This window comes from Variovorax sp. Root411, from assembly GCF_001425205.1.
Classification (GTDB): Bacteria; Pseudomonadota; Gammaproteobacteria; order Burkholderiales; family Burkholderiaceae_C; genus Variovorax.
Window position 1 is genome coordinate 155,372 of sequence record NZ_LMDW01000018.1, and the last position, 57,671, is coordinate 213,042.

The window sequence follows — 57,671 nt, forward strand, 5'->3', positions numbered from 1 at the left end:
CACGCCCAAAGGGGTGGAGAACATCAGGAAGGCGATCATCGAGACCGCACCTCACATGGAGGTCAGCGCGGTGCGCTCCAGTGCGACCGATCAGGACACGGCGGCCGAATATGAAATCGAGACGTTGACCAACGGCGAGGTGCCGGAAGATACCCCTTGGCCTGGCGGTTCATACATCTTCCCAAAGGGCGAGGATGGGGGGGCCTTGTCCTATATCAAGTTCAACGTCCCAATGGACTCGGTCACGGACGAAGAGGGTGTGTTGCAGTACGAGGACTTCCTGCGCTTCGTATGCCGCAACCTACCGGTGCGTGGCGGCTACGGTGGCCTCTCGCCCGTTCTTCCATACAGCTTCCATCGCTTCATGCCGCAAGAATACGCGCTGGCGGAACGCTTCAGCGGACTGGAGATCGACAGCTATGCCTTCTCGCAAGGGTTGCAATACGTCACTCGTTCCTATGAGGGCGAGTCTTTTCAAAAGCTTCGCGCCCACTATGGCTATCTCAAGCCTAGCGCCAAAATAGAGAGCTACGGCTTTATCAAGAGCGTCAACTGGTACACCCTGCTTGGCGACGTGTTCGTTGATCGCCTGGGTGGCGAAGCAGCGGTGCGATCAGCGCTGAATCGCGAGGACATCGGTATCGAGCGCATCGGCCAGTGTGTGTTGATCCGGGCTGGCCAGTTTCCGCGCCTGGGCGCGCCGGAAGAGGGCCTGCCTGAGCCCTATGTGTTCGTCAATGACGTGCTGCGCGTGCTGCGCAATCCGATGCCCGATTCGCTGCACACCTACATGCCCGACATTCCGCATGCAGACAAGAAGGCGACTCGTCACTGGCAAGCGCGCTTCGATTTGCCGGGTGCGCCACCGATCCCATCCCCGCCAGAGGTGGTGCCGCAGTCAAGCTCAAACGGCTGGTGGTTCACCCTGGCACTGTCCAACAGCCTGCGCCACTTCAAGACTGGCGAAATCATGCCGGTGATCAAGGGCAGTACCTTTGGTGGCACCTATTGGCAACGTATGAGCGACAAAGAGGCCGCCAAGCGATGAGTCCGCGACAACCTGTCCGTCATCGAAAAATTGACCTAGGTCAAGAAACGCGAAAATGGCGTTTGCCCTCGTCTAGGGTAAACCCTAAAATTCAGGGTAATCCCTTCAGTCTTTCAGTTTCAATCCTTTGGAGCCCTCAATGAGCCACACCACCCTGAATTCCAGCGCCCTGCGCGCTCCCGCTTCCTCGTCCACCGCCAACGATGCGCTGCGCGACCTGATCGCCGCAATGCCCATCGTGATCTTCTACAAGGCCGCACGCGCCGCGCTGCAGCAGCGTTCGACGGCTGTGCGCCGTTGAGCTTTCACACCGAAGCGATCCTCCCCGAAGAGCGCGCGCGAGTTACTCGCCGCGCTCTTTGTCTTTGGGGCTCTCGAACGGAACGATCTGCGCGATCAGCGACGGTCCGTCGCTCAGCAGGAAGTCCTTGAAGGCTTGCGCCACCGGCGGCAGGCGCTTGCTGCGACGGTGCACCACGTACCAGTTGAGCATCAGCGGAAAGCCCTCGACGTCGAGCACGCAGAGGCTGCCGGCTCGCATCTCCTGGCTCACCGTGTGGGCCGACACGAAGCTAACGCCCATGCCCGCGATCACGGCCTGCTTGATGGTCTCGGTGCTGCGGATCTCCATGGCGATGTTGATGCCGCTGAGGTCGCCGCCGAAGCCGTCTTCCATCGAATGCCAGGTGTCCGATGCTTTCTCGCGCACCACGAAGGGCTCGCGCATCAGGCGCTGCAGCGGAATCCTCTTCGCGCCCACCAGCGGATGGCCCGGCGCCGCGACGATCACATAGGGGTGCGGAGCGAACGGCTGGTTGACGGTGTCGAGATCGGTCGGCGGGCGCACCATGATCGCGAGGTCGGTGAGGTTCTCGGCGATGTGGGTCAAAAGCTCCGCACGGTTGTGCACCGTGAAGTTCAGCGTCACGCCCTGGTGGCGGCTCGCGAACTCGACCAGCAGGCGCGGAAAGAAGTAGTCGCCGGCGCTGATCACGCCCACGTTGAGCTTGCCGCCCGAGACGCCCTTGAACTGCATCATCGCGTTCTCGGCCGCCTCGAACTGCTGGATGATCGCGCGGCTGATCTGCAGCAGCTCGGTGCCCGCAGGCGTCAGGTAGATCTTCTTGCCGAACTGCTCGAAGAGCGCATTGCCCGCATGTTCCTCGAGCTTGCGCACCTGCGTGGAGACGGCGGGCTGCGTGAGGTGGAGCTCCTCGGCCGCGCGCGAAAAACTCAGCAGCCGCGCCACGGCTTCGAAGACCTTCAACTGGCGCAGGGTCGCGTGCTTCATCGGGAGAGAACGGTGGCTCAGCCGGGTATTCGCGCGACGTGCAGCAGGTTCGTCGTGCCCGATTGACCGAAGGGCAGGCCCGCCACCACCACCACGTCGTCGCCCGCCTTCGCAAAACCTTCGGCACGCGCCGTGCGACAGGCACACTCGATCATTTCGGCCACGTAATGCACGTCGTCGACGAGCACCGCATGCACGCCCCAGACCATCGCCATGCGGCGTGCCGCGGCAACGTCGGGCGTGAGGCTCAGGATGGGCACGGCCGGGCGCTCGCGCGCAGCGCGCAGGCTGGTGAAGCCCGAGGAGGTGTACGTCACGGTGGCGGCCGGCGCGAGCAGCGCGGCCACCTGGCGCAGCGAGGCGCAGACCGCATCGGCCGTGGTCGACAGCGCCGCATCGTGCGTGGCGTCGATGCCCGCACGGTACGAGGGATCGGCTTCGACGCGCGCGATGATGCGGTCCATCATCGCGACCGCTTCGAGCGGATACCTGCCCGAGGCCGATTCGGCCGAGAGCATCACCGCATCGACGCCGTCGTAGATGGCGGTCGCAACATCGGACACCTCGGCGCGCGTGGGCACCGGCGATGCGATCATCGATTCGAGCATCTGCGTCGCCACCACCACCGGCTTGCCGCCCTTGCGGCAGGCGCGCACGATCAATCGCTGCAGCTCCGGCACCTGCTCGGGCGGCAGCTCCACGCCGAGATCGCCGCGCGCCACCATCAGGCCGTCGCACAACGCGACGATGGCGTCCAGATGCTCGATGGCCGCGGGCTTCTCGAGCTTGGCCATGATCCAGGCGCGCGTGCCGATGATGGCGCGCGCCTCCTCGATATCCTCGGGCCGCTGCACGAACGAGAGCGCGACCCAGTCGACGCCCATCGACAGGCCGAAGTCGAGGTCGTCGCGGTCCTTCGGCGTCAGCGGCGAGATCGGCAGCAGCACGCTGGGCACGTTGACGCCCTTGCGGTCCGAGATCGGCCCGCCGACCAGCACCGTGGTCTCGGCGAAGTCGGCGCCATGGTTGTCCACGCGCAGCCGCAGCTTGCCGTCGTCGAGCAGCAGCTCGGTGCCGTCCTGCAGCGCGGCGAAGATTTCCGGATGCGGCAGCGGCGCGCGGCGTGCGCTGCCGCTGGCCTTGCTGTCCATGTCGAGCCGGAAGCGCGCGCCCGCATCGAGCTGCGCGCGGCCGCCTTCGAAAGTGCCCAGCCGCAGCTTCGGCCCCTGCAGGTCCAGCAGGATGCCGATGGGCCGGCCGAATTCCTTTTCGAGGCGGCGGATGGTCTCCAGCCGCCGCGCATGGTCGTGCTGCGTGCCGTGGCTGAAGTTGAGCCGGAACACGTCCACGCCGCGCTCGAACAGCGCGCGGATGGCCGGCTCGTCGGTGGTGGCCGGGCCGAGCGTGGCGACGATCTTGGCGCTGCGTGTGCGTCTCATGGCGTCATGCCATTTCGTGGAGCTTGACGCGGCCGCGCTGGTCTTCCATCGTGCGCGCGAGCAGCTTGACCAGGCTGTAGACCGTGTCGATGTGCGGCGTCGATGTCTCGGTGAGCCGCGCCAGCTCGACCACCGCGCCCACCAATGCATCGATCTCGGGTGCACGCCCTGCTTCGACGTCCTGCAGCATCGAGGTCTTGTGCTTGCCGACTTTTTCGGCGCCCGCGATGCGCTTCTCCAGCGTCACGCGGAACTCGATGCCGAGCTTGTGCGCGACGGCCTGCGCCTCGCGCATCATCGCGGCGGCGAGATCGCGCGAGGGCGGGTACTGGCAGATGTCGACCAGCGTCGAGTGCGAGAGGCTGCTGATCGGGTTGAAGGTCAGGTTGCCCCAGAGCTTGAGCCAGATCTCGGCGCGGATGTTGTCGAGCACGGGCGCCTTGAAGCCGGCGCCGGTGAAGCAGGCCGCAACGCGATTCACGCGCTCGCTGGCCGAGCCGTCGAGCTCGCCGACCGGGAAGCGGTCGCCTTCGATGTGCTTCACCACGCCGGGCGCGATCAGCTCCGAGGCCGGGTAGACCACGCAGCCGATCACGCGCTCTGCAGGGATCTTCGCGGCCACGAGCCCCGAGGGATCGACGCTGCGCACCGGCGTGCCTGCCAGCACACCGCCATGTTGGTGGAAGTACCAGTACGGAATGCCGTTCTGCATCGTCACGACCACCGTGTCTGGCCCGAACAGCTTGGGCACGTCGTTCGCCACCGCCTCGACCTGGTGGGCCTTCATGGCGAGCACGACGATGTCCTGCGGACCCGCCTCGTCGTAGCGGTCGGTGGCCTTGACGTTGCGCGCCACCTGTTCCTCGCCTTCGGCCGAGACCAGCTTGATGCCGTTCCTGCCGATGGCTTCGAGGTTGGCGCCGCGCACGATGAACGTGACGTCCTCGCCGGCCAGCGCGAGCCTCGCGCCGACCAGTCCGCCGATGGCGCCCGCGCCGATGATTGCAATCTTCATGTCGATCCCCAAGAGTTGAATTTCTTGCGCGGCCGCTTCGGCATGCGCGTTGTCAGCCGAAGCGGTTGCCGAGTTTTCCGATGCCGCCGATCTCGATCTCGACGAGGCTGCCGGGCTTCATGGAGCCGACGCCGACCGAGGTGCCGCAGAGGATCACGTCGCCGCGGTGCAGCGTCATGTCCTGCGAGATCAGGCTGACCAGTTGCTGCACCGAGAAGCGCATGTCGCTGATCGGATAGTTCTGCCGCACCTCGCCGTTGAGCAGCGTGGTCACGGTGAGTGTTGCGGCGTCGAGGCCGGTGGCCACGACCGGGCCCATCGGGCAGAAGGTGTCGAAGCCCTTGGCGCGCACCCACTGCGCGAACGAGGCGTCGCGGTTCAGGATGTCGGCCACGGTCACGTCGTTGGCGCAGGTGTAGCCGAACACGTGGTCGAGCGCATCGGCTTCGGAGACGGCGGTGGCGGTCTTGCCGATCACGATGCCGAGTTCGCCCTCGAACACCACCTTGCCGTCGCACAGCGGCTTGCGGATCGGCGCGCCGGGCGCGAGGTAGGAGTTGGGTGTCTTCAGCAGATACAGCGGCTCCGCCGGCACCGGCAGGCCCAGCTTGGCGCCGAGCGCATGGAAGTTGTTCCACAGCGCGATCACCTTGGTCGGCTCGGTGGGCGTGAGCAGTTGCAGCCCGGCCAGCGCGAACACGCGGCCCGTGGGCTCGGAGCTGCCGAACATGTCGCCCTGGCGCTCGTGCACCGCATCGCCTTCGAGCGTGCCGAAGCCGATGCCGCCGGCGTGTTCGAAGCGGACCCATTTCTTCTGTTCTTGCTGCATGTTGTTATGTGCTTTCTGGATGGATGAGGATTCGGGCCGGCCGTCAGTCAATCAATCAATCAATCAGTCGAACGGCAGGTAGTCGGGAATCACGAGCGAGGCCAGCAGCTTCCCCATCTCCGCCGGATTGCGCGTGACGTGGATGCCGCATTCCTTCATGACCGCGAGCTTTTCCTGCGCGGTGCCGCGGCCGCCGGAAACGATGGCGCCCGCATGGCCCATGCGCTTGCCGGGCGGCGCACTGGCGCCAGCGATGAAGCCGACGACGGGCTTGCGCATGTGGTCGCGGATCCAGTACGCGCATTGCTCTTCGGCATCGCCGCCGATCTCGCCGACCATGATCACGGCGTCGGTGCGCGGGTCGTCGTTGAACATCCGCAGCACGTCGATGTGCCGCAGCCCGCCGACCGGATCGCCGCCGATGCCGACCACGGTCGACTGCCCGATGCCGAAGCTCGCGAGTTGGCTCGCGGCCTCGTAGGTGAGCGTGCCCGATCGCGAGACCACGCCGATGCGCCCGCGCTGGTGGATGTGGCCGGGCATGATGCCGATCTTGATTTCGCCTGGCGTGATGAGGCCGGGGCAGTTGGGGCCGAGCAGCAGCGTCTTGCGGCCCTGCATGCGGTGGCGTGTGCGGATCATGTCGCGCATCGGAATGCCTTCGGTGATGCAGATGACGAGGTCGAGCTCGGCATCTACGGCTTCGTCGATGGCCGCGGCGGCGAAAGGTGGTGGCACGTAGATCACGGATACGGTGGCGCCGGTGCGGGCCTTGGCCTCTTTCACGGTGCCGAAGATGGGAATTCCGGCCAGCGACTCGCCTGCCTTCAGCGGGTTCACGCCTGCGACGAAGCAGTGCCGGCCGTTGCCGTATTCGAGGCACTGGGCGGTGTGGAAGCTGCCGGTCTTGCCTGTGATGCCCTGCGTGATGACGCGGGTGTGCTTGTTGATCAGGATGGACATGTCATTTGCTCCATGCCTGTGTTCTTGTTTCGGGGTGCGTGCGCAGGGCGTCGGGTAACTCCCTCCGCGAATGTCCCCCGCTTCGCTCCTCCTTTATTTCGCTGCGTGAGTCACCCGACGCCCTGCGCACGAGGGACTGCTCTGATCGATCACGTCGATGGTGGGCTTCTTTTCGCGAAATAAAGGAGAAGGCCGCAGGCCGGGGGACATTCGAGAAAAGAAGCACGCCGTCGGCGGGATCGCGCCCTGAAGAACAACGCACACCGCATCGAACCGAAGAACGGGGTTTCATTGCTAGCGCTCCCAGTTCCGAGCCGCCCCGATGGCCCGCTGCGCCGCCTCGGCCATGTCGTCGGTGTTGATGATCGACAGGCCCGATTGCGCGAGGATGGTCCGGCCCAGGTCCTCGTTGGTGCCCTTCATGCGCACGATCAGCGGCACGGTGAGCCCGGTTTCGCGCGCCGCGGCGACCACGCCGTGTGCAATGACGTCGCACTTCATGATGCCGCCGAAGATGTTGACGAGCACGGCCTTGAGCTTCGGGTTGCGCAGCATCAGCTTGAAGGCTTCGGTCACCTTCTCGGCCGTCGCGCCGCCGCCGACGTCGAGGAAGTTGGCGGGCGAACCGCCGTAGAGCTTGATCGCGTCCATCGTCGCCATCGCAAGGCCGGCGCCGTTGACGAGGCAGCCGATGTCGCCGTCGAGCGCGATGTACGAGAGGTCGAACTTCGAGGCTTCGACCTCCACCGGGTCTTCCTCGTCGAGGTCGCGCATCGCGGCGATCCTGGGCTGGCGGAACAGGGCGTTGGCGTCGAAGTCGAACTTCGCGTCGAGCGCGATCACGCGGCCGTCGCGGGTCAGCACCAGCGGATTGATCTCGGCCTTCGACGCGTCGCTCGCATCGAAGGCCTGGTAGAGGTTCTGCATGAACACGCGCGCCTGCACCACCGAACGCTCGTCGATGCCGATGCGGCGCGCGATGCCGTCGGCCTCGGCGATGCGCAGCCCGGCGTCGGGGTCGATGGGGAGCTTGTGGATCTTCCCGGGCGTGCGCGCCGCCACTTCCTCGATGTCAATGCCGCCTTCGCTCGAAGCCATCAGCACCACGCGCTGCGAATTGCGGTCGACCACGAAGCCGAGATACAGCTCCTTGTCGATCTCCACGCTCTCCTCGACCAGCAACTGCTTCACCACGCGGCCTTCGGGGCCGGTCTGGTGGGTCTTCAGCGTCATGCCGAGCATCTGGTCCGCGTGCCGCCGCACTTCGGCGACGGACCATGCGGGCTTCACGCCGCCGCCCTTGCCCCGGCCGCCCGCATGGATCTGCGCCTTGACCACCCAGGCCCGGCCACCGAGCCGGGTGGCGGCGTCCGCCGCCTCGTCGGGCGAGCGGCAGACGAATCCACGGGGCGTTGCCACGCCGTATTGGCGCAGGACGTCTTTACCCTGGTATTCGTGGATGTTCATGGCCGGGATCGACTGCTGGATTGAATTTATTTATTTCAGGCGCCGAGCTCGACGCCGTGGCTTTCAGCCCAATTGAAATAGCTCGAGGAGGCCATTTCCCGTTTCCTGTGGATTTCCTTCTTCTGCTCGATGACCACCGCCAGGAATTCGGCGTCGTACGCCCTCAGGAGGTGCGGCTGATGGGTCTTCAGGTAATGGCCGATGCGCTCGTTGGCGTCCTGGCCCAGACCCATCAGTCGGTCGTAGGTTTCGCCGTCCCAGTGCCAGCGCAGGCCCAATTCGAAAAATGCTGCGTTATAGGCGTTGCGCTCGATTTCATCGCGCCAGAATTGAATGGGTGAATGGTTTTCCATGACCTTCTCCTTGAATTGATGCCGGGCTCGGCGGATTCAAATGTAGGGCCGGAGATGAATAAATAAAAATTAAACTAATTTATAGAAATCATTCATCAGGAGTTATGAATAAGAGGCCCGAAATTCACGCGCCCAAGGGCTTTCCGCGCCACCCGCAGGCAGCGCTTTCACAACTCAGGATGGCGGGCCTGCGCCGCGCCTCAGATCACGCGTTCGGCCCGCAGGGTCGCCAGGTCGTCCGCGCCGTAGCCGAGCTGCCGCAGCACTTCCTCGGTGTGTTCTCCGAGCAGCGGCGAGCGCGTCACCACCGTCGGGCTGTCGGACATCTTGATGGGGTTGCCCACCGTCAGGTACTTGCCGCGCACCGGGTGGTCGACCTCGACGATGGTGCCGGTCTTGCGCAGCGACTCGTCCTCTGCGATCTCCTTCATCGAGAGGATCGGCCCGCAGGGAATGTCGTACTCGTTGAGGATCTCCATGGCCTCGAACTTGTCCTTGGTCATGGTCCACTTTTCGATGCGCGCGAAGATCGGCTTCAGGTGCAGCAGGCGCGCGGCCGGCGTGGCATAGGCCTCGTCGTCGATCCAGCCTTCTTCGCCGATCACCTTGCACACGGCAGGCCACACCGCCGCCTGCGTGATGAAGTAGATGTAGGCGTTGGGGTCGGTCTCCCAGCCCTTGCACTTGAGGATCGAGCCCGGCTGGCCGCCGCCCGAGGCATTGCCCGCGCGCGGCACGGCGTCGCCGAACTTGCCGTCGGGGTACTGCGGGTATTCGTGCATGGTGCCGGTGCGCTCCAGCCGCTGCTGGTCGCGCATCTTCACGCGGCAGAGGTTGAGCACGGCGTCCTGCATCGGCGCGAGCACCTGCTGGCCGCGCCCGGAAGAGTTGCGCTGGAACAGCGCGGCAAGAATGCCGAGCGCCAGGTGCAGGCCGGTGCCGCTGTCGCCGATCTGCGCGCCGGTCACCAGTGGCGGGCCGTCCTCGAAGCCGGTGGTCGAGGCCGCGCCGCCGGCGCACTGGGCCACGTTTTCATAGACCTTGCAGTGCTCGTATTTGCCGGGCCCGAAGCCCTTGACCGAAGCGACGATCATGCGCGGGTTGATCTTCTGGATGTGGGCCCAGGTGATGCCCATGCGGTCGAGCGCGCCGGGCGCGAAGTTCTCGACCAGCACGTCGCAAGTCTTGATCAGGCTGTCGAGAACCTCCTTGCCCTTGGGGTTCTTGGTGTCCAACGTGATCGAGCGCTTGTTGTGGTTCAGCATCGTGAAGTACAAGCTGTCCGCGCCGGGAATGTCGCGCAGCTGGCCGCGCGTGGCGTCGCCTTCGCCTGCACGCTCGACCTTGATCACGTCGGCGCCGAACCACGCCAGCAGCTGGGTGCAGGTGGGGCCCGACTGCACGTGGGTGAAGTCGAGGATCCGAACGCCTTCGAGTGCCTTGCTCATTGACTGTCTCCTTCTTTGACCATCGCGGCTTCGACTTCTACCAGACGGGCGCGCAACTTGCGCTCCTCGGCAAAGCGGATGGATTCATCCCGCACGATGGCGACGATGCCCGTGACCTCGCGATCGGCGGAGAACAGCATCGACACCGTGAAGGCGATCGACAGCGTGTGCCCGTCCTTGTGCAGCGCCGGCACGCGCAGCAGGTCGGCGCCGTACTTGGTGATGCCGGTGTCCATCGTCTTGTGATAGCCGTCCCAGTGCCGCTGGCGTTGGCGCTGGGGAATGATCAGGTCGAGCGACTGGCCGAGCGCCTCGGCCTCGGTGAAACCGAAGATGCGTTCGGCGGCGCGGTTCCACAAAGTGATCGCGCCCACCGCATCGCACACCATGATGGCATCGCCGGCGCCTTCGACGAGCTGCTTGAAATCAATGTTCGCTTGCATGTTTACTCCGGCGCTTCATTTCGATCCAGACCTTTGCGCTAGTGAGCCAACTAGACGGCTTTTGATTCTTTCAGGTTGTCGATCTGCTGCCTGGTGTAGCCCAGTTCCTCCAGCACCTGCTCGGTGTGCTCGCCCAGCAAGGGAGAGGCGGTGACTTCGGGCTTGAGGTCCGAGAACTTGATCGGGCTGCCGATGGTCCAGTAGCTGCCGCGCTCCTTGTGCGCAACCTCGACGATCGATCCGCTCTTGCGCAGCGACTCGTCGTGCAGCAGTTCCTTCATCGACAGCACCGGGGCGCAAGGAATGTCGTGCTTGCGGAAGATGTCCACTGCCTCGAACTTGGTCTTGTCCTTGATGAAGTCCTCGATGGTGGCGAAGATCTGGTCGATGTGCGGCTGGCGCGCCTTGGGCGTCATGTAGTCGGGGTCGGTCTTCCATTCGGGCTTGCCCAGCGCCTCGCAGATCGGCTCCCAGGCGTGGCCCTGCACCGTGAAGTAGATGTAGGCGTTGGGGTCGGTCTGCCAGCCCTTGCACTTCAGGATCCAGCCGGGCTGGCCACCACCGCCGGCATTGCCGCCGCGAGGCACCACCTTGTCGGCGAAGGCTTCCATCTCGTGCGGGTACTGCGGGTATTCCTCGAGGTAGCCCACGCTGTCCAGGCGCTGCTGGTCGCGCATCTTCACGCGGCACAGGTTGAGCACGGCATCCTGCATCGAGCAGGCCACCTTCTGGCCCTTGCCGGTCTGCTGGCGGCCGATGATGGCGGTCAGGATGCCGATGGCCAGGTGCATGCCGGTGTTGGAGTCGCCCAGTGCGGCCGCCGAAATCGTGGGGGCGGAGTTTTCGCCTTTCCACCAGCCGGTGGTGGAGGCGGAGCCGCCGGCGCACTGCGCCACGTTCTCGTACACCTTCAGGTCCTCGTAGTGGTGGCCTTCGCTGAAGCCCTTGACCGACGCGACGATCATCTTGGGATTCAGCTCCTGGAGGCGTTCCCAGGTGAAGCCCATGCGGTCCAGCGCGCCGGGGCCGAAGTTTTCCACCAGCACGTCGGATTCGCGGATCAGCTTTTCCAGCACGATCTTGCCCTCGGGCTTCTTCGTGTCCAGCGTGATCGAGCGCTTGTTGCTGTTGAGCATGGTGAAGTACAGGGCGTCGACGTTCGGGATGTCGCGCAACTGGCTGCGGGTGACGTCGCCGGCACCCGGGCGCTCGACCTTGATCACGTCGGCACCGAACCAGGCCAGCATCTGCGTGCAGGCGGGACCGGCTTGCACGTGCGTGAAGTCGATGATCTTGATGCCGTTGAGGGGCTTGATGCTGCTCATTTGGGGTATCTCCTTGGATGGAATTGAGTTACTTCTTCTTCGCCGTGCTGGGGTTCAGGCTCGTGATGCGCCCGCTTTCCGTGCCCGCGGTTTCGTCGATGACGGCGTTGATCAGGGTCGGGCGGCCCGAGGCGACGGCCTCGGCCAAGGCCTTCTGCAACTCGTCGGCGGTGGTGGCATGCACGCCGACGCCGCCGAAGGCTTCCATCAGCTTGTCGTAGCGCGCGTTCTTCACGAACACGGTGGGCGCCACGTCGGCGGTGCCGCTGGGGTTCACGTCGGTGCCGCGGTAGACGCCGTTGTTGTTGAAGACCACGACGCACACCGGCAGGTTGTAGCGGCAGATGGTTTCCACCTCCATGCCGCTGAAGCCGAAGGCGCTGTCGCCCTCGATGGCGATCACCGGCTTGCCCGTGACCACGGCCGCGGCCACGGAGAAGCCCATGCCGATGCCCATGATTCCCCAGGTGCCAACGTCGAGGCGCTTGCGCGGCTCGTACATGTCGACGATGCTGCGCGCGAAGTCCAGCGTGTTGGCGCCTTCGTTGACGACGATGGCATCCGGCCGCGCCTTCACCTGGTCGCGGATCACGCTGAGCGCGCTCTGGAAGTTCATCGGCGAGGGCCGGGCAGCCAGCGTGACGGCCATCTTCGAGAGGTTCTTGTCCTTGCGCTCGGCGATGGCGCCGGTCCACTCGGCCGGGGGCTTGGCCCACTTGGCATCGATGCCGGCCAGCAGCGCGGCCACGCAGGAGCCGATGTCGCCGATCACCGGCGCCTCGATGGCCACGTTGCTGTCGATCTCGGTCGGCGCGATGTCGATCTGGATGAACTTCTTGGCGCCCTTGTCCTGCGCCCAGGTCTTGCCCTTGCCGTGCGAGAGCAGCCAGTTGAGGCGCGCGCCGACCAGCAGCACGACGTCGGCCTCTTGCAGCACATAGGAACGCGCGGCCGCTGCCGATTGCACATGGGTGTCGGGCAGCAGGCCCTTGGCCATCGACATCGGCAGGTAGGGAATACCCGTCTTCTCGACCAGCGCGCGGATGTCGGCATCGGCCTGCGCGTAGGCAGCGCCCTTGCCGAGCAGGATCAACGGCCGCTTGGCGCCCTTGAGCAGGTCGAGCGCGCGCTTCACGGCGTCGGGCGCGGGGATCTGGCGCGGTGCGGGGTCGATCACCTTGATGAGCGACTTCTTGCCGGCTGCGGCGTCCATGGTCTGCGCGAACAGCTTGGCCGGCAGGTCGAGGTACACGCCGCCCGGGCGGCCGGACAGCGCCGAGCGGATGGCGCGCGCAATGCCCACGCCGATATCTTCAGCGTGCAGCACGCGGAAGGCCGCCTTGCACAGCGGCTTGGCGATGGCGAGCTGGTCCATTTCCTCGTAGTCGCCCTGCTGCAGGTCGACGATCTCGCGCTCGCTGGAGCCGCTGATGAGGATCATCGGGAAGCAGTTGGTGGTGGCGTTGGCCAGCGCGGTCAGGCCGTTGAGGAAGCCGGGAGCCGACACCGTAAGGCAGATGCCGGGCTTCTGCGTGAGGAAGCCGGCGGCGGCAGCGGCGTTGCCGGCATGCTGCTCGTGGCGGAACGAGATGACGCGCAGGCCTTCGGCCTGGGCCATGCGCGTGAGGTCGGTGATCGGGATGCCGGGCAGGCCGAAGATGGTGTCGATGTCGTTGAGCTTGAGCGCATCGATGACCAGGTGGAAGCCGTCGATGGTCTCGGCCGCCGGCGCGTTGTCTTCCGCCGTGCCGCCCTTGAGGGCGCGGACTACAGTGGGCTTGAGGGCATCGTCCAGCGTGGTGGCTGCCTCTTTCTCTGTTCTGACTGAAGACATGTCTCTCCTTCTGCATGGTGAATGGCCAAGGCCCGAGCCGCGACTATGATTCGGGCCCAAGCTTTCGGCCGTTGACCTCGGTCAACTTTCCCGAAAACGGCGCCGCCCCCGATGAACGGCGACGGCAGCGAAATCGAGCAAGACGGTGACCATGACGTTGTTGGAAAACCATCCGGAGAAGAACATCATTCGTGCCCAGCTCCGGCAGAACATCCTGCTCAAGGACCTGAGCGAAGCCGACCGCGCCGAACTGGAAGCCCATCTCGTGATCGTGGACGGCAACAAGGGCGAGTTCCTGCTGCACCAGGGGGTGCGCGAGATGGAGCAGTACTTCATCCTCGACGGCATCCTCAAGCGGGTGGTGAGCAACCCGGAGGGCAAGGAAATGATCCTGCGCTTCGCCGACGAGAACGACATGGAGACGAGCTACGCCGCGCTGCGGCTGGGCACGCCGACGCCCTACGGCATCGTGTGCGTGACGAAGGCGCGGGTCGCGAGCCTGCCGCTGAAGGAATGGATCGCCTTCCTGAACAAGCATCAACAGACGAAGGAACTGTTCGAGTTCCTGGTGATGCGCGGCATGAGCGAGATCATGGCGCACACGATCACGCTGCATCTTCTGGACGCTGCCGGGCGTGTGCATCGGTTCATGCGCAAGCACCCGGAGCTGGAGGACCGGATTCCCAGCAAGGAGCTGGCTTCGTATCTCAATCTCTCGGCGGAAACCCTTAGTCGGCTTCGCAAGCGCGGGAAAATTTAGCTTCCCTTGGGCGTTCGGGGGCGCTTTTGTTCAGGGCGCGTGCCCAGGCCACCGGGTACTCCCCTCCGCGAATGTCCCCCGCTTCGCTCCTCCTTTATTTCGCTGCGGGGAGCACCCGGTGCCCTGTGCACTGCGGGGGCCTTTTTCGCGAAATAAAGGAGGAGCGAAGCGGGGGACATTCGCGAAAAAGGTCACCGCGTCGGCGGGATCGCGCCCCGAACCACCGGAGTCAATGCGATCACAGGCAAGTTGCTGGTCAGTCCACCGGCCGCTCGACCGCGAACTCCTCGGGCTTCTTCGGCTTCTTGATCACAGCCAGCGCCTTCGAGATCAGCGGCCAGAACAGCAGCACCAGCGCCAGCGTCGTGATGCCGCCGACCAGCGGGTTCGAGAACATCACCATCACGTCGCCCTGCGAGACCAGCATGGCCTGGCGGAACGAGTCCTCGGCCTTGTCGCCGAGCACCAGCGCAAGCACCAGCGGCGCCAATGGAAAGTCGAGCTTCTTGAAGAGATAGCCCACCACGCCGAAGCCGAGCATGAACCAGATGTCGAGCATCGCGTTGTGCACGGTGTAGGCACCGATGGCGCAGATCACGATGATCACCGGCGCGATGATCGAGAACGGAATGCGCAGGATCGATGCGAACAGCGGCACGGTGCTGAGCACCACGATCAGGCCGACGATGTTGCCGAGGTACATGCTGGCGATCAGGCCCCAGACGAAGTCCTTCTGCTCGACGAACAGCAGCGGCCCGGGCTGCAGGCCCCAGATCAGCAGGCCGCCGAGCAGCACCGCGGCGGTCGGCGAACCGGGAATGCCGAGCGCCAGCATCGGCAGCAGCGCGCTCGTGCCGGCCGCGTGTGCGGCGGTCTCGGGCGCAACCACGCCTTCCACCTCGCCGGTGCCGAACCTGGCGCCCTTCTTCGACATCTTCTTCGCGAGCCCGTAGCTCATGAACGAGGCCGGCGTTGCGCCGCCGGGCGTGATGCCCATCCAGATGCCGATCAGCGAACTGCGGATCGATGTCATCCAGTACGTGGGCAGCTGCTTCCAGGTCTGCCACACGACCTTGGGATCGAGCTTCGCGCTCTTGCCCGAGAACTTCAGGCCCTCTTCCATCGACAGCAGGATCTCGCCGATGCCGAACAGGCCGATCACCGCAATCAGGAAGTCGAATCCGCGCATCAGCTCGGGCTGGCCGAAGGTCAGGCGCAGCTGGCCGGTGACGGTGTCCATGCCCACGCTCGCGAGCGCGAAGCCCAGCGCCATCGACGCCAGGATCTTGAAAGGCGAACCCTTGCCCATGCCGACGAAGCTGCAGAAGGTCAGCAAATAGACCGCGAAGAACTCGGGCGAGCCGAACTTGAGCGCGAACTTGGCGACCAGCGGCGCAAGGAAGGTGATCATCACCACCGCAAGAAAGGCGCCCACGAACGACGAGGTGAAGGCTGTCGTCAGCGCCGCGCCGGCGTGTCCGTTCTGCGCCATCGGATAGCCGTCGAAGGTGGTGGCCACCGACCACGGCTCGCCCGGTATGTTGAACAGGATCGAGGTGATGGCACCGCCGAACAGCGCACCCCAGTAGATGCACGACAGCATGATGATCGCCGAGGTCGGCGACATCGTGAAGGTGAGCGGCAGCAGGATCGCCACGCCGTTGGCGCCGCCCAGCCCGGGCAGCACGCCGATCAACACGCCGAGGATGATGCCGACGAACATCAGGCCGATGTTCATCGGCGTGAGGATCACCGAGAAGCCCTGCATGAGGGCGCCGATTTCTTCCATTTCGCTTGTGCTCCGTGAACGGGTTCAGTAGCCGAGGAACCGAAGCGGATCGAGCGCGCCCTTGAACAGCGGCACCTTGAACCAGACTTCGAACATGAAGAAGAACAGCGTGTTGACGGCCAGCGCGGCAAGCACGCTCTTGGTCCATGCGTACTTGCCGAGCACCACCATGAACAGCGCGATGTAGACCGCCGACGCCACGTAGATGCCGAGAACGGAGATCGCCAACACGTAGACCGTGGCCGGCACCAGCACCGACAACACGCGCTTGAGTTGCACCGAGTCGACAAAGACCGCGGTGTTGCGGTTCTTGCCGAGCAACGACTGGTAGAGGATGCCGGCGCCGGAGATTGTGATGATCACGCCGATGAAGAACGGAAAGTAGCCCGCACCGGGGCCGTCGCTGGTCCAGCCCGCGCCGAGCTTGCGCGCCTCGAAGACCACCACCAGGCCGATCACCAGCAGCAGCAATGCCACCGCTGCTTCGACCAGGTGCGTGGAGATGCCCGGACGCGCCGGGCCCTCGGATGTTTCGTCGTGCTCCATGGAGCCCCCATCGTGGTTGTGTGAGAGAGAGAAGGGAGGGACGCGGACGCGGCGCGCCCGCGGTCCGCCGGGCCGCCGGCATCCGGCGGCAGCGCGCAGTTGGCGCGGCCTACCTGGCGCTGGCGAGGAAGCCCGCCTCGGACATCAGCGTGCGGTGCGTGGCCTCGGCCTCGGTGAGCCACTTCGCGAAGGCGTCGCCGGTCATGAAGGTCGGGTTGAAGGCGCCCTTCTCCATGTACTCCTTCCACTCGGGCGTGGCGGCCACCTTGGTCAGCAGGTCCTTGTAGAACGCGAGCTGGTCAGGCGTCACGCCGGGCGGCATGAAGATGCCGCGCAGCATCGTGTACTTCGTCGGCACGCCCGCTTCCTTGCAGGTGGGGATGTCGTTCCACGACTGCGTGTCGGTGACCTTGGCCTTGAACGGCATGCGCTCGTCGTCGAACACGCACAGCGCGCGCAGCTTGCCCGCGCGCCACTGCGCCACCGCCTCGATCGGGTTGTTCACCGTCGAGTTCACATGGCCGCCCACCAGCTGCACCGCCACCTCGCCGCCGCCCTTGAACGGCACGTAGATGAACTTGGTGCCGGTGGCCTTCTCGAGCGCGACCGTGATGATCTGGTCTTCCTGCTTCGAGCCGGTGCCGGCCATCTTGAACTTGCTCGGCCCCGCGGCCTTCACCGCCGTGACGTACTCGCCGGCGTTCCTGTAGGGCTCGGCCGCGTTGGTCCAGAGCACGAACTGGTCGAGCGCCAACATCGCGACCGGCGTCATGTCCTTCCAGTTGAAGGGCACACCGGTGGCCATCGGCGTGGTGAACAGGTTCGACAGCGAGATGACGATCTTGTGCGGATCGCCCTTCGCGTCCTTCACCGCCAGGAAGCCCTCGGCGCCCGCGCCGCCCGACTTGTTGACAACGATCAGCGGCTCCTTCATCAGCTTGTACTTGATGACGATGCCCTGCAACAGGCGCCCCATCTGGTCGGCGCCGCCGCCGGTGCCGGCGGGAATCACGAACTCCACCGGCTTGGTGGGTTCCCATGCGAAGGCAGGCGCGGCGGATGCCAGCGCCAGGACAGTTGCGGCAGCGACTGTCGCTCGACCCAGAACGTGCGAAGCGAACTTCTTCATCAGGTTGTCTCCTGTGTAGTGTTTCGCTCTTTTTTATTCTTGGATCTGAGCAGAGATGCAACGGGCACGATGGTGCGCGCCGCCGATTCACGCCTGCTTGATCGCGGTCAACTTTTCGAAGATTTCGTATCGGGGTAAGCCCGCGCTGGCGGACCGGCAGGGCCCTTCATCGGGAACCCTATAAAATCGCGGCGCGCAGCGGGCTTTCGTCTCGCTCCGCCTCCATCCGTCTTCGTAGTTCAATGGATAGAACGGGGTCCTCCTAAGACTCAGATACAGGTTCGATTCCTGTCGAAGGCACCAAAGACCCGAATCACGGCGTCTCACCCCACCTCAGAAACCCGCGCGCTCCAAGGCGTAGCGGGTTTTTCTTTGCCTCGCGACGAGGCACCGCGTAGCATCCCATCTCACAGAAATACCGTTACTTTTTCCGGTATCCCGGAAATCCCCCTGACGAGATACCGTTAAGGACTGGAGATGGCACTGACAGACACGTTTGTTAGGCAGGTGAAGCCCACCGAGAAGGCCATCGGCGACAAATATGCCGACGGCGCCGGCATGTACTTGTTGGTGAAAACCGCTGGGAAATACTGGCGAATGGATTACACCTTCGCCGGCAAGCGGAAAACGCTAGCGCTGGGAACCTACCCAGAGGTCTCACTGGCCAAAGCTCGGGATCGCCGCGCCGCCGCCCGCGAGCTGCTGGCAGACGGGACTGACCCGAGCGCGGCCAAGCGCGAAGAAAAGAGAGCCCGCGCCGACGCAGCGGCGAATACGTTCGAGGCGGTTGCGCGCGAGTGGCTGGGAAAGACTGCGGCCAAACGAGCGAGTGGAACGCAGCTCAAGGTCAAGACATGGCTCGAGAAGGACGTGTTCCCCTTCATCGGCAAGATGCCCATGTCCACCATCGGTCCGCGCGACATTCTGGAGCGAGTGGTTCGCAAGCTGGAAGCACGCGGCGCTATCGATACCGCCCATCGCGTCAAGCAGCTTTGCGGGCAGGTGTTTCGCTTCGCAGTGGTGTCAGGACTGGCAGAGAGGGACGTAACTGCCGATCTGAGCGAAGCTCTGGCCTCGAAAGCGACCAAGCACTTCGCCGCCATTACCGAGCCCAAGCGAGTCGGAGACCTGATGCGCTCGATCCATGCCTATAGCGGCCATCCCACCACCGTTGCCGCGCTGAAGCTTTCCCCTCTGCTATTTGTTCGGCCGGGCGAGTTGCGCACCGCGGAGTGGGCTGAGATCGACCTGGACGCGGCCGAGTGGCGCATCGCCGGCCCGAAGATGAAAATGAAGGTCGATCACGTCGTGCCGCTGGCGACCCAAGCGGTGGAGATCCTGCGCAACCTCCACCCGATCACAGGGCATGGACGGTTTGTGTTTCCCAGCATACGGACGGGTGAACGCCCCATGAGCGAGAACACCATCAATGCCGCTCTGCGTGGGATGGGCTACAGCGCCGAGGTCCACACGGCCCACGGCTTCAGGGCAACCGCGCGGACGATCATGGATGAGGTGCTTGGCGAGCGCGTGGACTTCATCGAGCACCAGCTCGCCCACACAGTCAAGGATGCCAACGGTCGTGCGTACAACCGCACGGCGCATCTTCCCGCGCGCCGGAAAATGATGCAGCGCTGGGCGGACTACCTGGACAAGCTTCGCATTGGTGCCGACGTGATTCCCTTGACGCCGCGCCAGATGACATAGCGCCAAGTCCGCGCGCTCCTGCCAAGCCAGCTAGATGAGTGCACGACATCGCGCAGGTGCGCCGCAGTCTGGGGCAACCCCGCTGAAGGCACAACGCCACAAGCTCAGACTTCGCCTTCTCGAATGCCAATCAGGTTGGACGCTGGCTACGTGAGCACGGTCACGGACGGCGGCGTGCGCCTGTTGCCAGTGCTGCGTCTGCGCCAGCTACGTTCGTGGCAGTGCCGGTGTTGGCGACACCCACCACGCCAGCCGATCTGGACAGCAAAGCAGTTGCCGGGGTGAGTTTGCAGGCGCGCTTGCCCAATGGCGTGGCAGTCGATCTGCGCGACGTCGATGAGACCGAACTGCAAGTGCTCAAGGAGCCCGGGCGCGGCGCGCAGGCCAAGAGCTATCTGGGCGCAAATGACCGATGGTTGCGGCAAGGACGGAACGGGGCCACCGATCCGGCTGTTCACCTACTCGCCCAGCCGCTCGGCGAAGACGGCGATAGCGCTGTACGCCGGAATCCGGCAAGGGGCGATTCTGATGTCAGCATGACCACTGCGACCCCAGCCACGAAGATGAAACCGATGCGTGCGGGTGGTCGCGCCACGGAGGCGGGTATGGCATTCCAGGCAGCCGTTGCAACGTGGTTCGCCGTCCACATCTTCGTGCGCCTCCCGCATATCCAGAGCAAGACGTCCGCCACCCTCACTAAGAGAGAGAAAGCGCCCCTCGCCAAGACGGGCATGCAACTCGCCACTTGGATGGCGGAAGCGAAGGCTGCGAGCGGCGTTCCAGATCTGACTCGACACCGGAGCGCCGCTTCGAGGACGACCTGACCAGGCTCCGGACCGCGACGACGCCGAGTTGGAGCGGCTGGCCGCGCACGGCAGGTTGCCGGTGGGCGACGGTACACGTTTATGTACGCAGATGGCATGGATACCGGCCAGTGAAGCCGGGCCAGCCTAACCCTCTATTGTCGCGGGTTCGGAAGGCCGGAATACGGTGGCCCAGGCCCAGGCCCTGCCGTGCTTAATTCCGGCCAAGGGCGCGCCTGTCTGACACCGTCTGTTTCTGCCGCTTGACGCCCGTTTGCGCCCTCAGATTGTCCGAAAAATGTATGTAACTTTCGGACAATTGGATTTGACTTATGTCCGAAAAATGTATATATTTTTCGGACAGGAGTTGATTATGTCCGACATTGCGGCTCGTATCTCATCGCTGATTGACGCTTCCGGCTCCGGCCATGTCTGGGTTCCGGCCGACTTCGCGCAGCTTGGCTCCCGGGATGTCATCGACAAGACCTTGCAGCGCATGACCTTGCGTGACCAACTCCGCCGCATTGATCGGGGGCTTTACGACAAGCCAGTCACGAACAGGCTCACCAAGCGCACGACAACTCCGGACTACCGGGCCATCATTGACGCGATTGCCCGTCGTGACAATCTGCGCATCTTGGTTGACGGCATGACTGCCGCGAACGACTTGGGCCTGACCGATGCTGTCCCTGCTCACGTCACTATCTATACCGACACCCGTCGCCGCTCCATCCAACTCGACAAACTGCTGATCGAATTCAAGCTGTGCGCGCCAAGCCGGTTGTACTGGGCGGGTCGTCCGGCCATGCGTCTAGTGCAAGCCTTGCACTGGCTGAAGGACACGTTGTCTTCGGACAGCGACCATATCCGGCAAAAGATCGCCAGGCTTCTGACTGACAAGAAGCAAGGCGATGCCATTCGTGATGATCTGACGCAAGGATTCAGCGCGCTTCCAATCTGGATGCAAGATTACCTACGGCCCCTTCTGGACCTCACGCCGGATGCGACAAGCAGTAGCAAGCCAACGCCTGCCAAACAGAAATCGCACAACGACATACCGGCAGGCGCGAAATGAACGAGGCCTATCAGACAGTCATCGCGGCCAGGGACGAAGAGCGTCGCGATCTGTTTCTTGGCACGGCGGCTCGCCTTGGCACCGCCGTCCAGAACGTCGAGAAAGACTTCTGGGTTTGCTGGACGCTCGATGCGCTTTTCAACGGGCTGGAGCCCGGTGGTCCGCGCCTTCTCTTCAAAGGCGGAACATCGCTTTCAAAAGCCTTCGGCCTGATTTCGCGGTTCTCTGAGGACATCGACATCACGGTGTTCCGTGAAGACTTGCAGCAGGACGTAGACGTGGCGGAGCTTGAGGCCATGAGCGGCAAGAAGCGCCGTGCGCGACTCGATGAGATCCGTGACGCCTGCCGGACCTATATCGACGGCCCCTTCTTCTCGCAATTGCAGGCGCGCGCGGCGGCAAGCATTCCGGATGGCCGTTTCAGACTTGAGAGAGACCCGGATGACGCGGACGGGCAGAGTCTGCTTCTTTGGTATCCGGCGGTCACGGCGCGAGAGGGGGACTACATCCGGTCGGCGGTCAAGATTGAAGCTGGCGCGAAATCGGCGCTTGATCCGCACACACCGGCAACGCTGCGCCCTTATGTCGATGATGACCTTCCAGATCAAGAACTGAAAGTCTCCAACGTCGTGACTGTGAAACCGGAACGGACCTTCTGGGACAAGATCACGATCCTTCACGGTCTCTATCAATGGCATGAGCGCCGGGGTGTCTTGCGTCACGGTGGCCAGCGTGTCTCGCGTCATTACTACGATGTACATCGCCTGATGCAAACGAAGGAGGCGCCGCAATGGCTGACAGACAAGGCGCTGGCTGAAGATTGCGCTCGTCATGCGCGCTTGTTTTTCGGCAGCCCCGATCTGGGTCTTGAGGCGGCCAAGGCGGGTAGCTTCACGCTGCTCCCGGCTGCGGCCATGATGGACTCCTTACAGCGCGACTATGACGCGATGACCGGGATGATTTTCGGACCGGTCCCCGCCCTGGACGAGGTTCTTGCCAGCGTTCAAAAAGCACAAGATGCCGTCGATGCCTAGGCATCGGCAAGCCAAAGGAAGCCCGTCATGAGGAAATTTCGGCCAAGCGATTTGCAACCCATCTGTCTTCCACAAGCAGGCAATGAAGCTGCATGGCTTGGCGGCGCGGAAGATTCCAACGACTTTCTCAGAGCGAACGCTCTCGCTGACGAGATCGTCATCTTTGCCGTTGGCCCTGCGGTTCTGATCGTCGGCGTTCTGGCTTTGACGGAGAAGCTGACGCCGCCCGACGGCGAGGAGCTGCAAAACGCCATTGTCTACACCGATGAGAGCTGGAAAATTCAACGGTCTTATGGTGGTGGCGAAGGACATCGCGTCTATTTGGAGCCCCCGTTTGAATCTCCGAGCTGCCCGTCACTGTCTGGCGGGGAACCGCTGGTGCATCGGCGCTCACTCAATGGTGTGCAGAAAGGCCCACCGCCTATCGAGATGAGCCAGAAGCTCATCCATTGCCTTGATCTTTACTACCTCCCGGAGCGCAAGGCGTATTGCCGCCTCGATGCGCGCGGCGACATCGAGGACGTGATCCGCATCGTTGCACTGGACCTTCCGGATACATGGGAAGGCCGTGAGGTGGTGACGATCCTTCGAAAGGACCTCGATGTCTATATGGCGCTTGCCGGTATGTCACTTGTTCTGAAGTTCGACTTCACGCGCGTCAAACACGAGAGCTTTAACGGCTGGGACGACAGTCGCCGCTACGACCAGACGGAAACGGATTTGTTCTATCACGGTGGTGGGAACGGAACAGCCAGCTACGCGAATGGCGCAATGATCGTGCGGCCCGATATCACGCCGCAAGAACTCGTGCAGGAGTTCAAGGACGACCTCGAACCGGGGAAGAAGGAATATGCAACTTTCAAGATCTACGACCGGAAGAACAAGAAGAATGTCGAGACCTCTTGCAGCCCGGCGCACATCGTTAGCTACTTCGAGAGATCGGATTTGCCTTGGCAAATCTCTCCGGCGTTCTTTCGTCCCGAAGTGCTGGTGAAGTACAAGGGCGACCCTGAGAAATACACGCTGGAGGATCGAAGCATCATGTGCAGGGGCGCGTGGTATCTCAAGGGCTACGACATCAATGAAGAAGGCCAGGTCCATGTCTACATGGTCGATCTGGCTAGGCTGCCTATCGAAGAGCAGCGCTATTGGCAGCTCTTTAACGAGTGGCCCAAGAGTGACATCTCTGCACGCGCGCACCAGACCGATATCCTGGGCGAATGGAATACGGGTTACGACCCGTTGAACGCACTCAAGCACAAGATCAGCAAGCTTGATAAAGGCAACTATGCCTGGTGGAGTCCGCGCGGCGATGAGGTCGCGGGTGCTGTGCGTTATCCCGCGACTGATTCACCCAAGGAATGGGCTGACGAAATCTTGGCCCTGGACCAACTCCTTGTAGAGGGATTTCTTGAACGGCCTTTGCGGAAGCTTGCAGAGGCGACCGGACGATCCTTAGAGGACGGTTGGCGCGCAATGAAGCTGATTCAAGAGATCATGATCGCAAACGGCAGGAGCGCCGCCGAGGCGAAGGCGGTTATGACACCGATGCTGGAACTCCACGGATTGCGCTCAGAAATCCGAGGGCATGCGGCTATTCAAAGAAAAAAAGCGGCGGTGAAAAACGCAAGAACCGAGCACGGTAATTTTCGCGCGCAGTTTGCGGATATCACAAGCGGTTGCGACAAGGCTCTTGAGGAAGTGCTCAAAGTGCTTGGCGTCACACTGCAGGATTAGAACGTAGGAGGAAGACGTGAAAAGAGTGTTGACTGTTGGACTGAAATACACAGGCAAGCCAGTGGCCGGGGTGGAGTTCGAAAACCTAGGGCTTTGTAACGCCCAGGCCGATAAGGAGCTTGCAGCTTTTGCGCTGTACGAGTACGACGTCATCGTCATCAATCCTGAAAGCTTCAGTCACTTCATATTTGGTGCGAAAGGCGAGTTCTCTGATTCCCCAAAAGAACTGGGCGATCTCAAGCGCAAGAACAACGATCACGATCTGGACTCCGCCTATCACTCACACGACCGTGAACGGGAAATGAAGGCCGCGCTTAAGCGAGGGGCGACGGTTGTCTGGTGTCTGTCGGAACCTCGGCGCATGAATTTCTTTGGTTTCCGGGAAACCTGGGCTGGCTATGCCGCTCCTGAGATCACCAATTTTGTTCGCCGAGGCGATCTTCAGGTAAAGAAAGGGCGCAGCATCGATTGGGTAGATGACGAAAGCCCATTCAACCGGTTGTGTGGATCTGCCGCAGATTGCGCCGCTGTTTCCGCGATTTGGTGGCCTCGATCGCGAGCCATGTCGCGAGCTTCTCGGCATAGGGATCGAGCTTGCTTGAGCTCGTCCGCTTGGCGTAGCGCGGCATTCTTCGCCGCCTCGCAGGTACTTCTTTACGGTGTTGCGAGACAGGCCCTGTACGCCTGGCTATCTCGCGAATGGACATCTGCTCACGCAGGGCCCAGCGTCTGATGACACTCAATGTCGCCACGTCTATCACTCCTAGGATCCTCTGCTTTAAAAATTAGCAGGGTAGAGTTTTACGTGGGTCAGTCTTAGACGGAAATTACTGATCTAACCGCGTCAGTTTTCGGCGGCAATCAACACTGCGGGCTCACGGCGCGCTTGCTTTGGCGGCGATCGGGGCTGCTGCCTTGATCTCGCTTCTTAGTTCGGTGCCACCGCGCTCCAATGCACGGGCAGCTCGCATCTGAACGTCATAGATCGCGATATGGGTTGGCGAGCTTGTGATGAGAAAGCCTTTTGCCACAACGTCACTGCCTTTGCGCAGTTCCATGCAGCGCATCCGAACGTCTGCATCGCACCCCTTCTGAAATTTCACCAGCTCCCGTCTTGCCGCCTCTTGTCCCGCCGTCTCTGCAGATGCGGCTGGACCGGCCATGAGAAGAATGAGAACGGCAATCGGGAGCTGCAGCGCGAGAACGACAATTGCCGAGACCATGAAACTTTGCAAAAGATCGCCTGGCCATTTGAACATCCACGCTGGTGGCTTCGGCACGGAGGTGTTTGCGAATTTCCGGTCCATCCATTGGCGCGCAAACAGCAGCGCGGCTAGCAGCAAGACAACAGCAATCGCGATACGCGAGCCCCCGCTCCAGATTGTTGTCTGAATCTTGGCAAGTCGATCAATCAAAGCATAGAAGCCCTCGATGAAGGTCGCCTCCGTTGATAGCGGGAACAAGCCGGAGTCGAGTCCCCATTCGTATACATAGTTCCGGTGACTGATTGAACCGGAGAGATGCACGAGATATCCGCCTACTGCTGTACCAATCGCGGCGGCGGCTTTGAGAATTCCGGACCATGGAATCGATTTTGGTTCTTGGCTCGCTGGCTTGACGGGTTCTTTTTCTGCTTCGGCGCTCATAGACCTCCTCTGAAAATTCGCATGCAATATCGCCGTCGCATGGTAATTGCCTTGCATGGGCGAGAGCACCGTCACAGCGTCCAAGAAGTGCGAGCGATAGTGCAGCCCCCTGCAGGTGTTCTGTCGAAGCGAAGCGATGTCCGGCGATGGCGTTGCGCTTGACAACTCCTTGAAGTTGGGTCGAGCCTTCCCCTGCATCCCTGCATCCCTGCATCCCTGCATCCGTGCATCCGTGCATCCGTGCGGGTTGCAGCGCACCCGCCAATCGTTTTCATATGCCCGTGTCCATGCATGCAGCCCTTTACCGAGGCTCGCCGAGCTGGTCCGCTCTCGCGGCATTCGATACCGGCTTTACCGCTACAGAGGGAGGAGCACCATGAGCGAACGGGTCGCAAGCTTGTCCTGATCATGCATGGGCGGCGACTCGGTCGCTGAGAGGCGCGAATCGACGCGCCAATCCTTTTTTACGCAGTGCACAAACTGCCAAAACCCGTCGAGACTCGCACGCTGCCAAATGCGTTGTTGCTGCGCACCGCCCATGAATTGAGGACAGCGAGCATTTCAACGGCCAAGGTTCTCCGAGAGCTGCGCCGACTAAAGCGCGAGCCGCCCAAGGAGGCTTCTTCTGCGGGCTTCGCGTTTCATGGTGCCGCGCAAGCCCTCTCGGACAAGCGCTCGATATTGTTCTTCGGTGCCGAGGCGATCAAACAGCGCCACTCGAATGTCAATGAATACCTAAGTATTGACGCGAGAATTCGTGAGATTTGCCGGCTCTCCATTCGTGATTTTCTGCGCAGGCTGACACGCTTCCGCCGTTCGTTTAAGCCTTTAGACCCCTGATAATTGAGTTGACGCGTTTTGATACAAACCGTCGCGATTACTCAAAATTCTCAGGGAGTTCGGGCTGTGAATCGAAAGCTTTTCCGCATCGTTTTCAATGCGGCGCGTGGCATGCGCATGGTTGTGGCAGAGACGACCGCAAGCACCGGCAAGGGGTCAAACAAGGCGACGACGGTCGCCAGTGCCGCAACCTTCGCGCCCATGCTGATCGGTGTTGCGCTGGCCGGAATGCTTGGCGCGACCCCAGTGCACGCCCAGATCGTCGGCGCTCCCAACGTCCCTGGCAACCTGCGCCCGACCGTGCTGGTTGCTCCGAACGGTGTCCCCTACATCAACGTACAAACGCCCTCGGCCGCAGGCGTTTCTCGCAATGTCTATAACCAATTCAATATTGGCACCAACGGCGCGATCCTGAATAACAGCCGGGTGAATGTGCAGTCGCAGCTCGGAGGTTTCATACAGGCCAACCCCAGCTTGGCCACGGGTTCGGCACGCATCATTCTCAACGAAGTCAACGGCGGCAGTCGGAGCCAACTGCGCGGCTACCTGGAGGTCGCGGGCCAGCGTGCCGAGATCATCATCGCCAACCCGGCCGGCATCAGCGTCGACGGCGGCGGTTTCATCAACGCATCCAAGGCAACGCTGACCACCGGCACGGCGCAATTCAACGCCATCGGTGGTCTTGACAGCTTCCTCGTCAGAGGCGGCAGCGTCACCGTCGACGGTGCGGGCCTCGATGCCAGAACGACCGACTACGCCGCGATCCTCGCACGCGCCGTGCAGGTCAATGCGGCGATCTACGCCACTGACCTCAAGGTGGTCACGGGCGCGAACACCATCAGTGCCGACCATACCCAGATCACGCCCACGACGGGCACTGGCGCTGCGCCGACCTTCGCCCTCGACGTTGCCGCGTTGGGCGGAATGTATTCCGGAAAGATCGTGCTCCTGGGCACGGAGCAGGGTCTGGGCGTGCGCAATGCCGGCAACATCGGCGCAAGCGCAGGCAGCCTGGTCGTCACGGCATCGGGCCACCTTGAGAACACCGGCACGCTGGAAGGCCAGAGCGTGCAGCTTGCGAGCACCGGCAGCGACATCGTCAACCAGGGCACGATCCGCCAGACCAGCATGGCGCCGCTCGCGCTGGCGGCCCCCACGATCAGCAACACCAATGGCGGATGGATCGGCAGCGAGCCTGTGCCCACTGCGACATCAGGCAGTGACGGCGGCAGCACCGGCACAGGTACAGGCGCTGCCGCAGGCACCGGCTCGAGCGGATCGACGGGCACCACGACCTCCACAGGCAGCACAACAACCGTCGGCACTTCTACGCCCGCTGCCGCACCGATCGATCCGGGCAGCATCACCGCCGCAGGCGCGATCCGCAACGATGGCGGCAAGGTCTACGCAGGCGGCCCGATCACCGTGCAGACCGCGAACCTCGTCAACAACGGCGGAACCCTGAGCGTGGCGAGCATGGCGCTCAACCAGCCGAGCTTCTCCAACCAGGGCGGGACCATCAATGTCTCCGGGGGCTTCACCGCCAACCTTGGCACCTTCGACAACTCATCCGGAACGCTGCGCAGCGGCAGCCTCGACATCACCACCTCCGGCAACCTGAACAACCAGGACGGCGTGCTGACCAGCGACAGCAACGCCAATCTCACGGTCGGTGGTTCGGCCAACAACCTGCGCGGCAACATCTCGGCCGCAGGGGCCCTGACGGCCAACGTGACCGAGGGCACTGTCAACACCTCCGGCACCCTTGCTTCCAACCAGGGCCTGACGCTCCATGCCGGCTCGCTCGAGAACACGCATGGCAGCATCCAGTCCGCACAGTCCGGCGTGCAACTCGCGGTGACAGGTCAACTGGTCAACGGCAGCGGCGGCTCCGTCAACGCGGCCACCGACCTGGGGATCAACGCGGCAACGCTCACGAACACAGGCACGCTGCGCGGGGCGAACGATGTCAGCGTCGCCGTCACTGGTGCTCTCGTCAACGACGGCAACATCACGTCGGGGCGCAACACGACGATCACGGCAGGCAGTATCCAGAGCGGTACGGCGGGCGTCCTGGGCGCCGGCATCCAGAGCGACGGCACCCTCGCCGCATCTGGGAGTGGGACGGGCGATCTGCGTATCACGTCCACCGGTGCGCTGGCTGCGAACGGCACCAACCTTGCCGCAGGCACTGCGACGCTGCAAGGCGCGAGCATCGATCTGTCAAACGGCAAGACCAGCGGCGCCAACGTCGCCATCACCGCCACGCAAGGCGATGTCAACACCAACAAGGCCGTGATCACCACGCCCGGCACGCTGAGCATCACGGCTGCCGGAGCGTTGTCGAATCTCGAAGGCACGCTGGGCTCCAACGGCGGCACCACCGTCAATGCCGCCAGCCTCAACAACTCTTCCGGATCGATTGCCGCTGTGACAGGGGATCTGCGCGTCACGACCAGCGGCACAATCAACAACACCTCGGGCAATCTGCTGGCTGCGGGTGCGGTCGTGCTTGCGAGCAGCGCCCTGACGAACACCGACGGCAAGGTCAGCGGTAGCAGCCTTTCCATCGATACGAACAAGGGATCGTTGGACAACACGCGCGGGACCTTGAGCGCAAGCAGCACCGTCGAGGTGAACTCTGGCGAGCTCAAGAACGACGCGGGCTTGATCCAGTCCGGTGGTGCGATGACCGTCAATACAAACGGCCAGACCCTGAGCAACACCAACGCAGCCGGTTACAGCAACCAGCAGGGCGGCATCGTCAGCGGCGACACCCTCACGCTGAAGGCCGGCGACCTCAATAACACGGCCGGCTTCATCGGCTCGAAGAATGCGCTGACCGCCACCACCGGCGAGTTTGTCAACGGCAACGCCGGGTTGGTGCTGAGCCAATCGACGTTGGCCATCAACACCCAGGGCGCCACCTACGACAACCGCGGCGGCCGGACAATGGCGATGGATAGCCTTGGCATCAATGCCGGCAACATCGCCAATGCGGGGGGCCTGATCCGCGCGACGACAGCGGCCACGCTGCACGCCGAGAACCTCGACAACACTGCAACCTCCGGCACCGATCAGGGCATCGAAGGACTGAGCGTTGCGATCACGACAGTCACCGCTAACAACACATCCGGCGCCATCCGCGCTGATGTGAACGCTACCTTGACCAGCAGCGGCGAGATCAACAATGGTGCCGGTGGGCTGATCTCCGCAGGCGACACACTCACCATCGCCGATCCCAATACCGCCGCAGCGGCCGCGAAGACCTTGAACGTGATCAACGCGGGCACCTTGCTGGCTGGCAGCGCGCTCATCGTGGATGCTGCGTCGCTCACCAGCAGCGACAAGCTGCTCTCCCAGGGCGACATGCATCTTGCCTTGACGCAGGACGTTGCGATCTCGTCGGGCAGCGAGACCATCGCCAACCACGATCTGAGCCTCGCAACCAACGGCAACATCTCCAACAGCGGCCGGATCGCCGCCGGCAATGATCTGTCGCTGTCCGCCACCAACATCGACAACACCGCGACCGGCGACATCCAGGGCACCACCACCCGCCTGAGCGCCACGAACACGATCACCAACCGCGGCGTGATCGACGGCGTGGTGACGCGCATCGACGCGGGCACACTGACCAACATCGGCACCGGCCGCATCTACGGCGACCATGTCTCCATCGGGGCCGGCACGCTCAACAACCTCGCCGAGACCGTCAACGGCACCACCAGCGCTGCAACGATTGCAGCTCGTCAGCGTCTGGACATCGGCGCCGGCACCGTCAACAACCGGGATGGCGCCCTCATCTTCAGCGACGGCAACCTCTTCATCGGTGGTGGCCTCGACATCTCCGGCCGCGCCACCGGCGCGGCCTTCAGCCTCGACAACCGCGCCGCGACCATCGAGGCGACCGGCAACGTCGACATCAAGGCCACCACGCTGAACAACACCAACGGCGGTGTCACCTGGGCCCTGCAGCCGGGTGCGACCCAGAACGTGGTCGAGTACGAGGTTCCCGGCAGCAGCACGCGCTACAAGGCCGACGAAGTGCTCATCAGCTTCGGGGGCCTGCAGCAGTTCCCGGACACCGGCTGGAACGCCTGGAACGCCGCAAGCGCAGCCAACCCCTTGACGGCCGGCAGCGACCCCTATGCCCGGCTGCTAGTGCCCTCGCCCGACTACCCGCTGGCCCAGTTCCGCGCGTACTACATGCAGAGCCCGGCCAGCAGCCAGGACCGGAGCTACCAGACCTGCGGCGGCGGCGATGGCACCGCCTGCGACACCACCAATGTCGCCGGCGCCTGGTATTCGCGCACCGATCCGATCTGGGCCACCTTCGGAGTCACCGCGCCCGGCGTCGACCTGCCCATGGACTTCATCGGCCGGAAGTACCCGGACATGACCGTGGGCCAGCAGGGCGTCATGGTCCTTGACGCGACCAACCACGATCAGTGGGTCCCCTTCGACCACACGATCACCCAGGCCGAGTACGACCAGTGGCAGGACTACCGCCAGGCCCACGCGGCCCTGGACAAGGCCACGCTGAAGTTCATCCACACGATCACGGGCTACACCTCACTCACGACCACCGAGTACGAGCCCGGGCGCATGGCGTCGACCTACGACGCCTATGTCTACACCGTCACGTCGTCCACACCGGTGCTGCAGAGCTCCGCGCCGGGCAAGATCATCGCGGGCGGCGCGATGAACATCGCCGTGGGCAGCGGCGTCAACGACATGAGCCAGATCCTGGCCGGCGGCGCCCTGACGGTCACGGGCGGCACGATCCTCAACAAGGGGTTGACCATCGACGCCCCCACCGTGCAGACCGGCACGGTATCTCACAGCTTCGTCGAGGCACACTCGGGCGACGATGTGCGGGTCTACCAGATTGCGCCGTACAACCTGACGACCAATTCCACGGTCACACTGGCCGCGGCACGCCAGGAGGGTCATGTCGCCGTTGCAGGCAGCACGCCAGGCCTGGGTTCGCTGGCTGTCGGTCAGACCGGGACGGGTGCGCAGGCGGCAGGCTCGATCGCTGCGGGCAGCCGCGTCAACCCCATCATCGAGGTGTCGGCGACCAGCGGGCCTGGCGGAACCACCGGCGTCGCCGGAGCCACTGTCGTGCGCACCAGCGTGCCCAACGTCGCGATTCCCAGTGCGAGCCTGTTCAGGACGCTGGCCAATCCTTCGAGCCACTACCTGATCGAGACCGATCCCCGGTTCGCGAACTACCGCAGCTGGCTGTCCAGCGACTACCTGCTGAACAACCTCGGCCTCGACCCGAACACCACGCTCAAGCGGCTGGGAGACGGCTTCTACGAGGAACGCCTGATCCGCGAGCAGGTGGCCCAGTTGACCGGCTACCGCTACCTGGATGGCTTCAGCAGCGACGACGCGCAGTACACGGCCCTCATGAATGCCGGCACGGCCTTCGCGCAGCAGTACGGGCTGCGCGTGGGCGTGGCACTGACGGCCGCGCAGATGGCACAGCTCACGAGCGACATCGTCTGGCTGGTCGAGCAGACGGTGACCTTGCCCGACGGCAGCACCCAGCGCGTGCTGGCGCCGCAGGTCTACGTGCGCGTGAAGCCCGGCGACATCGACGGCTCCGGCGCGCTGATGTCCGGCGCCAGCGTGGACATGCGCGTCACGGGCGACCTGACGAACTCGGGGGGCACGATCGCCGGGCGCCATGCCGTGGCGCTCTCGGCGGACAACATCAACAACCTCGCGGGCCGCATCACCGGCGAGGACGTGACGCTGAATGCCCGAACCGACATCAACGTCATCGGCGCCGTGGTCGATGCCAGCAAGAGCCTGACGGCCATCGCGGGGCGCGACGTCAATGTGGTGACGACCACCCGCGACTCGAAGAGCGACACGGGTCCGCTGGCGCGATCGGACGCCTCCAGCGGCGTGAACCTCAGCGCCACGACGCTGGACCGTGTGGCGGGCTTGTATGTCACGAACCCGGGTGGAAGCCTGACCATCGTGGCCAAGCGCGACGCCAATCTGATCGGCGCCGAGGTCAAGAGCGCGGGTGATGCAACGGTCGTTGCAGGACGCGACGTGAATCTCGGCACCGTGACGACAGGCCGCACGGATGACATTCGTTGGAGTTCCAACAACACGCGCAAGGACGAGACGAGCAAGGAGATCGGGACCACGATCAGCGCCGCGGGCAATGCCAGTGTCGGCGCTGGGCGCAACCTCACGGGGATCGCCGCCACCTTGAACGCAGGCGAGACCCTCACGCTCAGTGCGGGCGACAAGCTCACCCTGGCCGCGAGCGAGAACTCGACTTCGGCCACCTCGAAGGACGCGCAGAAGGACGGTCTGAGCCATTCCAGCGCGAATGTCGACAGCCAGGAGACCACGCTGGCGCGCACCACGCTCACGGGCAAGGACATCCAGCTCAAGAGCGGCGGGGACATGACGCTCAGCGCCATCGAGGCCAATGCGCAGAACCTCGGCATCGACGCCGGCGGCAAGCTCAATCTGCTCACGCAGAAGACGACCAGTGCCTTCAGCGGCTCGGAAACCGATGGCGATGGCGCCTGGGTCTCGGCCAAGAGCGGGGGGCACAAAGACGAGACCAGCCAGTACAACCTGTTCAACGTCCAGAACCTGAACATCAAGGCGAACGGCGGAGTCACGGTGCAACTGGGGCAGAACGCGAGCCTCACGGACCTGGCCAAGCAGCCTGGCATGGCCTGGGTGAACCAACTGGCGAACGATCCGGCCTTCGCGAACAGCGTCGAGTGGCAGCGGGTGCAGGAGGAGCACAAGAAGTGGGCTCAGAGCCAGACCAGTCTGGGGCCGGTGGCGGCCATCGTGGTCAGCGTCGTGGTGGGGATGGTGGCGGGTCCTGTGGCCGCCCAGGCAGGAGCTGCTGCCGGCGGTTCGGCGGCAGTGGCGGCGGGAGAGGGCGTGGCGCTGTCGGGCGGGGGCGCCTTCCTCACGGGCACCGGCCTCACCATCTCCGCGGGTGTGAGCGCCGCAGTGCAAGCGGGCGTCACCGCCCTGGCCACTCAGGCGACGGTGAGCTTCATCAACAACGACGGCGACATCGGCAAGGTGCTCAATGAGCTGGGCAGCAGCCAGGGCGTCAAGAGCATCGCCACCGCCATGGTCACGGCAGGTGTGCTCCAGGGTTTGAGTAGTACGCTACCTGAAAACATCGCGAACGCGACCAACGGCTCGGCGAAGTTCACCGATCAGTTGCAACGCCAACTCATCGACGGGGCGGCCAGCGCTATGGTGCGCAGCGCGATCAATGGGACCAGTCTCGAAGATGAACTGAGTCATAGCCTGACCAACGCGCTGTGGAACACCGTGGCGGCGCAAGGGGCCAATGCCATCGGCGATCTGACACAAGGCCCAGATGCGAAATTCAACGGCCTTGTCAACAAGATCGCGCACGCCATCGCAGGATGCGCAGTGGGTGCGGGCCGTGCGAACAGCAGCAGCGGCTGCGCTGCCGGTGCCCTAGGCGCGGTCGTCGGTGAACTGACTGCCGAAATGGCTGGGCGTCAAGACAACACGGTCCAGATGGCCCAGCTGATGGCGGTCCTTGCGGTGGCCGTTGCGGGAGGCGACGAGCGCCAGCTCAACATTGCCATGAGCGCGGGAGCCAACGCGGCAGCAAACAACTACTTGAATCACGATCAGTGGGCTGATTTTGCGAAGGCGCTGAAAGCCTGCGATAAGGACCCGCTGTGTGAGGCCGAGAGTCGCGCGAAGTACGCCGATCTTGGCAAGAAGCAAGACGCTGCTCTAGCGGTGTGCGACAGGGTAGGAAACTGCGACGCCCTAAAGAAGGAAGTGGCGGCCGGGCGCGCCTACCAGATTGAACTTGTGAAGAATGGGCAACTGCCAGACAGTTATCTGGGCGCATTCGACTTGCAGCAGTTGGGTTTGAAGCTGGCCAATCAGCCGGCTTACCGCGAGCAGGTCGGCAAGTCTGTGGTGGCGCAGATGATGTGTCAGTTGAGCCCGAAGCAATGCGACGTCGAGTCCGCCAAGATGGCTGTTGCGTTGGGCGTTGCGATGGCGGGTGGACCTGCAGCTGCTTACTTGCTCAGCAGCCTGCCCACCATCGCTGCCGCAGCGAAGATGTCGATTGCGGCGTGCAGTGCAAATCCGAGACTTTGTGCGAACGAGGCTGGGTTGGTTGTGTCTGATCTGCTTGCTGGCGAAGCCTTGGGCGGTGCCAGTATCGCGGGCGGTGCGCAGGTCGCGAGAGCGCTAAGCAAGGTGGAAGCGGAAGCTGAAGCGGCGCGGATCATTGCACAGCGCGAGGCAACGCTCAAGCTGCCGAATCCTGTAGATGGCACTGCAGCAGCAGATGCTGGGTCTGTTAGGAATGTCAATCCAACGGGTTCAATGCAAAATTGCACGAATTGCGCCTATGTAGTTGACAACCAATTGGCGACAGGGGCTTCCGCAAGTGCATTGCCACGAAGTGAGCCTTTGTCTTATTCTCAGTTGAACTCCCTGTACAACACAAAATTTAGTAGTTGGACAGATCAAGCTTCTATCGAGAAAACTCTTTTGGCGGGAGGAAATGGGACGCGAGCCGTTGTGTATGGAATGGACGCTGATCATTTAACCGCGCACGTATGGAATGCCGTTGTCCAGAATGGGAAAATTAACTATATTGACGGACAGACAGGGGCGGGAGGAATCGGGAATTTTGCAAACTTTCCTCACCTCACCTTTGGCATCACTTCAAAAGGAGGCAATTGAAATGGAATTATCGAATGCACGTGCATTGGCAGCCCAGTACATTAAATCAAACATGGCAGCCCCGGAAGGAGATGAGTATGCAATAGTTGATTCGGCGATTAAAGAAACCGAACTGGGGTGGTATTTCCCATATCAAACAGTGCGTTTTTTAAATACGAGGGATTTGAATTACTCGGTTGTGGGAAATTGGCCTATTTTTGTGACGAAATTGGGTCAAGTGCATGGACCCAAACGACCAGAAGTCTGAATAGCGTCTTCTCGACTACGCGGCAGATCCTCTGCAAAATTCGCACGCCCCGTTGACTTGTCGATATTAAAAATCCCTTCGTGATGAATTGATCATTTGAATGGCGAATTTTCAATGCAATTCGCTCGGGTGCCAGTCTGCAATTAAAGAAAAAATAGAGGAAGAACAAATTTGACCTCGCGAGCGACTCTGGTCATTATCTTGTTGGCCAGCCCCTTGCTTGCTTTCGCGCAAGCTCCATCCATTCCACAACCCTTCGTTGAGCAGCAACGCCAGCAGGAGCGTGAACGTGCGTTGCGCGAGCAGAATGAGCGCACCGTCGACCAGCGTCCGCAGGCTGCACCACCGGCGCCAATGCAGCGCATTCCCGAGTCAGAGTCACCTTGCTTCCGCATCGACCGCGTGCTGCTGGTCGGCGAGCAATCCGCGTCCTTCCAATGGGCTGTCGCCGATCTGTCGGGGCCCGATGGCAACGACTCACCGGTTGGCCGCTGCCTGGGCACAGCCGGCGTCAATGTGGTCCTGGCACGCGCCCAGCAGACCGTCATCGCACGCGGCTTTGTCACCACCCGCGTGCTCGCCGCACCGCAGGACCTCTCTGCCGGCACCTTGACCCTCTCGCTGGTGCCCGGCCGCATCGCCGCCATCCGGACGACGCCCGATTCTTCATCCACGCTGCTCGGCAGTTCCGCCTTGCTGGCCACGGCCATCCCCGCGCATTCGGGCGACCTGCTGAACCTGCGCGACATCGAGCAGGGCCTCGAGAACCTCAAGCGCGCACCCACCGCCGAAGCCGACATCCAGATCGAACCTTCGACCGCGCCGAATGCACGCCCCGGCGACAGCGACCTCGTCGTCAAGTACGTGCAAGCCAAGAAGTGGCGCGTCACCTTGAGCCTGGACGACAGCGGCACCGAAGCCACCGGCCGCTACCAGGCTGGCGCCACGCTGTCCCTGGACAACCCCTTCGGCCTGAACGACCTGTTCTACGTCAGCGCCAACCACAACCTCAACAACCACGTCTTCGGCGACCCGGCCAAGGGCACCGAAGGTCATACCCTTCACTACTCGCTGCCTTATGGCTACTGGATGCTGGGCTTTACTGCCTCCAACAGCCAGTACCACCAGAGCGTCGCGGGTCTGAACCAGGACTACGTCTACGCCGGCAAGACCAACAACGCCGAGGTCAAGCTTTCGCGCCTGCTCTACCGCGACCAGCATCGCAAGACGAGCGTGGCGATCAAGGGCTGGCGCCGCGAGTCGCGCAACTTCGTGGACGACACGGAGGTCGAGGTGCAGCACCGCGTGGTCGGCGGCTGGGAGCTCAGCCTCAACCACAAGGAGTACATCGGTGAAGCAACGCTCGAGGGTACGCTGGCCTACAAGCGCGGCACCGGTGGCTTCGGCGCGCGCACCGCGCCCGAAGAAGAGTTCGGCGAGGGCACCTCGCGCCTTAAGCTCTACACCGCCGACATCAGCCTCAATGCGCCTTTCAAGCTCAGCGGGCAGAAGCTGCGCTACTCCGGCCTGATCCGCGCCCAATGGAACCGCACGCCACTGACGCCGCAGGACCGTTTCGCCATCGGCGGGCGCTACACGGTCCGTGGCTTCGATGGCGAGACCAGCCTCATGGGCGAGCGCGGCTCGCTCATTCGCAATGACATCGGCTGGGCCATGGGGCAGAGCGGGGCGGAGCTGTACGCGGGCATGGACTACGGCCATGTCGGCGGGCGCTCCACGGCCGATCTGCTCGGGCGCAATTTGGCCGGCGCCGTCGTCGGCGTGCGCGGCCAGTGGACCAAGCTGAGCTACGACTTCTTCGTCGGCGCGCCCATCAGCAAGCCCGACGGCTACCGCACTGCGAAGGTCACGCTGGGCTTCAATCTCAATGCGAGCTTCTGATATGTCGATGATTTTTTCAGCCAGGCCATGGTTGGCCGCAGCTCTTGCCGGAGGCACCCTGCTGGCGGGCTGCACCAGTCTGCCCCCAACGCCGTACCGCGCGGCCCCTGCAGGGGATGGCACGTACGGATACAGCACCATGCAGATCGAAGGGGACATCTACCGGATCGACTTCTATGGGTCACCGGCCACTGCCTCGCGGACGGCCAGGGCGTTCGCCTTCTATCGCGCGGCGGAGCTTGCAGAGGAGCACGGCGCCCCCGCCTTCAGGATCGTCCAAGGAGAAGTGGATCGCTCCATTCTGGACGGTAGCGAAGTCTTCTCATGGTCCGATTCGTTCCCGGCGCCGCCTTTCGGCAGGCTCGCGGTAAACCATGAGAACGGCGTCAACAGGGCAACCCTGCAAAAAGTCGCCGGAACGAGATACATCCCTGTTCCGATCTACATCACTCCGCCCGGCCAAGCGCAGCGGGACGCAGACGAAAAACAGGTCTCCAAGCTTTCCATCCTGCGCGTGCAGATGCTTCGAGAACTTCCGGCCTCGCTTGATGACAAGACGTTCATGACCCGCGAGGTGCTCAGCAAGCTCGGGCCGCGCATTGTGCGCACGAACTCCGCCTGAGTCTCGCTCGATATGCAGTGCAGTCGGAGAGGTTGCCCGAACACGCCGTTCCGCAAGATCGCCCGAAGCATCCATGAAGGTGCCCGCGAGACGGCACGGTTCATCGCAAAGACGCCGGAGTACAGCCAGTCGCGCAGGGAAAGGAAGAAGGTCGAGATGCTGTTCGCACACCTCAAACGCATCATGAAACTGGATGGGCTCCGGCTTCGCGGACTCAGTGGTGCGCAGGACGAGTTCCTGCTGGCGGCGACTGCCCAGAATCTTCGGAGAATGGCCAAGTGGTTGATGCCAATTGAAGGAGATGCGCAGATGAGGATCGCGTGAGATGGGCCGCGAGGCCTCTCAGGTTCTATCGCCCCCCGCAACTGAGCTGCGAATCCTCGGTGATCGCCGATGCGCACAGGATTCGAGACGAGTTTTTCAACACAATCAGTCTGAAGCAGACATAGGGGCCGCCGCGAATATCACTGTCACAGTCGTGCGGTACCTCACCGGGACTTCGGCGCCCGTGGCTTGATATCGCTGCGTCCTGGCGTTCGGTGTCTCGCCTGCTCTCTCCAGCGGCCGGCTATTCGCTGTGCATCGGTCTGTACATCCGGGAGGCTCGCGACGAATTGATCCACGTGAGCGGCAAGATTCTCTTCGCCCTGTCTTCGAAGTGCTTCCGCCGTCGCCCGCCAGTCCACAGTCACCTCCCGCCGGGTGCTCCGCATCGCCTCTTGGCCAATGTCCAAAACCCCCTGCCCCCACTTGAGAGCGCGGAGCACACTCTCCAACTTGGCGCGCATGAAGGACGAGGTCTTCGGCGGGCGATGCCTGGCTCGGCCGGCGGGCGGCAGTTGCCCGAACTCCCGCAGCGCGCGGAGCCGATGATGGATCGCATCCCTGTACGGCTTGCGGGTCTGGCCTCGCACTTGGCGCGGTGTGGCATTGGCCGCCACGCCCTGCTCACGCATCAGCGCGGCGAACTGCTCACGCCACTGGCGCAACGTGTCCTTGCGGATGTAGAGGCGCTTGCCAGGCTCGAACTCGTGCTCGCACTTGACCACCAGATGCACATGCGGATGCGGCTGATCGGTGTGCAGCACCATGGCGTAGCGATATTGCAGCGCGAAGTTCTCGCGTGCGAAAACGCGCGCCGCAGCCAGTACTTTTTCCGGTGGCGTGCCAGCGGGCATGGACAGGACGATGTTGTGCACTAACTTCGCACGCATGTCTTTCTGCCCCGGAGCGGGTTTCGGCTTGTACTGGCTTCTGCAAAGCTCAAGCTGCCAGTCGGCCGTGATCTCCCGGGCTGCACCCCGGCCCTGCTGCGCCAACCCCTCATCGCTTTCCAGCTGCAGCTTGCCGTGCCGACCGATGTAACGCAGATGGGCCTCGACGCCGCCAACGTCCCGTCCGCCGCCGGAGACCTTCACTATCACTTCGGGCGTGCGCCCCACCGTGCGCTGGATCTGCGCGATTTGGTCAGCGCCGAGGCGCAGCGTGCCGCCCGGTCCTCGCCGACCGTAGCTCACGATGTCCAGCGCCATGTCGCGCGGCGCACCGGCGGGGCCGCAGCTGCTTCGGCCTGCGCGCGCTATCCGTTCAGGCATGAGAACTCCCGCCGCCGGTCTCCCAGCTGATGAGGTTGCGGCGCACGATGGCTGCCGTGGCTTCGCGTGCCGCCTCGACTTCCCGCCGGACCAGCGCGATCGCTTCGCTGAGGTCCGATGCCGCCGGCTCCGACAGAGTGTTCGGCATGCCGAACGTTCGAAGCTGTCGTTGCAACGCGGCCAGTCGAGCGGCGGTCACTTTGATCTGATCCAGTTCGTTCGGCGGCAGCACTGTGGCGTCACGCACATGGTTGTGGATCAACAGGGCCAGGTAGCTGCCGGTCTTCATTCCGCGGGTACGGGCTCGTGCGCCCGCGAGCGCTCGATCGCCCTTGCGAAGCCGCAACGTGACGCGATCCGCCACGCCAATGCCGCTTTCTGTTTCGCGTAGGCAGCGCTGTCCACCCGAGTCCACCGAGATTTCGCCGTTTGTCTTGAGGACCTCCTCGACCATCTTCGCGAGCAGAGTCGACGCACGGAGACGATGCCGCACCGCCAGCGCGGCGAAGCGTGCCCTCGTTTCGGGCGGCACCCGGGTGGCTATCACGCGACTCGATAGAGAGGTGTTCATCATTGCAACTTCGTTGCAGTAAACAATGTCTGACGCCAGTCTATCCTGCCCTCATGGCCGCACAAGGACTTTGCCCTCGGAATTCCAGCGTCGAGCCCACCTCGCCGTTTCGCGGCTCCGGAGCGTTGCCGTCGATCGACAGCTCGAAGACCACCATCAATGTTCGGCATGCCGAACATTGCGAGGTGCACGGAACCACCCCGTCCTCGTAGCCGCACAAAGACTTTGCCCCGAAGTTTCGACGTCGTCCAACGACCACTGCTCCAGGCAATCGAAACCGAAAATTCAATCCGCTCGCAGAGCAAGCCCGCCCGGCCGCTGCATAAATGTCCTCACGGCTCCGTCAAGCAGAAGACCTTCGCTGTTGCTACCGTTCGATACTTTCTCGGTGTTCGGCATGCCGAACACCGAGAAAAAACTATGGGCAGAGAGGTGAATTCGGAACGTAGCAAATTCGCAGGAGAACCATCGAATGGGCATTCGCGTCGCCCGCGCAGCGCGGCAGGGCCGCCAAGAACAGCCTACTCTCGCAGCGTGAACACCACTGACAGGTAAGAGACCGGCTGGGTCTGAATGGCCTCGATCCCATGGAGTGCGGTCGCATCGAACAGCAGCGAGTCCCCTGCCCTCACCTCCGCAGTCCTGCCGCTGTAACGGTAGCTGACCTCCCCGGACAGGAAGTACAGGAACTTGAGACCCGGGTGCTGGAAGGTCACATAGGGATCGGCACCGGGCAGCAACGTGACCAGATAGGGCTCGACGAAAAGATTGCCCGATAGGAGGTGACCCAGCAGCTCGTAGCGATAGTCCGCCACGGCGCCGATCCGATCGACCAAGACACCATGTCCTGCACGCACATGGCAGAAGTCAGTACGCCGCGCCTGATCACTGAAGAAGCGCGAGGTCGGCACACCCAGACCATTCGCGAGACGCTCCAGGGTCTCCACCGAAGGCGAGACCAGACCGCGCTCGATGCGAGAAAGCATCGAGGCAGAAATCCCCGAGGTCTTGGCCAGTTCGCCGCCAGACATCTCTGCCGCCATGCGCAGCGCCCTCACCTGCGCGCCGATGCGCACCGCTGACAAGCTGCGCACGACAGGGGCGGGTTGCCTCGACCCTACACGGGTCACGGAGACCGGTAGGCGCAGCGGGCGAGCTGTTGGCAGCGGCGAAGCAAGCTCTCTATGGGCCATCTTAATCTCGCACGTAAGAACGGTCAGTTAGCACCTGCGCAAAGCATCCGATGACGAGCGAGGCGCGCAATAACTCGTCATATACTTTGTAGCTCTATGCCATTCTATATGGGGCAATTGGGCGGTGCCAAGCCGCCGCGCTCCTCCTGTTCCGCTGCCCAATTTTCCGCGTGCCTTTCGGGCAGCGCGCGTCGCGATGGGCATCCCGCAGGAGGCCTTCGACACGGTCTCATCTCGAACTTATGTCAGCATTCTTGAGAGGGGCGTCAACGTCCCCACGCTCACGAAGATCGATGCTCTAGTTCGGGTTTTGGGCCTGCACCCGTTGACCGTGCTCACGCTCGCCTACGCAAGTTCGCCGTCATCCGAGGAAATCGGCAAACTCCAAGAGGTAGTGGCAGGAGAAATCGCAAGTCTCGGGCTGACCGCGTTCTCTCCAAACTCGTTGCCCAGAGGAAAGACTCGCAGCACCAAATAAGAAGTTGGGTGAGATGTCAGCGCCCAAGGAGCGCAGACTCTTCGTCGTGGAAACCCTTAGCTCTCAGAGCTCCGAAGCCATATCCCCGCGTCGCGAGCAGCCGCCGAAGCACTTAGGCGGGCTCCTGCTTCAACAGATGGAACAGCTCCCTGTTGAAGACGACTCCGTATACGGACCAGTTCAACTTGTCGAGATGGCGGATGCCTTCGGGATCACCAATAGTTGCGAAAAGTTTGATGGGAAAGGTGGCATCGGTATCGCGCTCATATCTTCACTTCAAAGCGCAAAAAGTCATTGAGCCGCTTTGATTCGGTGATCTCATCGTGCGGAACCAGTAAGTACTGCCACGGCGCGGCGCCGACAGTTGCTGCGTGATCCGAAGCGTGCTTGCACCAGCGGGCAGCGGCAGCTGCCTTGGTCTGAACCTCTTGAGTATTGATGTCGACTCTCGCCTTCGTTTCCACCATGAAGATAGCTGAATCCGTTTCTGCCACGAAGTCAGGGATGTACTCCGGCTGTTCGCTGCCCAGCTTGTAGTAAATCTGGAACTGCCCCTTGGCTGGCTTGAACCACTTCGAAGCATCGCGTTCCAGAATGACTGCAAAACGACGCTCGGTGTCCGAGTCAAATTTTTGCAGCGGGTACAAGCAGCGAGTGAATCCACCAAACAGCATCTGCTTGATCTTGCCAAGTTCGGTCAAGGTCTCACGGTAGTGATGTGCAGTCTGCCCAGCCACAGCGGTGTAGTTGCACGGTTTAAGTTCCGTGAAGCCTCTGCTCACTTGCACCTCGTACTCGGTGGCCTCTTCCCAGAAGTGGGCCATCATCTCGGCCCGAATAAGCCGAGCCAGCTCCGCGCCGTAGGTGTCGAACACTTCATGCAACTCGTTCTCGGAATAGTTCTGCGCCTTGTAGTGCGCAACAGCTTGGCTCGCTAGGTCATAGAGCAACTCTGCCTGCGTGAAGTAGTCGATGTCGTCAAAGTCGATAAGCTTTTTGACGATGTAGTCCTCAAAGCGCTGCTCCCTGATACCCGCCTCCCGGCTCATGGTGAACTGATGATTCGTGCGCAGTTCCTGCCCCACGATCTCGCGTTGACCTGGCTGGAAGTTAGGCAGCGAGCCCAGCTTGAACGGGCGGAAGCCGGTGGTGACTTCACCCGTGGGCACCACCGCTATTCGCGGAATGTCGATGGTTTGCTGTACCACGATCTCGGTGGTCTTGGACACCACTGCCGGCAAATTAAGTGCAGGCTCTCCATCATCCGCGCCAGCCAGCAAGTCACCTTGGGCGGGCTTCAGCCGTTCGGTCACTTCAGCCAGGATGGCCGACTGCACCTCTGGGGTGAGTAGCGCATTGCTGGTCGGCACGAGGTCGCGCCTGACCTCGTACTTGCCGATCACGTCCATCACCACACGCGCGGCGTGGCGCTCGCGCTCCGTGGTGAACACAGGCGCAGGCGCAGCGACCGGTGTCGCCCCCACACTGGCAGGATTGGTGGCAATGGTCGGCCCATCGGTGAGCCCAAGGCGCATCATCGCGCCTGATCCAACCTGCACGCTCACTTTCTTGTCATCGGCGCTCGGGGCCTCGAGGATCACCTGCTTCAGCCGTATCGGCGAGTCGCCACGGTTGGCTTCGTCGATGATCTCTTGGAATTTGTCGTGCGCAACGATGTTCAGGCGGTCCACCGCCGCGACACCCGTGCGTTTGCCATAGGGAAGACGCAGGCCGCGACCGATGGACTGCTCGATCAGCGTGCGCGCGTTGGCCGCCCGCAGGGGCACGATGGTGTAGAGGTTCGTCACATCCCAGCCCTCTTTGAGCATGTTGACGTGAATGACGATCTCGGTGGGCTCATCCACACTTTCCACCGCAAGCAGCTTGGCGATCATCTCTTCTTCTTCGGCCCCGGTGCGGCTGGAGTCCACTTGGATCACCTTGCCCGCGTAGCGCCCCTCATAGAAGGCCGAAGACTCGATCAGTGTCTTGAGCTGTGAGGCGTGCGTGGTATCCCGCGCGATCACAAGCATGAAAGGCTTGACCACCTTCACGCCGTTTTCCCGAGCATAGGTCAGCAACTCGACCTTGGTTGTTTCGTGCAGGCGAACACCATCCTCCAGCTTGATCTTTTCGATCTCTTCCGCCGAGTGCGCCTTGGCGTCGAAGTTGCGCTGGGTCACAGCCGCTGGCTCTTTGACGAAGCCGTCTTCCATCGCCCGCGCCAATGGGTAGTCCATGACCACGTTCTTGAAGGGCACGGGGCCACGCGTGGATTCCACAAACGGGGTGGCCGTCACCTCAAGGCCAAACAGCGGCTTCAGCTCATTGATGGAGCGCACCCCCGCACTGGCGCGGTAGCGGTGCGACTCGTCCATCAGCAGCACGAGATCGTCCAGGCTGGCCAGGTGGTTAAAGTAGCTGTCCCCCAGCACCTCCTTCATCCGCTTGATGCGAGGCTCTTTGCCACCGCGAACCTCGGAGTTGATCTTGGAAATGTTGAAAATGTTGATGCGCACGTCATGCGCAAAGCCCATGGTCTGGTCTTGAACGACAGTGCCCGTCTGGTCGTAGTTGTCGCCCGTGATGATCAAAGGCGGTTGCTGAGCGAATTCGGCAACTCCCTTGAAGACGTACTTGGGCGTGTTACGCGTGAAGTCGGCAATCAGCTTGTTGTAGATCGTCAGGTTCGGTGCCAGCACGAAGAAGTTGTTGATGCCATGCGCCAAGTGCAAGTACGCGATGAACGCGCCCATCAGGCGCGTCTTGCCGACGCCTGTGGCTAGCGAAAAGCACAGCGAGGGGAACTCGCGTTCAAAGTCTTCTAGCGTTGGAAACTCAGCTTTCAACGTGGCGAGGATGGCTGCCACATCTTGGCCATGGCCGAGCATGCTCGGCGCAGCTTCGAGTGCGCGCACAAGCTTGGCAAGGGACTCCGCCTGCGGCGGACGCAGAGACAGGCGGCCTGCAACAGCGTTCTGGACGCGCGCGCTCATTCTTCGGCCTCCCCGAACAGCCCGCCTTGCCCGGCGCTTGCGAAGGCGGATTTCTTGGTTTTGGTTGCACCAGCGCTGGCAATGAGCGCGGGCTCTTCGGCCTGCGCCATAGGAAGATTGGCGACGTTCAGGCTGTAGTCGTCATGGCTCCATTCACAGCGGGCCAGCACCATCTTAGGAATCTTCTTCAGGGTCAGGTTCGGCCACCGCTCGGAGGCCTTGGCTATCGTGATGCCGTGGAAGGCCGCGCAGCAGACGAGCAGGCTCTGTTCGCCGCCCACTTCATCTGAAAGTGCCTGCAATTGCTCAGCAGACAGGTTTTGAGTTGTGACGTAGATGAAGTCTCGTTCGCTCGAATTGCCGTGCTGCCACCATTGCACCTCGGATGGCGCGTAGGAAAAGCCCTCCAACTTGGCAAGTGCTTCGGCCAATTGCACAGCGTTGTACTCCGGGTTAATGACCGGGTTTCCCCAGCGATCGTTGACGATGAGACTGGGCGCGAGCTTGTAGTAACGGAAGCCACCGCCGCCTTGCCAGTTCACACTTTCGGTGATGCCGCCCTTGTCCTCCCCATCAATGACTTTCTTCAGGCGCGGAATGACGTGGGTGTGGCAATGCTCGCCAAGCTCAACCATGATCCACCGTCGGCCCATCTTGTGGGCGACCGCGCCGGTAGTGCCGGAGCCTGCGAAAGAATCGAGGACGAGGTCACCGGGATTGGTGGCCAGATCGAGGACGCGCTTCAGGAGCTTTTCCGGCTTCGGAGTCGCAAACGAATCAATTGGATTGATTGACTTAACCTCTTCTCGTGCTTCATGGTTATGCCCGGCATCCGAATGCAACCATATTGTTGGAGCAGGGGGGGCCGCCAGTTTTAACTCAGCCAGGAAGGTCTTTCGCGAAGGATTCGAAGTGCCGTCATTACCGAACCAAATTTCATCGTTTTCGTCCATCCTGCGAAGTGCGTCCGCCGGGAAGCGCGGCGAGGTACCCGGAGGAGGAGTCCAAACTACACCGTTCTTAAATCGAAACTGAAACGCTTGCTCTTTTTCAGACCCAGTACGCTTGGCGTACAGCGGCGTGGCCTTCCAAGGCCCCTTCGGATGACCATCTGGATTTCTGTATCGGCCGTCCATTTCAGCGGTCCGTCCCAAGCGATTTGGCCTCCACCGTTCCTTGTTCTGCGCATAAATCAATACATGGTCGTGAGTCTCGGCCAACCACTTCGAATCGTTTGAAATCGTGTACTTCTTTTGCCACACAGCATTCGAAATAAAATTGGACCGACCGAAAATCTCGTCACACAAAACTTTCAGGTAGTGCGCTTCGTTGTCGTCGATCGTGATCCACAGCGAGCCATCATCTGACAAAAGCCGTCTGATAATTTCCAGCCGGTCGCGCATTAGTCCAAGCCAGATCGAGTGTTCGATCCCATCGTCATAGTGCGCAAAGGCACTGCCGGTGTTGTAGGGCGGATCGATAAAAACACACTTCACTTGGCCCGAGAACTCTTGCTCAAGAGCCTTCAGGGCCAGAAGGTTATCGCCGAAAATTAGTCGGTTATCAAAGAGGTCGTTGTCGCGGAAGCGATGCTTTGAGTGATATGAATTTTCGGAGTTTTCGAGCAGGATGCGTGGTTCCAACTTGGGCCGCTTCTCCTTCCCAATCCAAGTAAGTTCTAGTTTTTGTTTGCTCATAGTTGTGCCACCTTAACTCTTGTGCAGGCCGAGCTTGTCAAACAGGATGCGATTGCGACGATTGGCATCCTTAATGAGCTTGTCATAGGAGAGGATTTCTATATATCCGTTGCCGGTCGCTAAGGGGGAAAAGTACCCCTCGTTATCGGCGGTGCGGTGGTAGCGGCCGAATACTTGCCGATGCAAAGACGGCGTTAGGTCGGCAATGAGATAGCCGGTGTACCGCAGATTCGTCGGGTTGATCTGGCGGCCGTCAACATCCGTGACGTCACCCTCCGCGATTTCTCGAAACCGCTGGATGACCTGGTCGGCGGGGTCTTTGTCGTAGTTGTCCCGGCCGGGCCGCTTGAATTCGATGATGACTACACCTCCGCCAGGCAGCTTGTCGGCCTCGGCGACGCCGATAGGTGTGTCATAGAAGAAGGCGAAGATGTCTGGCTCGCGACCCGACGTGTCGTCGAGCCCGGCGACGCTCTTGAGCTTCTTGTCGGAGGTGAGCAGCGTGTGATAGCACAGCCGCTCGTCAATGACCCAAAGGTTCTGCTGCTCGAAGAAAACATCCTTCGAGGTTGTGCCCATGGGGAAGATCATTTTGTGCAACACCCTTTCGAGCGGGTACCTGTCGTCGGTGCGCTTCTTCTTGAGGCTGTTGTTCAACAGGTCGAGAATCGTGCGACGGTGCGCGATGTAGGCAGCGAGCTGTGCCTTGCCGATCTCGTTGGCCTTCTCGGCGATTTCCTTGAATTTCTCTTGGTACTGCTCGAAGGTTTCAGTCTCAAACAACGCGGCGACGTGTTTGGCCTCTTTGCGTACGTCATCCTCGACGATTCGCTTTACGTGCAGGAGAGCCTCATCGAGCTTGTCTTGCGACAGGCCGGGCTGAATCATCTGCTCGATCACCTCTTTGTAGCGAGGATGGGTGAGCGCTCTGTACTCCGGAGCTTGCTCCACGAACTTCTCGATCTGCCCACGCTTTTCCTCGTTTGTGGACTTCAAGTCACTTGTGAGCAGTGGACGCAATACACCGGCTATGCCTTGGTTTAACGCTCGGCGAGAAACAAGCGTCTGCTCCAGTTCGGGCTCTTCATCGCTCTGAAAGGCGATGCGCGTCCGTTCCTGGTTCGCGTGGTCATCCAGGTACTCCCCGGTAACCAGCACGATGAGGGTGTACGGCGCCTGCTCGTCGTCAAGAAACTTCTCGGGGAGTTCCGGCAACAGGTCTCGCAGCTTGGTGGTGGTGACTTCACGCCCATTGGCACACAAGTTCAGCTCATGGCGCGAGCGGCCATCGCGGTGGCGATATGCCTGCAAGGCGAACGCGTGGCCAGACACATCGAAGAACTGCTCTTTGATGTGGGTCAACACGGTGGATTGAAACTGGGTGTGCAGGTCAATCGGCGCATGCCCCGGCGACTCCAGCGTCATGGGCGGGCAGGATCGAGCCGCAAACCGAATCAGGAAGTGCGCGATAACGCGCTCGGCGATGGTCTCCGGCTGGGTAGGCCACCCCGCTCGGAACTTTTCGTTCATGCCGCGCAGAGAAGTCCGCGTGCCGGACGACTCCGCGATATCGGACGTGACATCTGCTCCCTTCAGTTCATCTTCGATGCTGAAGTCGAACTCCCGCAGCAAGGCTTGATCCTCTTGCTTGAAGACGCTGCGAATGCGGACGGACGAGAAGACCTTCAGGAAGGTGAAGCGGCCTACACCTCGACCACCCAGCTTGACCTTCGACAGGGTGTGAGCCTCCTTGAACGAAGCCAGATTTCTGTCGTTGAATCCGACACCATCGTCGATGACATCGAAGCCGTCCACGACCAGCGTTCCGTCTCCACCCTGATGAGCAAGGTCGTTCGATGCAACCAACCGGATGCGAATCGCATGTTTGCTGAAGCCGTCCTGATGCTCCTCGATGGCATCGACGGCGTTAGAGATGGCCTCGTAGAGAGGCATCATGGCCTTGGCCTGGGAAAGCTCCAGTCGGTCTACCAGACCTTTGATGTTGGCTTGCACTATTGATTTCCTCCCTGGTTTGGATGCGCCAAGGCCGCCATCAAGCGGCCTTTCACGGATCGACAGTCCGTTTTGTTCTCAAAGACGCTGCGAGCTTGCTTGTTCCACTGAACAGCCTGAACGACGGTGACCAAGCGATCTGCCACCAAATCGATTTCGCGAGAGAGCGCCGTCAACTCATCTGCGTTTAGATTCAGCTCAGCTCCGTTGTGCATCGACAGCCTGATGAAGATCACGTGGAGAACCATCCAGGCACCGTGGCCTAGAACCTCCTTAGCGGGCAGCGTGCCCTGCGGTAGGCCTTGAGGATCGGCCTCGGCACTTGCACGATCTCGAACCTTGCCGATTACCATGCGGCCGATCTGGGCGATGCGCCACATCTGCTTGGCGGTCAGGGAATCGGCGAACAGGCGCGCATAGGACTGACGTAACGGATCTGTCGCAGGTACCAGGCCCTCCCGTCCGAAAAGCCTCTTCTTGTCTGACTTCGCTGCCACCAGGTAGTCCTGCCAATCGTTCGTGGTGACGGTGCACGCCAGATACGGGGCTAGCTCACGAGCACTGAAGGTTGTCAGCGAGGGCGGAGGATCGTCCTGACCATGCTTGACGATGTAGTCGATACCTGCCATTCGTAGCGTCTGTTGCCACATGGCCTGCCGCTCATCCAGAGCAGCGAAGTCTTCCAAGTCCACCGCGTTTTGACGGTTTCGGGATTGAGTCACGCGGTCACCGAAACCGTCCGGTGCGTTGTCCAAGCACACGAGGGTTGCCATGACCATGGCAGGGTTGGCGTCGTAGTGTGCTATGGGTTCCTTCGCAATAGCGCCAACGGTTTGAGCGCCGTTGATGATGGAAAGCCCTCGGACACGAAATCTCCCTGACTCCCGATGAGGGTCGCGCGGATGCTGTTCGTTGATGGCATCACAGAGAAACGTGACGCCGTTATTAAAGTAGAAGAAGTGCTGCGCTTCCTCCTGCAAGGTTTCCGTCAAGCCAGTGTTGACGGTCGTCGTTCCCTTGAAGCGCCTGATGTTTCGGTCAACTAAGCGGTCTTCGTGCTGGACCCAAAGTTCTGCAAGCCGTTTGGCGTCCATGCGACCATAGAACGCCCTGTAAGGTTGTTGGGTGTGCCCGAAGTCCTTCAGCTCGATGTCGGCCTCAATGGCTTGGGCAGAGATGCCATCCAAGTGAAGGTCGTGAAGGGTGGTGAGCCCATAGGCATGGCAGCGCAGAAATTCGGGATTCGGCCCGTTGAACGCTCGTTCCAGGTCGAAAAAGATGTCCCGCCGATCATCGGACACGGCCGTCCCGGAGTAAGCGAGGATAACCTTGACTTTGCAGATGCCGCTGTTTAAGGCATCGGTGATTGCACCGCTGCGGTTCTGAAGCGCATTGTTGAAGCGCCCCCAGCGCCCCTGGATGAGATCAGTGACGCCGTCCCGAAACTTGGACACATCACCAAGCTCAGGTTCTCCTGAGCCGGACTCCTTGTACTTCGATTGAACGAGCCAGATGGTCTGATCATTGGCCACGAACACCGAGTCAATGCCGTGATCCAGGCCGCCGTCGATGCTCGCTGCGACGGACTCTTCTAGGCTTGCGCCTGCAGCCTCGTGCAACACGAACGCCGCAATGGCCTTGGATAGGAAGTTACTGCGGCGAGAGTCCGGGCCGCCCGTTCCGATGATGAGCGCTGCGTAGTCTGCGTCCAGCTTCTGGCACAGCAGGTCCAGCTCAAGAGGACGAATTGGTGCGGTCGCCATTAGATCAACGCCCATTCAACGGTGAACAGGGTCTGCTCTCGCACGTCCTGCTGCAACTTGCTTTCCAACTGATTGATAAGCTCGTTGCGCTCAGCCTCAATAGCATCTTGGCGATTGAAGAGTTCGCGCCGGAGCTTCGTGCGTTTAGCTTCCAGTTCCTTTTGCTGCTTCTGCCAGGAGAGCTTTTCTTCTAGCGCGGGGGCACTGGCTGCCGTACGGCGCACCTCCTTGATTTGGCGGTCGATCTCCTTGATTTCCTGCTCAATGCCCAGCTTCAAGTCATCAGCCCACGCATCGAGCTTCTGGACTTCCTGCTCGAAGTAGCCTAGGTTGCGTTGGTTGATTTCTCGCAGGACGGCAGATTTCCGCATCGCCACGTCCTCACTGAGACGGGATACATCGACGTTGCCTTGCTCGGCAAGCTGCGCCCGAGCTGGCAAGCGCAAAAGTTTTTCTGGATCGTCTTCTGCCAGGGGCTGGCCGTCTGACGTGATGGCCGCCACCACCAGGCGCTGCTCATCGTTTCCAAGAGATTCAACTGACACAAGCTTCAAGGTCAGCCAGCCGCTCTTACCTCGATACGGCTTGAGCGTGCTGATCTGGGTGCCGTAAGCCTCGTAGTCAAAAAGGAGCCGCGTGCCTGAAAGCTCATAGTTCTTCGCCTGCTTAGTCACCCATTCAGCGAGCGGATGGCCGATCCGATAGAGGTGCGCGTCGCCGGATCGGCGAGGTAACTCATAGCGGCCCAGGTCAACCTCATTCAAGGTGGTGGCAGGCAGACGCTGAAGGACAAAGCCGTCGTCGTCGAATAGCGCGCAGTCGGCCAACTCGGCCCGCGTCAGTTCGAGCAGCATGCGTTCGTACTTGCTGCGCGCCGCGCGGCTGTCTGCGGCTCTAACTCGCAGCTTGTCCTGCACCTCCTCGTCAAAGTTCTCCAGGAGGATTCGCCGCGTCTTGACCATGGCCTCGCTGATTTCGCCAGACAGGTCGCTTTGCAACTGTTCGAAGCTGGTTTTGATTGCCTCGTGGTCGCGGCAGTTCTGGTAGATGTCTGCGATGCGACGCTCAAAATCCACGCCGGAGCCGATCGCTCCAAGCACCTCGTCGCTTGCACCAAAGACGCCCTCAAACAATTGAAATTTTTGATCCAGCAGTTCGTAGACCCTGGCATCAGCTTCGTTACTTCGGTCTACGAAGTTGACTACTACCACGTCGAACTTTTGACCATAGCGGTGGCAGCGTCCGATCCGCTGCTCGATGCGCTGCGGGTTCCATGGCAAATCGTAGTTGATGACCAGCGAGCAGAACTGCAGGTTGATGCCTTCGGCACCCGCCTCGGTGGCAATCATCACCGTGCCGCGCTCTTTGAAGTGCTCGACCAGTGCGGCTCGGGTGTCTGCGGTCTTGGACCCAGTGATGCGATCCGTTTCGGCATAGCGCTTGATCCAATCAGCGTAGATGGCTTGCGCCCGGGCATCGCTGTTGGTGCCGTTGAACAAGACGATGCCTTCGCCGTAGGGCGTGGCTGCCAGGAGAGAAAGCAGGTACTCCTGCGTGCGCTTGGACTCCGTGAAGATAATTGCCTTCTTGGCTGCGCCGAGCCGCCCCAGCTCAGCGAATGCCTTGTCCAAAGCAGTCAGCAGTGCAGTGCCTTTAGCGTTCTCGCGAATGTTGGTCGCCAATGCCTTAAAGTGCCACAGTTCGGCGATCTCCTGGGTGATTGCATCGCGTTGGCCGGGGGCTGGCGATGCAACGCCGGCCTCTTTCCCTTCCCACTCGTCAGCGGTTTCATCTAGCGATTCATAGTCCTCATCAAGCACCTCCGCCAGATCAGGAATATCGGAAGACTCGTCAAGTTCACCCTGAAGCCGCTTGGCCATGGTCTCCAGCGCCCCGGCGATGGCATGGGTTGACGAAGCCAGCAGCTTCCACAGCACCAGAGAGATCAGTTGTCGTTGGCCTTCTGGCAGCGCTTTGAGGTTGGGCCGACGGAGATAGTCAGCGACGAGATTGGACAGTTCTCGTTCCTCGGTCGAAGGGGTGAACTCTTCAACGATGGCTCGTCGAGCGGTATATGGCACGTACTGCTGAACCTGGCGGCGCAGCGTGCGTTTGCAAACTGTGGCGAGGCGGGCTCGCAGGGCTGCGAACGCTTTTTCTCTGGGCTGCGCCGTGAACTGTGAGCGGAAGCTGTCGATATCACCAAAGACCCGGTCATCGATCATGCTGACCAAGCCGTAAAGCTCCAGCAGCGAGTTTTGCAACGGGGTCGCGGTGAGCAGAACTTTGGAGTGGACGTGGGCTAGCGCTTCCTTCAGCGCTTTGGCGATCACGTTGCTGGTTTTATAGACGTTGCGCAGTCGATGCGCCTCGTCGAGCACCGCCAAGTCCCAATCGACAGCCTTGATGTCCGTCGCCTTCGCTTTGGCGAACTGATAGGAGCAGATGACGGGACCGGATGACTCTTGAAACGGATTCTGGCTGCCCCGCTTGCGGATGGCGTTGTAGCTTTTAGCTTCCAGGAGCACGCCCCGCAGATTGAACTTGTCTTGCAACTCCTGGTGCCACTGCTTGCGCAGATTAGCGGGCACGATGATCAGTATGCGGCGGCGGCGCTCGGCCCAGCGCTGCGCGATGACGAGACCGGCCTCAATGGTCTTTCCGAGCCCGACCTCGTCCGCCAAGATGACGCCGCGCGAGAGTGGATTGCTACAGGCGAACAGCGCCGCCTCGACTTGGTGGGGATTGAGGTCAACCTGCGAGTCGACGAGGGTGGCTGCGAGCGACTCCACCGAGTCGCCTGCAGCGCGCCGCGTCAAAAGCCACGCGTAGTACTGGCTTTGATGCTGCGTCAAAAGCTGCTGCGTTATCAACGGCCATCCTCCCCTGTGTACCTGACCAGATGTGATTTGGTTGCAGACCTAGCGCACGGTCACTATGTCTGCGGCTTCTTCTTGTTGATGCTCTCAGCGATCCAACTGTCCAGCTCAGAGCGGCGAAACCGCCAGGTGCCTCCAAGCTTAAAGGCTGGAATCTCTCCCTTTTGGGCTAGGCGATAGACCGTCCGCTTCCCAGCCTTGAGGTATTCGGCGACCTCTTCGAGCGTCAGGATTTCACCATCTGTATCAGTCATCAGGGTCGCGTTCAGCGTTCGTGTGCAACTGAACCGGGTTGCCAAGTCTGGCCAATTCTCCCACATGGAGTCGTGATCGAGCGGGCTAGGGATAGAGCTTCAAAGGCGGCGTCAGAGGCAAAATCGAGAAGCGAAACTCCGGCGTTTCACTTGGGCAGGCGGATTGGCGTTATCGCCGGACACTTCGTGGTGTCAAGCTCACCGACTACTTGCCCTTTGGGGGAGGTCGCTTTCTGTGTGCCCCTTGCTAACCTGTTGATTTGCAAGGGACTATGCCTCATGGCCTGGGGCTGGATCCGCCCCTCGCTAGCCAGCCACTTCGGGCCGGGTCGAAAGGAGAATCAGGTACCAGCGTATTGCGCATCCTCTTGAAAAACCCAGCCGCGATCTGCTCGCCGCTGCGACATGATCAAGTTCTGCCCACGCTCGATGCGGCGTGCGCGTTCCTGACGCAGATCGGCGATTCGAAATGAACACCGAAGATCAGTACCACTCAGCCTGATCTCGGAATGCCCGTCGGCCGCAGCGTCAACAAAATCGGCTCGAAGCGTCCTCATACGATGCATCCAAGCCGTACATTGAAGTTTATCGGTACTTATGGCGGTATTTTTTTTCTTCCAACCCAAAGAATCCAATATTCATGCGGATTTTTGGCTCACCTGCGATTCCTGTCGAAAGCACCAAGGGCCCGGTTCACGGCGTCTCACCAAGCCTCAAAACCCGCACGTTTCTTCAGCGTAGCGGGTTTTTCTTTGCCTCATGTTGGATCACGGCGCTGCATGACAACGCAGCGAAATACCAGCATTTTTGTTGGTATCTCGGCCAGGTCGAAAAGCCAGATACCAACAAAAGGGCAGCGATGGCGCTCACCGACACCCGAGTCAAGCAGCTCAAGCCCCAGGGCACGGCCAGCGGCGAGAAATACGCCGACGGGGGCGGCCTGTACCTGCACGTCACCGCCACCGCCACCGCCACCGGAAAGTACTGGCGCTTGAGCTACCGCTTCGCCGGGCGGCAGAAGACCCTGGCCCTCGGCGTCTACCCCGACGTCACCCTGGCCAAGGCCCGCGAACGCCGCGCCGAGGCCAGGACGCGGCTGGCGGACGACATCGACCCCGGCGTCGCCGAGCGCGAGGGCAAGCAGCGCAAGGCCGATGCGGCCGCGAACACCTTCGAGAAGGTCGCCCGCGACTGGCTCGCGACCACGTCGAACAAGCGCGCCGCCATCACCCAGGCCAAGGTCACCAGCTGGCTCGAGAAGGATGTGTTCCCGTTCATCGGCAAGCTGCCCGTGTCGACCATCCGGGCGAAGGACGTGCTCGACAAGGTCGCGCGCCGCATGGAGGCGCGCGGCATTCACGAAAGCGCGCACCGCATCGTGCAGATCTGCTCGCAGGTATTCCGCTACGCGGTGTCCGTCGGCTTGGTGGACCGCGATGTGACGGTCGACCTGCGCGGCGCGCTGGTGGCGGTGGAAAAGACCAACTACGCGGCGATCACCGAGCCCCGGCAGGTCGGCCAGCTCCTGCGCGCGATCCATGCCTACGGCGGACACTCGCGAATGGTCTGCTCGAGTTGTCGCGTGGAGCGATGCGTGCCGCGACGGATACATCGCTGCGTGAGGGTTGCGAACCAGCGCTCGACCTGATTGAGCCATGACGCCGAAGTCGGCGTGAAGTGCACGTGAATGCGCGGGTGGCGGATCAACCACGATTTGATCGACGCCGTCTTGTGTGTGCCGTAGTTGTCCATGACCAGGTGGATGTCCAACACCGCAGGCACACTGGCCTCGACGATTCGCAGGAATTGCAGGAACTCGCTGCTGCGGTGGCGACGATGCATCTCGCCGATGACCGATCCCGTGGCGATGTCCAAGGCCGCGAACAGCGTGGTCGTCCCATGGCGCTCGTAGTCATGGGTGCGCCGCTCGGGGATGCCAGGGGCGAGCGGCAGCAGGAGTTGCGTGCGGTCCAGGGCCTGGATCTGGCTCTTTTCGTCCACGCACAGCACCATCGCCATCAAGGGTGGATCCATGTAGAGGCCGACGATGTCGCGCACCTTCTCGACGAACATCGGATCGGTGGACAGTTTGAATGTCTCCTGGCGATGCGGCTGCAAGCCGAACGCGCGCCAGATGCGCGAGACGGCCGTCTGCGACAACCCTGTCGCACTCGCCATGGTGCGGGTGCTCCAGTGCGTCGCCCCGCGCGGCACGCTCTCCAGCGTCCTGGCAATCACGGCATCGACGCGGGCATCGTCAATCGTTCTTGGCGCGCCAGAGCGCGGCGCGTCAAGCAGGCCATCCAGGCGATGTTCGACGAACCGTGCTCGCCACTTGCTGACCATCTGCGGCGTGACGCGCTGGCGCGCGGCCACCACTTGGTTGTCGTTCCCATCGGCGCAGGCCAGCACGATGCGCGCGCGCTGCGCCAGGGCCTGCGCTGTCTTGCGCCGCAGCGATACAACGACGAAGGCGTCGCCACACTGGTCTCGCGCAAGCGACGCCGGGGAAGCCGCGCAAGTTCAGCCGGGCGCACCTTCCCCGTGAAGCCGGACGATCAAGGAGCGCATCCAGGCGACGGCGGGATCCCGGTGATACCGGCCGTGCCAGAAAAGGTTGATTGCAATCTCGGGCAGCTTGGCCGGATGGCGGACATAGGACAACCCGAACGGCTCGGCCAAGGCCTGGGCGAGCCGCTCGGGGACCGTTGCCACCAGGTCGGAGTCGTGCAGGATGTGGCCGACCGCCACGTAGTGCGGCACGGTCAGGACGACCTTGCGAACAATCTTCTTGCGGCTGAGAAGTTCGTCCGCCTTGCCGTGGCCGGTTCCCTCCGAGATCACGACCACGTGGTCGGCCTGCGAGAACTCGCCCAGGGAGATCTGCCGCTTGTCCAGCGCATGGCCGCGGCGAAACATGCAGACGTAGTGCTGCTTGAACAGCCGCCGCTGGAAATAACCGCTCTTGAGCTGCGGCAGCAAGCCGATGGCCAGGGTGACGTGGCCGGATTCCATCTCGTCCTGAAGATTGACCGCCGTGTTGCGAACGGTGCTGAGCGAGACCCCCGGAGCAACGCGCGCCAGCTCCTTCATCAATTTGGGCAGGAAATAGATCTCCCCGATGTCGGTCATGCCGATGGTGAAGGCGCGCGTCGACGTGGCCGGGTCGAACGAGCTCCGCTGATTGATCGCGGCATGGATCGTTTGCAGGGCGCTCGCGGTCGGCGCGGCCAGCTGCTCGGCGAAGGGGGTCGGCTCCATGCCCTTCGGGGTTCGAAGGAACAAGGGGTCGTCGGTCAGCTTGCGCAGGCGCGCCAGCGCGTTGCTCACCCCCGGCTGGGAAAGGCCGAGATTGGCCGCCACCTTCGACACCCGTCGATCGATGAGCAACTGGTTGAACACAACCAGCAGGTTGAGGTCGATGTCCTTGAGCTCCACGGCCGGCTCCCATTCGCCAAATCTATATGAACTATTCGGCACATTCTATTGAACGATGGGACTGAAATATCGATCATTGCCGGACCACGAGATACAGGCCTTGCGACACGGCCGACAGGAGACAAACATGGATGACACATCAGCCGTCTTTCCGCAGCAGATCCACTGGGAAGACAAAGGGACCAGCCGCATCCCTTTCATGGCCTACACCGAGGCCGATCAGCACCGGCGTGAGCTCGAGCGCCTTTTCTACCGGGGCCACTGGTGCTACGTGGGCCTGGAGGCTGAGGTTCCGGAGGTTGGCGATTTCAAGCGCACGGTGGTCGGCGAGCGCTCGGTGATCATGGTCCGGGATGCCGAGGGCTCCATCAGCGTCGTGGAAAACGTGTGCGCGCACCGGGGCATGCAGTTCTGCCGCGAGCGGCACGGCAACCGCAAGACCAGCGGGTTCACCTGCCCGTATCACCAGTGGAACTACTCGCTCGGCGGCGACCTGCAGGGCGTGCCCTTTCGCCGCGGCGTCAAGCAGGACGGCAAGGTCAACGGCGGGATGCCGGCCGATTTCAAGCCGGCCGATCACGGCCTCAACAAGCTGAAGGTCGCCACGCGCGGCGGCGTTGTGTTTGCGTCGTTCGATGCGGAGGTGGAATCGCTCGAGGACTTCATGGGCCCGGAGATCCTGGGCTACTTCGACCGGCTGTTCAACGGCCGGAAGCTGACGATTCTTGGGTACAACCGCCAGCGCATT

General features: G+C 62.0%; 41 protein-coding genes, 1 tRNA gene and 4 pseudogenes (1 of these 46 cut by a window edge). 18 read left to right on the plus strand and 28 right to left on the minus strand.

Annotation, left to right across the window (positions count from 1 at the left end):
* A partial coding sequence (locus tag ASC92_RS22620) for a type VI immunity family protein (protein WP_235505956.1) occupies positions 1–1,048 on the plus strand: 1,048 nt, incomplete at its 5' end.
* 139 nt (positions 1,049–1,187) lie between these two features.
* Positions 1,188–1,349 (plus strand): hypothetical protein, encoded by a 162-nt coding sequence (locus ASC92_RS29115; protein WP_200936020.1) that lies wholly within the window; start codon positions 1,188–1,190, stop codon positions 1,347–1,349.
* Between the two features lie 42 nt (positions 1,350–1,391).
* Here the strand turns inward: ASC92_RS29115 and ASC92_RS22625 are convergent, their stop codons facing one another.
* The 11 genes from ASC92_RS22625 to oxc all read right to left on the minus strand — a co-directional run bounded on the left by ASC92_RS22625 (position 1,392) and on the right by oxc (position 13,455).
* Complete coding sequence (locus ASC92_RS22625) at positions 1,392–2,339, minus strand: LysR family transcriptional regulator (protein WP_056520251.1); 948 nt, start codon at positions 2,337–2,339, stop codon at positions 1,392–1,394.
* Between the two features lie 17 nt (positions 2,340–2,356).
* Positions 2,357–3,778 (minus strand): pyruvate kinase, encoded by a 1,422-nt coding sequence (gene pyk / locus ASC92_RS22630; RefSeq protein ID WP_056520253.1) that lies wholly within the window; start codon positions 3,776–3,778, stop codon positions 2,357–2,359.
* Positions 3,779–3,782: 4 nt separating this feature from the next.
* Entirely contained in the window at positions 3,783–4,793 is a 1,011-nt protein-coding gene (locus tag ASC92_RS22635) for a 2-dehydropantoate 2-reductase (protein WP_056520389.1), read from the minus strand.
* Positions 4,794–4,845: 52 nt separating this feature from the next.
* Entirely contained in the window at positions 4,846–5,622 is a 777-nt protein-coding gene (locus ASC92_RS22640) for a fumarylacetoacetate hydrolase family protein (protein ID WP_056520256.1), read from the minus strand.
* Between the two features lie 63 nt (positions 5,623–5,685).
* Positions 5,686–6,585 (minus strand): succinate--CoA ligase subunit alpha, encoded by a 900-nt coding sequence (gene sucD / locus ASC92_RS22645; protein WP_056520258.1) that lies wholly within the window; start codon positions 6,583–6,585, stop codon positions 5,686–5,688.
* 294 nt (positions 6,586–6,879) lie between these two features.
* Positions 6,880–8,052, minus strand: coding sequence for an ADP-forming succinate--CoA ligase subunit beta (gene sucC / locus ASC92_RS22650; protein ID WP_056520261.1), 1,173 nt, complete (start codon positions 8,050–8,052; stop codon positions 6,880–6,882).
* A gap of 35 nt (positions 8,053–8,087) precedes the next feature.
* On the minus strand, positions 8,088–8,405 hold the full coding sequence (locus tag ASC92_RS22655) for a hypothetical protein (protein WP_056520263.1): 318 nt from the start codon (positions 8,403–8,405) through the stop codon (positions 8,088–8,090).
* A gap of 200 nt (positions 8,406–8,605) precedes the next feature.
* Complete coding sequence (frc, locus tag ASC92_RS22660; protein WP_056520265.1) at positions 8,606–9,853, minus strand: formyl-CoA transferase; 1,248 nt, start codon at positions 9,851–9,853, stop codon at positions 8,606–8,608.
* Positions 9,850–10,296 (minus strand): PAS domain-containing protein, encoded by a 447-nt coding sequence (locus tag ASC92_RS22665; RefSeq protein WP_056520267.1) that lies wholly within the window; start codon positions 10,294–10,296, stop codon positions 9,850–9,852. Before ASC92_RS22665 ends, frc (ASC92_RS22660) begins: the two co-directional genes overlap by 4 nt.
* A gap of 50 nt (positions 10,297–10,346) precedes the next feature.
* Entirely contained in the window at positions 10,347–11,621 is a 1,275-nt protein-coding gene (frc, locus tag ASC92_RS22670; protein ID WP_056520271.1) for a formyl-CoA transferase, read from the minus strand.
* A gap of 28 nt (positions 11,622–11,649) precedes the next feature.
* On the minus strand, positions 11,650–13,455 hold the full coding sequence (gene oxc / locus ASC92_RS22675) for an oxalyl-CoA decarboxylase (protein WP_056520273.1): 1,806 nt from the start codon (positions 13,453–13,455) through the stop codon (positions 11,650–11,652).
* Positions 13,456–13,606: 151 nt separating this feature from the next.
* Between oxc and ASC92_RS22680 the strand changes: the two genes are divergently transcribed.
* On the plus strand, positions 13,607–14,215 hold the full coding sequence (locus ASC92_RS22680; RefSeq protein WP_056520275.1) for a Crp/Fnr family transcriptional regulator: 609 nt from the start codon (positions 13,607–13,609) through the stop codon (positions 14,213–14,215).
* 256 nt (positions 14,216–14,471) lie between these two features.
* Here the strand turns inward: ASC92_RS22680 and ASC92_RS22685 are convergent, their stop codons facing one another.
* The 3 genes from ASC92_RS22685 to ASC92_RS22695 form a co-directional block, all read right to left on the minus strand.
* Positions 14,472–16,004 carry a tripartite tricarboxylate transporter permease gene (locus ASC92_RS22685; protein ID WP_056520278.1) on the minus strand — a complete coding sequence of 511 codons (1,533 nt, stop codon included), beginning with the start codon at positions 16,002–16,004 and terminating at the stop codon, positions 14,472–14,474.
* Positions 16,005–16,028: 24 nt separating this feature from the next.
* Positions 16,029–16,550, minus strand: coding sequence for a tripartite tricarboxylate transporter TctB family protein (locus ASC92_RS22690; RefSeq protein ID WP_056520280.1), 522 nt, complete (start codon positions 16,548–16,550; stop codon positions 16,029–16,031).
* A gap of 109 nt (positions 16,551–16,659) precedes the next feature.
* Entirely contained in the window at positions 16,660–17,679 is a 1,020-nt protein-coding gene (locus tag ASC92_RS22695) for a Bug family tripartite tricarboxylate transporter substrate binding protein (RefSeq protein WP_056520283.1), read from the minus strand.
* A gap of 228 nt (positions 17,680–17,907) precedes the next feature.
* Here ASC92_RS22695 and ASC92_RS22700 point away from each other — a divergent pair.
* From ASC92_RS22700 to ASC92_RS22725, 6 genes and pseudogenes are all read left to right on the plus strand, one after another.
* Positions 17,908–17,982: transfer RNA gene (locus tag ASC92_RS22700), tRNA-Arg, on the plus strand.
* A gap of 174 nt (positions 17,983–18,156) precedes the next feature.
* Positions 18,157–19,386: a tyrosine-type recombinase/integrase gene (locus ASC92_RS22705; RefSeq protein WP_056520285.1), complete on the plus strand. Its 1,230-nt coding sequence runs from the start codon at positions 18,157–18,159 to the stop codon at positions 19,384–19,386.
* Between the two features lie 335 nt (positions 19,387–19,721).
* Positions 19,722–19,920, plus strand: a pseudogene (locus tag ASC92_RS28215) (IS66 family transposase); the annotation flags it as partial.
* Positions 19,921–20,562: 642 nt separating this feature from the next.
* On the plus strand, positions 20,563–21,264 hold the full coding sequence (locus ASC92_RS22715) for a DUF6088 family protein (protein WP_056520289.1): 702 nt from the start codon (positions 20,563–20,565) through the stop codon (positions 21,262–21,264).
* Positions 21,261–22,298, plus strand: a complete 1,038-nt coding sequence (locus tag ASC92_RS22720; RefSeq protein ID WP_056520292.1) for a nucleotidyl transferase AbiEii/AbiGii toxin family protein — start codon at positions 21,261–21,263, stop codon at positions 22,296–22,298. The genes ASC92_RS22715 and ASC92_RS22720 overlap by 4 nt, the downstream gene beginning before the upstream one ends.
* 27 nt (positions 22,299–22,325) lie before the next feature.
* Positions 22,326–24,035 carry a hypothetical protein gene (locus ASC92_RS22725; protein ID WP_056520294.1) on the plus strand — a complete coding sequence of 570 codons (1,710 nt, stop codon included), beginning with the start codon at positions 22,326–22,328 and terminating at the stop codon, positions 24,033–24,035.
* A gap of 85 nt (positions 24,036–24,120) precedes the next feature.
* Here ASC92_RS22725 and ASC92_RS22730 read toward each other — a convergent pair whose 3' ends face one another.
* From ASC92_RS22730 to ASC92_RS22740, 3 genes and pseudogenes are all read right to left on the minus strand, one after another.
* On the minus strand, positions 24,121–24,294 hold the full coding sequence (locus ASC92_RS22730) for a hypothetical protein (protein ID WP_157609110.1): 174 nt from the start codon (positions 24,292–24,294) through the stop codon (positions 24,121–24,123).
* 244 nt (positions 24,295–24,538) lie between these two features.
* Positions 24,539–24,796 (minus strand): annotated as a pseudogene (locus ASC92_RS22735) (helix-turn-helix domain-containing protein); the annotation flags it as partial.
* Positions 24,797–24,910: 114 nt separating this feature from the next.
* Positions 24,911–25,681: a hypothetical protein gene (locus tag ASC92_RS22740; protein WP_157609111.1), complete on the minus strand. Its 771-nt coding sequence runs from the start codon at positions 25,679–25,681 to the stop codon at positions 24,911–24,913.
* 471 nt (positions 25,682–26,152) lie between these two features.
* Here ASC92_RS22740 and ASC92_RS28725 point away from each other — a divergent pair, with 471 nt between their 5' ends.
* The 6 genes and pseudogenes from ASC92_RS28725 to ASC92_RS22765 form a co-directional block, all read left to right on the plus strand.
* Positions 26,153–26,521, plus strand: coding sequence for a hypothetical protein (locus ASC92_RS28725; RefSeq protein WP_157609112.1), 369 nt, complete (start codon positions 26,153–26,155; stop codon positions 26,519–26,521).
* 66 nt (positions 26,522–26,587) lie between these two features.
* Entirely contained in the window at positions 26,588–35,275 is an 8,688-nt protein-coding gene (locus ASC92_RS22750; RefSeq protein ID WP_082519682.1) for a filamentous hemagglutinin N-terminal domain-containing protein, read from the plus strand.
* Between the two features lies 1 nt (position 35,276).
* Entirely contained in the window at positions 35,277–35,522 is a 246-nt protein-coding gene (locus ASC92_RS28225; protein ID WP_162245734.1) for a YrhB domain-containing protein, read from the plus strand.
* A gap of 201 nt (positions 35,523–35,723) precedes the next feature.
* Positions 35,724–37,424 (plus strand): ShlB/FhaC/HecB family hemolysin secretion/activation protein, encoded by a 1,701-nt coding sequence (locus tag ASC92_RS22755; RefSeq protein ID WP_200936021.1) that lies wholly within the window; start codon positions 35,724–35,726, stop codon positions 37,422–37,424.
* Between the two features lie 7 nt (positions 37,425–37,431).
* A complete protein-coding gene (locus ASC92_RS22760) occupies positions 37,432–38,046 on the plus strand; it encodes a CC0125/CC1285 family lipoprotein (RefSeq protein ID WP_162245735.1) in 615 nt (204 codons plus the stop codon).
* 27 nt (positions 38,047–38,073) lie between these two features.
* A pseudogene (locus ASC92_RS22765) lies at positions 38,074–38,370 on the plus strand (transposase); the annotation flags it as partial.
* 164 nt (positions 38,371–38,534) lie between these two features.
* Here ASC92_RS22765 and ASC92_RS22770 read toward each other — a convergent pair.
* From ASC92_RS22770 to ASC92_RS22780, 3 genes are all read right to left on the minus strand, one after another.
* Positions 38,535–39,578 (minus strand): relaxase/mobilization nuclease domain-containing protein, encoded by a 1,044-nt coding sequence (locus tag ASC92_RS22770; RefSeq protein ID WP_235505957.1) that lies wholly within the window; start codon positions 39,576–39,578, stop codon positions 38,535–38,537.
* A gap of 55 nt (positions 39,579–39,633) precedes the next feature.
* A complete protein-coding gene (locus ASC92_RS29420; protein WP_235505958.1) occupies positions 39,634–40,215 on the minus strand; it encodes a hypothetical protein in 582 nt (193 codons plus the stop codon).
* A gap of 518 nt (positions 40,216–40,733) precedes the next feature.
* Entirely contained in the window at positions 40,734–41,306 is a 573-nt protein-coding gene (locus ASC92_RS22780) for a helix-turn-helix domain-containing protein (RefSeq protein ID WP_056520311.1), read from the minus strand.
* 223 nt (positions 41,307–41,529) lie between these two features.
* Between ASC92_RS22780 and ASC92_RS28230 the strand changes: the two genes are divergently transcribed.
* Positions 41,530–41,883, plus strand: coding sequence for a helix-turn-helix domain-containing protein (locus tag ASC92_RS28230; RefSeq protein ID WP_082519684.1), 354 nt, complete (start codon positions 41,530–41,532; stop codon positions 41,881–41,883).
* A gap of 263 nt (positions 41,884–42,146) precedes the next feature.
* Here the strand turns inward: ASC92_RS28230 and ASC92_RS22785 are convergent, their stop codons facing one another.
* The 6 genes from ASC92_RS22785 to mads1 form a co-directional block, all read right to left on the minus strand.
* Positions 42,147–44,879 carry a DEAD/DEAH box helicase gene (locus ASC92_RS22785; protein WP_056520313.1) on the minus strand — a complete coding sequence of 911 codons (2,733 nt, stop codon included), beginning with the start codon at positions 44,877–44,879 and terminating at the stop codon, positions 42,147–42,149.
* On the minus strand, positions 44,876–46,576 hold the full coding sequence (locus ASC92_RS22790) for a site-specific DNA-methyltransferase (protein WP_056520315.1): 1,701 nt from the start codon (positions 46,574–46,576) through the stop codon (positions 44,876–44,878). The genes ASC92_RS22785 and ASC92_RS22790 overlap by 4 nt, the downstream gene beginning before the upstream one ends.
* 12 nt (positions 46,577–46,588) lie before the next feature.
* Entirely contained in the window at positions 46,589–48,589 is a 2,001-nt protein-coding gene (locus tag ASC92_RS22795; RefSeq protein WP_056520317.1) for an ATP-binding protein, read from the minus strand.
* On the minus strand, positions 48,589–50,352 hold the full coding sequence (locus ASC92_RS22800; RefSeq protein ID WP_056520319.1) for an AIPR family protein: 1,764 nt from the start codon (positions 50,350–50,352) through the stop codon (positions 48,589–48,591). Before ASC92_RS22800 ends, ASC92_RS22795 begins: the two co-directional genes overlap by 1 nt.
* Entirely contained in the window at positions 50,352–53,225 is a 2,874-nt protein-coding gene (locus tag ASC92_RS22805; RefSeq protein ID WP_056520321.1) for an SNF2-related protein, read from the minus strand. Before ASC92_RS22805 ends, ASC92_RS22800 begins: the two co-directional genes overlap by 1 nt.
* Before the next feature lie 62 nt (positions 53,226–53,287).
* Positions 53,288–53,485, minus strand: coding sequence for a methylation-associated defense system helix-turn-helix domain-containing protein MAD1 (gene mads1 / locus ASC92_RS22810; RefSeq protein ID WP_056520323.1), 198 nt, complete (start codon positions 53,483–53,485; stop codon positions 53,288–53,290).
* Between the two features lie 859 nt (positions 53,486–54,344).
* On the opposite strand from mads1, the gene ASC92_RS22815 reads away from it, so the two are divergent.
* Positions 54,345–55,133 (plus strand): tyrosine-type recombinase/integrase, encoded by a 789-nt coding sequence (locus ASC92_RS22815; protein ID WP_082519685.1) that lies wholly within the window; start codon positions 54,345–54,347, stop codon positions 55,131–55,133.
* Here ASC92_RS22815 and ASC92_RS22820 read toward each other — a convergent pair.
* Together ASC92_RS22820 and ASC92_RS22825 are read right to left on the minus strand one after the other, a co-directional pair.
* Positions 55,046–55,942, minus strand: a pseudogene (locus ASC92_RS22820) (IS630 family transposase); the annotation flags it as partial. The gene ASC92_RS22815 and the pseudogene ASC92_RS22820 sit on opposite strands and share 88 nt — an antisense overlap.
* 66 nt (positions 55,943–56,008) lie before the next feature.
* Positions 56,009–56,923: a LysR family transcriptional regulator gene (locus tag ASC92_RS22825; RefSeq protein ID WP_056520325.1), complete on the minus strand. Its 915-nt coding sequence runs from the start codon at positions 56,921–56,923 to the stop codon at positions 56,009–56,011.
* 127 nt (positions 56,924–57,050) lie between these two features.
* Between ASC92_RS22825 and ASC92_RS22830 the strand changes: the two genes are divergently transcribed.
* Positions 57,051–57,671: the 5' end (the start) of an aromatic ring-hydroxylating dioxygenase subunit alpha gene (locus ASC92_RS22830; protein WP_056520329.1), read on the plus strand. Its footprint extends 645 nt past the window's final position; 621 of the gene's 1,266 nt are visible here — the first part of the coding sequence; it begins with the start codon at positions 57,051–57,053; its stop codon lies beyond the right edge, outside the window.

Coding starts and splice junctions, on each gene's coding strand:
- ASC92_RS22635 (WP_056520389.1), bottom strand. CDS start 4,793: ATGAAGATTGCAATCATCGGCGCGGGCGCCATCGGCGGACTGGTCGGC.
- ASC92_RS22760 (WP_162245735.1), top strand. CDS start 37,432: ATGATTTTTTCAGCCAGGCCATGGTTGGCCGCAGCTCTTGCCGGAGGC.
- ASC92_RS22690 (WP_056520280.1), bottom strand. CDS start 16,550: ATGGAGCACGACGAAACATCCGAGGGCCCGGCGCGTCCGGGCATCTCC.
- ASC92_RS22680 (WP_056520275.1), top strand. CDS start 13,607: ATGACGTTGTTGGAAAACCATCCGGAGAAGAACATCATTCGTGCCCAG.
- ASC92_RS22625 (WP_056520251.1), bottom strand. CDS start 2,339: ATGAAGCACGCGACCCTGCGCCAGTTGAAGGTCTTCGAAGCCGTGGCG.
- sucC (WP_056520261.1), bottom strand. CDS start 8,052: ATGAACATCCACGAATACCAGGGTAAAGACGTCCTGCGCCAATACGGC.
- ASC92_RS22655 (WP_056520263.1), bottom strand. CDS start 8,405: ATGGAAAACCATTCACCCATTCAATTCTGGCGCGATGAAATCGAGCGC.
- ASC92_RS22785 (WP_056520313.1), bottom strand. CDS start 44,879: ATGAGCGCGCGCGTCCAGAACGCTGTTGCAGGCCGCCTGTCTCTGCGT.
- ASC92_RS22740 (WP_157609111.1), bottom strand. CDS start 25,681: ATGAGCGCCGAAGCAGAAAAAGAACCCGTCAAGCCAGCGAGCCAAGAA.
- ASC92_RS22640 (WP_056520256.1), bottom strand. CDS start 5,622: ATGCAGCAAGAACAGAAGAAATGGGTCCGCTTCGAACACGCCGGCGGC.
- ASC92_RS22720 (WP_056520292.1), top strand. CDS start 21,261: ATGAACGAGGCCTATCAGACAGTCATCGCGGCCAGGGACGAAGAGCGT.
- ASC92_RS22665 (WP_056520267.1), bottom strand. CDS start 10,296: ATGCAAGCGAACATTGATTTCAAGCAGCTCGTCGAAGGCGCCGGCGAT.
- sucD (WP_056520258.1), bottom strand. CDS start 6,585: ATGTCCATCCTGATCAACAAGCACACCCGCGTCATCACGCAGGGCATC.
- ASC92_RS22800 (WP_056520319.1), bottom strand. CDS start 50,352: ATGGCGACCGCACCAATTCGTCCTCTTGAGCTGGACCTGCTGTGCCAG.
- ASC92_RS28225 (WP_162245734.1), top strand. CDS start 35,277: ATGGAATTATCGAATGCACGTGCATTGGCAGCCCAGTACATTAAATCA.
- oxc (WP_056520273.1), bottom strand. CDS start 13,455: ATGTCTTCAGTCAGAACAGAGAAAGAGGCAGCCACCACGCTGGACGAT.
- frc (WP_056520265.1), bottom strand. CDS start 9,853: ATGAGCAAGGCACTCGAAGGCGTTCGGATCCTCGACTTCACCCACGTG.
- ASC92_RS22685 (WP_056520278.1), bottom strand. CDS start 16,004: ATGGAAGAAATCGGCGCCCTCATGCAGGGCTTCTCGGTGATCCTCACG.
- ASC92_RS22695 (WP_056520283.1), bottom strand. CDS start 17,679: ATGAAGAAGTTCGCTTCGCACGTTCTGGGTCGAGCGACAGTCGCTGCC.
- ASC92_RS22790 (WP_056520315.1), bottom strand. CDS start 46,576: ATGAGCAAACAAAAACTAGAACTTACTTGGATTGGGAAGGAGAAGCGG.
- pyk (WP_056520253.1), bottom strand. CDS start 3,778: ATGAGACGCACACGCAGCGCCAAGATCGTCGCCACGCTCGGCCCGGCC.
- ASC92_RS22770 (WP_235505957.1), bottom strand. CDS start 39,578: ATGGCGCTGGACATCGTGAGCTACGGTCGGCGAGGACCGGGCGGCACG.
- ASC92_RS22725 (WP_056520294.1), top strand. CDS start 22,326: ATGAGGAAATTTCGGCCAAGCGATTTGCAACCCATCTGTCTTCCACAA.
- ASC92_RS22715 (WP_056520289.1), top strand. CDS start 20,563: ATGTCCGACATTGCGGCTCGTATCTCATCGCTGATTGACGCTTCCGGC.
- ASC92_RS22705 (WP_056520285.1), top strand. CDS start 18,157: ATGGCACTGACAGACACGTTTGTTAGGCAGGTGAAGCCCACCGAGAAG.
- mads1 (WP_056520323.1), bottom strand. CDS start 53,485: ATGACTGATACAGATGGTGAAATCCTGACGCTCGAAGAGGTCGCCGAA.
- ASC92_RS29420 (WP_235505958.1), bottom strand. CDS start 40,215: ATGATGAACACCTCTCTATCGAGTCGCGTGATAGCCACCCGGGTGCCG.
- ASC92_RS22815 (WP_082519685.1), top strand. CDS start 54,345: ATGGCGCTCACCGACACCCGAGTCAAGCAGCTCAAGCCCCAGGGCACG.
- ASC92_RS29115 (WP_200936020.1), top strand. CDS start 1,188: ATGAGCCACACCACCCTGAATTCCAGCGCCCTGCGCGCTCCCGCTTCC.
- frc (WP_056520271.1), bottom strand. CDS start 11,621: ATGAGCAGCATCAAGCCCCTCAACGGCATCAAGATCATCGACTTCACG.